The 52,329-nt window shown below is 59.1% G+C and carries 44 protein-coding genes, 1 tRNA gene, 2 rRNA genes and 1 pseudogene (1 of these 48 cut by a window edge); 35 read left to right on the top strand and 13 right to left on the bottom strand.

Features of this window, described 5'->3' with window-relative positions; all coding sequences use genetic code 11:
- Window positions 1–95: 95 nt before the first annotated feature.
- The 3 genes from P2W41_RS00495 (at window position 96) to P2W41_RS00485 (ending at window position 3,541) form a co-directional block, all read left to right on the top strand.
- Window positions 96–2,969 (top strand): 23S ribosomal RNA (locus P2W41_RS00495).
- Window positions 2,970–3,246: 277 nt separating this feature from the next.
- A 5S ribosomal RNA gene (gene rrf / locus P2W41_RS00490) occupies window positions 3,247–3,361 on the top strand.
- A 103-nt stretch (window positions 3,362–3,464) separates the two neighbouring features.
- A tRNA-Met gene (locus tag P2W41_RS00485) sits at window positions 3,465–3,541 on the top strand.
- Window positions 3,542–3,686: 145 nt separating this feature from the next.
- Here P2W41_RS00485 and P2W41_RS00480 read toward each other — a convergent pair.
- From P2W41_RS00480 to P2W41_RS00470, 3 genes and pseudogenes are all read right to left on the bottom strand, one after another.
- Window positions 3,687–4,685 (bottom strand): dipeptidase, encoded by a 999-nt coding sequence (locus P2W41_RS00480; RefSeq protein ID WP_292898446.1) that lies wholly within the window; start codon window positions 4,683–4,685, stop codon window positions 3,687–3,689.
- A complete protein-coding gene (locus P2W41_RS00475) occupies window positions 4,682–5,131 on the bottom strand; it encodes a cupin domain-containing protein (protein ID WP_404934898.1) in 450 nt (149 codons plus the stop codon). Before P2W41_RS00475 ends, P2W41_RS00480 begins: the two co-directional genes overlap by 4 nt.
- A gap of 51 nt (window positions 5,132–5,182) precedes the next feature.
- Window positions 5,183–5,365: pseudogene (locus P2W41_RS00470) on the bottom strand (helix-turn-helix domain-containing protein); the annotation flags it as partial.
- A 197-nt stretch (window positions 5,366–5,562) separates the two neighbouring features.
- On the opposite strand from P2W41_RS00470, the gene P2W41_RS00465 reads away from it, so the two are divergent.
- The 8 genes from P2W41_RS00465 to P2W41_RS00430 all read left to right on the top strand — a co-directional run bounded on the left by P2W41_RS00465 (window position 5,563) and on the right by P2W41_RS00430 (window position 12,751).
- Entirely contained in the window at window positions 5,563–7,074 is a 1,512-nt protein-coding gene (locus P2W41_RS00465; RefSeq protein WP_292898448.1) for an ABC transporter substrate-binding protein, read from the top strand.
- Between the two features lie 72 nt (window positions 7,075–7,146).
- Window positions 7,147–8,064, top strand: coding sequence for an ABC transporter permease (locus P2W41_RS00460; RefSeq protein ID WP_292898449.1), 918 nt, complete (start codon window positions 7,147–7,149; stop codon window positions 8,062–8,064).
- A 10-nt stretch (window positions 8,065–8,074) separates the two neighbouring features.
- Complete coding sequence (locus P2W41_RS00455; RefSeq protein ID WP_292898450.1) at window positions 8,075–8,983, top strand: ABC transporter permease; 909 nt, start codon at window positions 8,075–8,077, stop codon at window positions 8,981–8,983.
- Between the two features lie 13 nt (window positions 8,984–8,996).
- On the top strand, window positions 8,997–10,007 hold the full coding sequence (locus tag P2W41_RS00450; protein WP_404934001.1) for a dipeptidase: 1,011 nt from the start codon (window positions 8,997–8,999) through the stop codon (window positions 10,005–10,007).
- A complete protein-coding gene (locus P2W41_RS00445) occupies window positions 10,004–11,062 on the top strand; it encodes an ABC transporter ATP-binding protein (protein WP_292898452.1) in 1,059 nt (352 codons plus the stop codon). The genes P2W41_RS00450 and P2W41_RS00445 overlap by 4 nt, the downstream gene beginning before the upstream one ends.
- On the top strand, window positions 11,055–12,047 hold the full coding sequence (locus tag P2W41_RS00440) for an ABC transporter ATP-binding protein (protein ID WP_292898453.1): 993 nt from the start codon (window positions 11,055–11,057) through the stop codon (window positions 12,045–12,047). The genes P2W41_RS00445 and P2W41_RS00440 overlap by 8 nt, the downstream gene beginning before the upstream one ends.
- Before the next feature lie 38 nt (window positions 12,048–12,085).
- Complete coding sequence (locus P2W41_RS00435) at window positions 12,086–12,502, top strand: 4-oxalocrotonate tautomerase family protein (protein WP_404934000.1); 417 nt, start codon at window positions 12,086–12,088, stop codon at window positions 12,500–12,502.
- A 33-nt stretch (window positions 12,503–12,535) separates the two neighbouring features.
- A complete protein-coding gene (locus tag P2W41_RS00430; protein ID WP_404933999.1) occupies window positions 12,536–12,751 on the top strand; it encodes a 4-oxalocrotonate tautomerase family protein in 216 nt (71 codons plus the stop codon).
- Window positions 12,752–12,830: 79 nt separating this feature from the next.
- Here the strand turns inward: P2W41_RS00430 and P2W41_RS00425 are convergent, their stop codons facing one another.
- Window positions 12,831–14,333 carry an ABC transporter substrate-binding protein gene (locus P2W41_RS00425; RefSeq protein ID WP_292898456.1) on the bottom strand — a complete coding sequence of 501 codons (1,503 nt, stop codon included), beginning with the start codon at window positions 14,331–14,333 and terminating at the stop codon, window positions 12,831–12,833.
- A 115-nt stretch (window positions 14,334–14,448) separates the two neighbouring features.
- On the opposite strand from P2W41_RS00425, the gene P2W41_RS00420 reads away from it, so the two are divergent.
- Complete coding sequence (locus tag P2W41_RS00420) at window positions 14,449–15,066, top strand: helix-turn-helix domain-containing protein (protein ID WP_292898457.1); 618 nt, start codon at window positions 14,449–14,451, stop codon at window positions 15,064–15,066.
- A gap of 283 nt (window positions 15,067–15,349) precedes the next feature.
- Here P2W41_RS00420 and P2W41_RS00415 read toward each other — a convergent pair whose 3' ends face one another.
- Window positions 15,350–16,387, bottom strand: a complete 1,038-nt coding sequence (locus P2W41_RS00415; protein WP_404933998.1) for an OsmC family protein — start codon at window positions 16,385–16,387, stop codon at window positions 15,350–15,352.
- A gap of 363 nt (window positions 16,388–16,750) precedes the next feature.
- Between P2W41_RS00415 and P2W41_RS00410 the strand changes: the two genes are divergently transcribed.
- Window positions 16,751–18,226, top strand: a complete 1,476-nt coding sequence (locus P2W41_RS00410; RefSeq protein WP_404933997.1) for an aldehyde dehydrogenase family protein — start codon at window positions 16,751–16,753, stop codon at window positions 18,224–18,226.
- A 143-nt stretch (window positions 18,227–18,369) separates the two neighbouring features.
- The gene (locus tag P2W41_RS00405) at window positions 18,370–21,588 is read left to right on the top strand and encodes a 4Fe-4S double cluster binding domain-containing protein (RefSeq protein WP_404933996.1); all 3,219 of its coding nucleotides are present in this window, start codon (window positions 18,370–18,372) and stop codon (window positions 21,586–21,588) included.
- Between the two features lie 53 nt (window positions 21,589–21,641).
- Here P2W41_RS00405 and P2W41_RS00400 read toward each other — a convergent pair whose 3' ends face one another.
- The 5 genes from P2W41_RS00400 to pobA all read right to left on the bottom strand — a co-directional run bounded on the left by P2W41_RS00400 (window position 21,642) and on the right by pobA (window position 26,148).
- Window positions 21,642–22,529, bottom strand: coding sequence for an NAD(P)-dependent oxidoreductase (locus P2W41_RS00400; protein ID WP_292898461.1), 888 nt, complete (start codon window positions 22,527–22,529; stop codon window positions 21,642–21,644).
- Window positions 22,530–22,548: 19 nt separating this feature from the next.
- Window positions 22,549–23,484 carry a Gfo/Idh/MocA family oxidoreductase gene (locus P2W41_RS00395; protein WP_404933995.1) on the bottom strand — a complete coding sequence of 312 codons (936 nt, stop codon included), beginning with the start codon at window positions 23,482–23,484 and terminating at the stop codon, window positions 22,549–22,551.
- 22 nt (window positions 23,485–23,506) lie between these two features.
- Window positions 23,507–24,358 (bottom strand): class III extradiol dioxygenase family protein, encoded by an 852-nt coding sequence (locus P2W41_RS00390; RefSeq protein ID WP_404933994.1) that lies wholly within the window; start codon window positions 24,356–24,358, stop codon window positions 23,507–23,509.
- Between the two features lie 9 nt (window positions 24,359–24,367).
- Window positions 24,368–24,778, bottom strand: coding sequence for a protocatechuate 3,4-dioxygenase (locus tag P2W41_RS00385; protein WP_404933993.1), 411 nt, complete (start codon window positions 24,776–24,778; stop codon window positions 24,368–24,370).
- Between the two features lie 191 nt (window positions 24,779–24,969).
- The gene (gene pobA, locus P2W41_RS00380) at window positions 24,970–26,148 is read right to left on the bottom strand and encodes a 4-hydroxybenzoate 3-monooxygenase (protein WP_404933992.1); all 1,179 of its coding nucleotides are present in this window, start codon (window positions 26,146–26,148) and stop codon (window positions 24,970–24,972) included.
- A gap of 279 nt (window positions 26,149–26,427) precedes the next feature.
- Between pobA and P2W41_RS00375 the strand changes: the two genes are divergently transcribed.
- The gene (locus P2W41_RS00375; RefSeq protein ID WP_404933991.1) at window positions 26,428–27,222 is read left to right on the top strand and encodes a helix-turn-helix domain-containing protein; all 795 of its coding nucleotides are present in this window, start codon (window positions 26,428–26,430) and stop codon (window positions 27,220–27,222) included.
- Between the two features lie 33 nt (window positions 27,223–27,255).
- Here P2W41_RS00375 and P2W41_RS00370 read toward each other — a convergent pair whose 3' ends face one another.
- Window positions 27,256–28,650 (bottom strand): LysR family transcriptional regulator, encoded by a 1,395-nt coding sequence (locus P2W41_RS00370; RefSeq protein ID WP_404933990.1) that lies wholly within the window; start codon window positions 28,648–28,650, stop codon window positions 27,256–27,258.
- Between P2W41_RS00370 and P2W41_RS00365 the strand changes: the two genes are divergently transcribed.
- From P2W41_RS00365 to P2W41_RS00325, 9 genes are all read left to right on the top strand, one after another.
- Entirely contained in the window at window positions 28,642–29,376 is a 735-nt protein-coding gene (locus tag P2W41_RS00365) for a PIG-L deacetylase family protein (RefSeq protein WP_292898468.1), read from the top strand. The two genes, P2W41_RS00370 and P2W41_RS00365, sit on opposite strands and share 9 nt — an antisense overlap.
- Window positions 29,377–29,388: 12 nt before the next feature.
- Window positions 29,389–30,060, top strand: a complete 672-nt coding sequence (locus P2W41_RS00360) for a 4-carboxy-4-hydroxy-2-oxoadipate aldolase/oxaloacetate decarboxylase (RefSeq protein ID WP_292898469.1) — start codon at window positions 29,389–29,391, stop codon at window positions 30,058–30,060.
- Window positions 30,053–31,111, top strand: coding sequence for a 4-oxalomesaconate tautomerase (locus P2W41_RS00355; protein WP_404933989.1), 1,059 nt, complete (start codon window positions 30,053–30,055; stop codon window positions 31,109–31,111). Before P2W41_RS00360 ends, P2W41_RS00355 begins: the two co-directional genes overlap by 8 nt.
- Entirely contained in the window at window positions 31,108–32,001 is an 894-nt protein-coding gene (locus P2W41_RS00350) for an amidohydrolase family protein (protein WP_404933988.1), read from the top strand. The genes P2W41_RS00355 and P2W41_RS00350 overlap by 4 nt, the downstream gene beginning before the upstream one ends.
- Window positions 32,002–32,050: 49 nt before the next feature.
- Window positions 32,051–33,064 (top strand): TRAP transporter substrate-binding protein, encoded by a 1,014-nt coding sequence (locus P2W41_RS00345; protein ID WP_292898472.1) that lies wholly within the window; start codon window positions 32,051–32,053, stop codon window positions 33,062–33,064.
- Between the two features lie 75 nt (window positions 33,065–33,139).
- A complete protein-coding gene (locus tag P2W41_RS00340) occupies window positions 33,140–34,144 on the top strand; it encodes a TRAP transporter substrate-binding protein (protein WP_404933987.1) in 1,005 nt (334 codons plus the stop codon).
- A gap of 3 nt (window positions 34,145–34,147) precedes the next feature.
- Window positions 34,148–34,660, top strand: coding sequence for a TRAP transporter small permease (locus P2W41_RS00335; protein WP_292898474.1), 513 nt, complete (start codon window positions 34,148–34,150; stop codon window positions 34,658–34,660).
- Complete coding sequence (locus P2W41_RS00330) at window positions 34,650–35,957, top strand: TRAP transporter large permease (RefSeq protein ID WP_404933986.1); 1,308 nt, start codon at window positions 34,650–34,652, stop codon at window positions 35,955–35,957. Before P2W41_RS00335 ends, P2W41_RS00330 begins: the two co-directional genes overlap by 11 nt.
- 1 nt (window position 35,958) lies before the next feature.
- Entirely contained in the window at window positions 35,959–37,716 is a 1,758-nt protein-coding gene (locus P2W41_RS00325) for a thiamine pyrophosphate-requiring protein (protein ID WP_404933985.1), read from the top strand.
- Between the two features lie 62 nt (window positions 37,717–37,778).
- Here the strand turns inward: P2W41_RS00325 and P2W41_RS00320 are convergent, their stop codons facing one another.
- The gene (locus P2W41_RS00320; protein ID WP_292898477.1) at window positions 37,779–38,570 is read right to left on the bottom strand and encodes an IclR family transcriptional regulator; all 792 of its coding nucleotides are present in this window, start codon (window positions 38,568–38,570) and stop codon (window positions 37,779–37,781) included.
- 193 nt (window positions 38,571–38,763) lie between these two features.
- On the opposite strand from P2W41_RS00320, the gene P2W41_RS00315 reads away from it, so the two are divergent.
- The 8 genes from P2W41_RS00315 to P2W41_RS00280 all read left to right on the top strand — a co-directional run bounded on the left by P2W41_RS00315 (window position 38,764) and on the right by P2W41_RS00280 (window position 47,859).
- Window positions 38,764–40,335 carry an ABC transporter substrate-binding protein gene (locus P2W41_RS00315; protein WP_404933984.1) on the top strand — a complete coding sequence of 524 codons (1,572 nt, stop codon included), beginning with the start codon at window positions 38,764–38,766 and terminating at the stop codon, window positions 40,333–40,335.
- Window positions 40,336–40,435: 100 nt separating this feature from the next.
- Entirely contained in the window at window positions 40,436–41,287 is an 852-nt protein-coding gene (locus P2W41_RS00310; protein WP_404933983.1) for an alpha/beta hydrolase, read from the top strand.
- Window positions 41,284–42,897 carry a gamma-glutamyltransferase gene (ggt, locus tag P2W41_RS00305; RefSeq protein ID WP_292898480.1) on the top strand — a complete coding sequence of 538 codons (1,614 nt, stop codon included), beginning with the start codon at window positions 41,284–41,286 and terminating at the stop codon, window positions 42,895–42,897. The genes P2W41_RS00310 and ggt overlap by 4 nt, the downstream gene beginning before the upstream one ends.
- Window positions 42,898–42,918: 21 nt before the next feature.
- Window positions 42,919–43,893: an ABC transporter permease gene (locus tag P2W41_RS00300; RefSeq protein ID WP_292898481.1), complete on the top strand. Its 975-nt coding sequence runs from the start codon at window positions 42,919–42,921 to the stop codon at window positions 43,891–43,893.
- Window positions 43,894–43,899: 6 nt separating this feature from the next.
- Window positions 43,900–44,832 (top strand): ABC transporter permease, encoded by a 933-nt coding sequence (locus P2W41_RS00295; protein ID WP_404933982.1) that lies wholly within the window; start codon window positions 43,900–43,902, stop codon window positions 44,830–44,832.
- Complete coding sequence (locus P2W41_RS00290) at window positions 44,829–45,803, top strand: ABC transporter ATP-binding protein (RefSeq protein WP_292898483.1); 975 nt, start codon at window positions 44,829–44,831, stop codon at window positions 45,801–45,803. The genes P2W41_RS00295 and P2W41_RS00290 overlap by 4 nt, the downstream gene beginning before the upstream one ends.
- Window positions 45,800–46,828: an ABC transporter ATP-binding protein gene (locus P2W41_RS00285; RefSeq protein ID WP_404933981.1), complete on the top strand. Its 1,029-nt coding sequence runs from the start codon at window positions 45,800–45,802 to the stop codon at window positions 46,826–46,828. Before P2W41_RS00290 ends, P2W41_RS00285 begins: the two co-directional genes overlap by 4 nt.
- A complete protein-coding gene (locus P2W41_RS00280; protein ID WP_292898485.1) occupies window positions 46,825–47,859 on the top strand; it encodes an AbrB family transcriptional regulator in 1,035 nt (344 codons plus the stop codon). The genes P2W41_RS00285 and P2W41_RS00280 overlap by 4 nt, the downstream gene beginning before the upstream one ends.
- A 137-nt stretch (window positions 47,860–47,996) precedes the next feature.
- Here P2W41_RS00280 and P2W41_RS00275 read toward each other — a convergent pair whose 3' ends face one another.
- Window positions 47,997–49,019 (bottom strand): LacI family DNA-binding transcriptional regulator, encoded by a 1,023-nt coding sequence (locus P2W41_RS00275; protein ID WP_404933980.1) that lies wholly within the window; start codon window positions 49,017–49,019, stop codon window positions 47,997–47,999.
- Window positions 49,020–49,286: 267 nt separating this feature from the next.
- Between P2W41_RS00275 and P2W41_RS00270 the strand changes: the two genes are divergently transcribed.
- From P2W41_RS00270 to P2W41_RS00260, 3 genes are all read left to right on the top strand, one after another.
- On the top strand, window positions 49,287–50,618 hold the full coding sequence (locus P2W41_RS00270) for an ABC transporter substrate-binding protein (protein ID WP_292898487.1): 1,332 nt from the start codon (window positions 49,287–49,289) through the stop codon (window positions 50,616–50,618).
- Between the two features lie 77 nt (window positions 50,619–50,695).
- A complete protein-coding gene (locus P2W41_RS00265) occupies window positions 50,696–51,643 on the top strand; it encodes a carbohydrate ABC transporter permease (protein WP_292898488.1) in 948 nt (315 codons plus the stop codon).
- Window positions 51,640–52,329 carry the 5' portion of a carbohydrate ABC transporter permease gene (locus P2W41_RS00260; protein ID WP_404933979.1) on the top strand. It continues 249 nt past the right edge of the window, so the window shows 690 of its 939 coding nt (coding positions 1–690); its start codon is at window positions 51,640–51,642; the stop codon falls past the right edge of the window. Before P2W41_RS00265 ends, P2W41_RS00260 begins: the two co-directional genes overlap by 4 nt.

Here is a 52,329-nt window from a genome sequence, read left to right as displayed (position 1 = left end):
GGCTTAACCGCAGGCCATCGAACAGATCTCGAGAAGCTGGTCTTTTCTGTCAATGGTTGTCTGGAGCAATCCGGATGAGCATTGGCAATGAGAATGATCAAGTGTCTTAAGGGCAATTGGTGGATGCCTTGGCATGCACAGGCGATGAAGGACGTGATACGCTGCGAAAAGCTACGGGGAGGTGCGAATACCCTTTGATCCGTAGATATCCGAATGGGGAAACCCACCTTAGATACTTGGGAAATCAGGCGCGCCGCTGGCGCGCAGCGAGTAGGGATTAGCGAATAGCGAGTAGGGATTTCTATTCGCTAAATACTATTCGCTATTCGCTTCGCGTCGAAGACGCGCCTGGTTTCCAAGTATCGCAATAAGGTATCTTATTCTGAATACATAGGGATAAGAAGCGAACGCGGGGAACTGAAACATCTAAGTACCCGTAGGAAAGGACATCAACCGAGACTCCGCTAGTAGTGGCGAGCGAACGCGGACCAGGCCAGTGGCTATCGTTTAACAAGCAGAACCTTCTGGAAAGTTGGACCGGAGCGGGTGACAGTCCCGTATGCGTAATGTGAACGATAGTCCTCGAGTAGGGCGGGACACGTGAAATCCTGTCTGAACATGGGGGGACCACCCTCCAAGCCTAAGTACTCGTGCATGACCGATAGCGAACTAGTACCGTGAGGGAAAGGTGAAAAGCACCCCGACGAGGGGAGTGAAAGAGTACCTGAAACCGGTTGCCTACAAACAGTGGGAGCACGCAAGTGTGACCACGTACCTTTTGTATAATGGGTCAGCGACTTAATGTAACGTGCAAGCTTAAGCCGGTAGGTGTAGGCGTAGCGAAAGCGAGTCTTAACAGGGCGTTCAGTACGTTGCATTAGACCCGAAACCGAGTGATCTAGCCATGAGCAGGTTGAAGGTAAGGTAACACTTACTGGAGGACCGAACCCATATCTGTTGCAATAGATCGGGATGACTTGTGGCTAGGGGTGAAAGGCCAATCAAACTCGGAAATAGCTGGTTCTCCGCGAAATCTATTTAGGTAGAGCGTCGACCGAATACCCTCGGGGGTAGAGCACTGGATGGGCTAGGGGTCCTCACCGGATTACCAAACCTAACCAAACTCCGAATACCGAGGAGTACTAGTCGGCAGACACACGGCGGGTGCTAACGTCCGTCGTGGAGAGGGAAACAACCCTGACCAACAGCTAAGGTCCCCAAGTTATGGCTAAGTGGGAAAGGATGTGAGACTCCCAAAACAACCAGGATGTTGGCTTAGAAGCAGCCATCATTTAAAGAAAGCGTAACAGCTCACTGGTCTAATTAAGGGGTTTTGCGCCGAAAATGTACCGGGGCTAAAGCCATACACCGAAGCTTTGGGCTTGCTTTGCAAGCGGTAGCGGAGCGTTCCGTAGGCTGATGAAGGGAGACCCGTGAGGGCTCCTGGAGGTATCGGAAGTGCGAATGCTGACATGAGTAACGATAAAGGGGGTGAGAGACCCCCTCGCCGAAAGTCCAAGGGTTCCTGCTTAAAGTTAATCTGAGCAGGGTTAGCCGGCCCCTAAGGCGAGGCCGAAAGGCGTAGTCGATGGGAACCACGTTAATATTCGTGGGCCTGGAGGTAGTGACGGATTGCGGACGTTGTCTTTCCTTATTGGATTGGAGAGGCAGCCATGTGGTCCCAGGAAATAGCTCCTCCATATAGACCGTACCCGAAACCGACACAGGTGGACTGGTAGAGTATACCAAGGCGCTTGAGAGAACTCTGCTGAAGGAACTCGGCAAAATGCACGCGTAACTTCGGGATAAGCGTGACCCTTCGGTGGGCAACCATCGGGGGGTGGCACAGACCAGGGGGTAGCGACTGTTTATCAAAAACACAGGGCTCTGCGAAGTCGCAAGACGACGTATAGGGTCTGACGCCTGCCCGGTGCCGGAAGGTTAAGAGGAGGAGTGCAAGCTCTGAATTGAAGCCCCGGTAAACGGCGGCCGTAACTATAACGGTCCTAAGGTAGCGAAATTCCTTGTCGGGTAAGTTCCGACCTGCACGAATGGCGTAACGACTTCCCCGCTGTCTCCAGCAGAGACTCAGTGAAATTGAATTCCCCGTGAAGATGCGGGGTTCCTGCGGTTAGACGGAAAGACCCCGTGCACCTTTACTATAGCTTTACACTGGCATTCGTGTCGGCATGTGTAGGATAGGTGGTAGGCTTTGAAGCGTGGGCGCCAGCTCGCGTGGAGCCATCCTTGAAATACCACCCTTATCTATATGGATGTCTAACCGCGGTCCGTTATCCGGATCCGGGACAGTGTATGGTGGGTAGTTTGACTGGGGCGGTCGCCTCCTAAAGAGTAACGGAGGCGCGCGATGGTGGGCTCAGAACGGTCGGAAATCGTTCGCTGAGTGCAATGGCATAAGCCTGCCTGACTGCGAGACTGACAAGTCGAGCAGAGACGAAAGTCGGTCATAGTGATCCGGTGGTCCCGCGTGGAAGGGCCATCGCTCAACGGATAAAAGGTACGCCGGGGATAACAGGCTGATGACCCCCAAGAGTCCATATCGACGGGGTTGTTTGGCACCTCGATGTCGACTCATCGCATCCTGGGGCTGGAGCAGGTCCCAAGGGTATGGCTGTTCGCCATTTAAAGCGGTACGTGAGTTGGGTTCAGAACGTCGTGAGACAGTTCGGTCCCTATCTGCCGTGGGTGTAGGAATATTGACAGGATCTGTCCCTAGTACGAGAGGACCGGGATGGACGTATCTCTGGTGGACCTGTTGTGGCGCCAGCCGCATAGCAGGGTAGCTATATACGGAACGGATAACCGCTGAAGGCATCTAAGCGGGAAACCGACCTGAAAACGAGTATTCCCTGAGAGTCGTGGGAGACCACCACGTTGATAGGCCGGGTGTGGAAGTGCGGCAACGCATGGAGCTTACCGGTACTAATAACTCGATCGGCTTGAATCATTCTCATTGCTTATGCTCATCTGGGCTTATGCTCATCTTGAGCGCTCACGCGGGTTTGCCTTGCAAACCGCTGCGCGTGCGCGGCGCATGAGCGCCGACGGCCAGTCGGCCTTGCAGGCTTTGCCTGTATTCTGGCCTTGTGGGCTTCGCCCGAAGGCGAGCAATCAATGACCGGAAGGTCAACCAGCGAACAGTGAGGCTTGAGGCGCATTCTCTATTCGCCATTCGCTACTCACTATTCGCTTTTACCAGCTTCTCGATTACATGCGTTTCGCCGACCTGGTGGTTATGGCGGGGCGGCTGCACCCGTTCCCATTCCGAACACGGCCGTGAAACGCCCCAGCGCCGATGGTACTTCGTCTTAAGACGCGGGAGAGTAGGTCGCTGCCAGGTCTGCTAAACGCATGGAAAGCTTCTCAAAACAAACACAAAACTCCAAAAGGCCGCAAAAGCGGCCTTTTGCCATGAAAACTGGCAAAAAACGCAAATAAATTGACGCGGGGTGGAGCAGCCCGGTAGCTCGTCAGGCTCATAACCTGAAGGTCGCAGGTTCAAATCCTGCCCCCGCAACCAAATATACAAAACCCCGCCAACCCCACGGTTCGCGGGGTTCTTTTGGCCCGCAAAACCACCCAGCCGCAAGGTCAGCCATGCGGCATTCAGCGTCAATCTGGCGATCTCCCGACCGCGCCGATCAAACGGCGCGGTCGGGGATCGTTCAGCTGCCCCAGATTTCCTTTAAAACGCGCATCCAGTTGCCACGCATGACCTTTTCAACCTGATCTTCGCTATAACCCCGCCTGCGCATAGCGTCCCAGATTGCGGGCGTGTCGGTCAGGGACTGAAAATCGGCGTTGAGCCGGGTTTCGTAGACATACCAGTCACCAAGAACACCGGTTATTTTCTGGTCCATGCCATTGGGGCCGTAGGACTTGTCCCACTTTTCCGGAGCAGGGCGCGGGGATTCCACCACATCACTCGCGAACGCCGCGTGATCGATACCGCCGACATTGATGAGGTGATCGAGGTGGTTGAGATAATCGTCCATGGTCGGGCGCTCGTCGTGACGCACGGCGGGCGACCACATCACCGCGCCGATGAGACCACCTGTCTCGGCCACTCCGCGAATGTGCTCATCGGTTTTGTTGCGCAGGCTCGGGCAGACCACATAGGAATTGGCGTGACTGATGACCAGCGGGCGCCCCTTACTTGCAGCGATGAACTCGCTGGTTGTTCGATGGCCGCAATGAGACAGGTCGACCACAAGATTGAGGCGGTGCATTTCTTCCAGCCATTCCCGACCGGCTTCTGTCATACCGGTATCTTCGGGACCTTCCTGTGGCGCCCCGCAGCCAAAACGGTTGGGTTTGTTGTAATTGGGTTGCAGAATACGCACGCCGAGCTGTTTGAGCGTGGCGAGCAGTTTCACATCCGCCTCGATCATCGTTGAATCCTGCGTGCCGATAATGATGGCGACGCGATTGGTTTCAGCGGCCTTGCGTATGTCCTCGGTCGTGGTGGCGATGAGCGCCACATCGCTCATTTCAGCCACCGTGTCACGCACATGCTCGATCTGCAGAAGACTGTCGGTCAGGTTGGCATAGGGGCGTGTGGTGGTGTAGTTGATGGCGTGTACGCCGCCCTTCAGCGTCTTCTCCATCTGCTCCCGGTTGAAACCGGCACAGTTCAGTCCATCAATTGCCCAGTTGGTGGTCATGGCAGATTTTCCCTCTCCTTGTTGATTTCATTGTTGCGCTTCACGGTGGTGAGACGCTCTGCATCCTGTGTGGACTGATGGCGGAAGTTGGCCCAAAGAACCACCGCTTCCCGCTGGCCGGCGTTTCTGAAACGGTGAGGGCGGGTACTTTCAAAGGCGCAGGCATCGCCCTCGCCCAGAATGTGAACGCGTTCCTCCACCTCCAGCTCGAATCCCCCTTTCAGAACGTAACCGGCCTCCAGACCGCAATGGCTGTAGGGTGTGTCGCTGCTGGTATCGTTTGGCCCCATGCGGATCAGGAAAAGATCAAGGCCCCGTTTTTCGCCGTTGGCGGTCAGAAGGTCCTTGGTGAGACCGTCTGTGCCGAACTGGACACGGTCCCGTTCTCCAACCCGTGTGACGATGTTTTCGTTGTCGGTTCGGTCGCTGGAAAAGAAATCTGACACCCCCACTTTCAGCGCATCAGCAGTGACGGCAAGCGTCCTTACGGATGCTGAGGAAACCCCGCGCTCGATTTGGCTGAGATGTCCGACAGACAACCCGACCCGGGAAGCAAGTTGGCGCAGCGAAAGGCCCCGAACCTGCCGAAGATGCCTGATCTGTGCACCGACGCTTTGATCCGTAATGGACTTGCCCGGAAGCGCAATGGCCGATTTTCTTGATGATGGGGATTGTGGCACGATTACCAATTGTGAATTCGTTGCGATACGAAAAACATATATGTGAAATTCTATCTTGTAAATTCACTATCGCCATGCAAGACTAATATTCGTTCATTGTCTGGTGATGCGTGCAGGTCCCTATAGGGGTAAAAATGAAAGCGCCGCCGGCACAACCGCGTGTTCCTTGTCTGGATCGCGCGACAGGGGAGAAAACCATGTTTTCACAGATCAAGCGCTCAATCGCAGCGGTTGCGCTGGCAGCGGTCCTTGTTGGGCCGGCGGCGGCAGAAACCTTGACCATTGCTCAAAATTTTGACCCGCAGACGCTCTGGCCGAATGGCACAACCGCGTCTGACAATCTCAATGCCGGTTCTGCGATGGTGGAGTCTCTTTTCTGGCAGGACCCACGCAGCGGCGAAATAGAGCCTTTGCTGGCGACCGGTTTTGAATTGGAGACACCGACCTCGGTTCTTCTCGCGCTGCGTGAGGGAGTGACCTTTACGAATGGTGAGCCGATGAACGCCGATGCGGTGGTGCATTCCATCGGGGTTTTTATCGACAAGGAACTCACCCCGGCCTATGCGCAGGTGGCGCAGGCTTTTGAAGGTGCGGAGAAAGTGGACGATCTGACGGTGAGGATCACGCTCAAGAATCCATATCCGCCGCTCGCTCTTGCGCTCAGCCAGATTTATGTTGTGCCGCCGAAACACTGGGAAGAGGTGGGCCTGGAAGCCTTTGGTCAACAGCCCGTCGGAACCGGTCCGTTCAAGTTCTCGGAATGGGTGCGCGACGACAGGCTGGTGATGGAACTGAATGAAGACTACTGGGGGGAATTGCCGAAGGGAATTGACGGCCTTGTCTGGCGGCCGGTGCCTGACGATTCAGCACGTGTGGCCGGTCTGACGACGGGTGAGTATGATGTTGTAAAGGACCTCCCGGTCGCGGCCATTCCATCTCTGGAAGGGCAGGAAGGCGTTACGCTCGTTCCCGTGGCCAGTTATCGCATATACCAGATCGGCCTTTCATCCTTGCCACAGCATGAAAGCCCGCTTCAGGATAAACGTGTCCGGCAGGCACTCAATTATGCGGTCGATCAAAAGGCGATCATCGATGCCCTGTTCTTCGGAAAAGCCAAGGCATTGAACGGCCAGGTTCTCCGCGAACCCCAGCTCGGTTTCAACCCGCAGATCAAGGATTATCCCTACGATCCGGAAAAGGCCAGGGCGCTTCTGGCGGAAGCCGGTTATCCAGACGGTTTCGAGATCACCTTCAAGTTCCCCTCCGGGCGCTATGCACAGGACCGCGAGGTCTCCGAGGCGGTTGCCGGCATGCTGGGCAAGGTCGGCGTGAAAACCGAAATGATCGCGCTTGAACCGGGTGAGTTCCTCCGCCAGCTTCGGAGCAAGGAACTGGCGCCCATGTATTTTGTCGGCCTTGCGCCGCAGGACGACCCGGCATTTCAAGCCTCCCAGTATGTCTCCACGTGGCGTTACACAACGATTGCCAATGAGGAGCTCGACGCGCTTGCCGAGGCCGGCGCGAAAGAGATGGACCTCGAAAAGCGCCGCAGGATTTATCAGGACATGATGGCCCTGATGCATGATGAGGCCCCCATCATCTTCCTTTACCAGGGGCTCGATCTCTATGGCACCGATGCGAAGCTGAAGAACTTTCTGCCGCGTGGCGACGGGCGCATGTTCTTCTATGGCGTGACCTACGAAGACTGACCATCGTGAGTGGTGGCGGCGTTCAGCCGCCGCCCTCTTCGGCCCTGAGTACAAGATCCGGAGCGACGAGGAATGCTGAAATATCTTGCCAGAAGACTGATCCTGACCATTCCGGTCCTGTTCGGGATTCTGGTCATCTCCTTCCTCCTGACTCATCTGAGTGGTGATCCCACCGATTTGATCCTGCCACCGGACGTGACCGAAGAGGCACGCGACGCTTTCCGAAAGCGGCATGGGCTCGATCAGCCGATCTGGGTTCAGTTTGTCTCTTTCTCAACGCAGGCCCTGCAGGGAAATTTCGGCGATTCGCTGCGGTTTCACGAGCCAGCGCTCAAGCTGGTCATGGACCGCATGGCCGCGACGACTGAGCTGGCCGTGGCGGCCATGGCGCTGACCATTCTGATCGGCGTGCCAGCCGGTGTGGTCGCCGCTTACCGGCGCAACACGCCGGTCGATCTTTCAGTGCGCGGCACCACGCTGATCGGGCAGGCGATGCCCTCTTTCTATCTCGGCATCCTATCCATCATTATCTTCGCGGTCTGGCTGCGCTGGTTGCCGACTGGCGGGCGCGGTACCTGGTGGCATCTGGTGCTGCCCGCAACGACCCTTTCTTTTCAGCTTGTTGCGCTGGTGGCGCGTGTGACGCGGTCCTGCATGCTCGACGTTCTGGGGCAGGACTATATCCGCACGGCCCGGGCCAAAGGGCTTGGCGAGACCAAGGTGGTGTGGCTCCACGGGCTCCGCAACGCATTCATTCCCGTGTTGACGGTGATCGGCCTGCAGGTCGGCTTTCTCATGGGCGGCGTTGTGGTGACGGAGACGGTGTTCTCCTGGCCGGGGGTCGGGCGGCTCGCCATTCAGGCGATTTATGCGCGCGACTTTCCGGTGGTCCAGGCGATTGTCCTGCTCTTCGCGCTGATCTTCGTGGTGGTCAATCTGATCGTCGACCTTCTCTACGCGGTGCTCGATCCGCGCATCAGTTATCGGTGAGGCAGTGATCATGGCAACAGCCGAAACCCAAACCGTTCCAGAGGCAAAAAAGACGAGTGACAGCCAGCTTCGCCTCGTTCTGCGTCGGCTGTTCGGCAAGAACGTCGTTATCCTCAGCGTAGCGTTTCTGATCCTGTCGCTTCTGTGCGCGGTTCTACCGGGTCTTGTTGCGCCACACGATCCTTTTGAGCAGGATTTGCTGTTGCGCCTCAAACCACCTTCTTTCGTCGAAGGCGGGGTCCCTGGCTATTTTCTCGGAACCGATCACCTGGGGCGCGATACGCTGTCGCGTATCATTTTTGGTGCACGCATCACGCTGGTGGTGAGTGTGCTGGCAGTGGCCGTCTCCATGCTGGTGGGCGTCGCGGCCGGGCTCGCTGCCGGATTTTACGGTGGGCGCACCGATGCGATCATCCTGCGGCTGATCGATATGCAGCTTGCTTTTCCAGTCATTCTTCTGGTGATCGCTGTCGTCGCTGTCGTCGGCCCTTCGCTCACCAATCTGATCATCATCATGGGGCTATCGGGCTGGCCGCGTTTTGCACGCATCGTGCGCGGTGCGGTGCTTTCCGTGCGTGGGCTGGAGTATGTGGAGGCAGCACGCGCCATCGGCGCCGGACAGCTGCGCATCATGACCCACCACATCCTCCCCAATATCCTTTCGGCAATCATCGTCTATGCGAGTTTCGAGCTCGCGCGGATGATTCTGCTGGAAGCAACATTGAGCTTTCTGGGCCTTGGTGTGCAGCCGCCAACCCCGACCTGGGGCGGCATGATCAGCGACGGCAAGAACTACATTTCGATTTCCTGGTGGGTGTCGCTTTTTCCGGGGCTCGCCATCGGCGCGATCATCCTCGCTTTCAACATTCTGGGCGATGAGCTGCGCGATGCACTCGACCCGCAACTAACACACGAATGAGGGGCATGTGACAATGAGCGACAAGAACAAGAACGGTTTCGGGCCGGGGACCATTGTCGACGGGCTTTATTGCGCAACACTGACACGCGAACAGTTCGAGAAAACTCTCGCCGGCGGTGTGCGTGCGGTCAATCTGACCGCGACTGCGCCGAACACCGATCTGGCCGCTTGCATGTCGGCGCTGGCCAGTCTTTGTGCCATTGTCGAGGAGAATGCGGACCGTGCCCGTATCGTTACCTCGGCACGGGAGATGCGCGAAGCGGCACGAGACAATGTGCTTGGCATCATCATAGGCACGCAGGACGCGACCTTCCTCGATCATGACGTGACCTTGCTCCACATCATGAAGCGGCTGGGCATGCGCATCATCCAGCCCGTCTATAATGAGGAGAACCGTTTCGGCCATGGAGCGCTTGCGGACCGGGAGGGGCGACTGACCGGAGCCGGGCATCAATGGGTCGAACTGATGAATTCGCTGCGCCTGCAGATCGACCTGTCCCACTGCGGTTATGTCACGGCGCGTGACGTGCTGGCGGCATCGAGACGCCCGGTGATCTTCAGTCATTCCAACGCCCGCGCACTATGCGAAAGCCCGCGCAACATCCCTGACGATCTGGCGCGGAAGGCAGCAGAGACGGGGGGCACGGTGGGTGTGACGCTGTGGCCACCTCTACTGGGTATCGAGAAACGGCCAACGCTCGATGATTTCTGTGATCATGTGGAGCATTATGTCAATCTTGTCGGCATCGATCATGTGGCCTTTGGCAGTGATCTCTCCGAAGGTACGAAGACCGAAGAAAAATGGCTGTCGCTTTATGGACCGAAGCCGATCTGGCCTGAAGTCACCGGCATGCTGGGCGACTGGTACACCTATGAAAACAGGGCAACACCCGGTTTTGAAAGCATGGCGGAAGCTGGAAATCTACGCGATGCACTCACCAGGCGCGGCTATGGCGAAGATGCCGTCGACAAGATCATGCGAGACAATCTCCTGCGCGTCTATGAAGAGGTGTGGGGCGAATGATCTTTCAAGAAAGAAACGCGGTCACCCACCCGCCCGGACCGGCTCAGGACGAGATTCTACGTGTCAAAGGGCTGCGTGTGGAGCTGCGCGTCGAAAAGGGCGTGCTAGCCGCAGTTGACGACATCTCATTCAATCTGAAGCGCGGCGAAACGCTCGGCATTGTCGGGGAATCAGGTTGCGGAAAGAGCATGACCGCGCTTTCCATCATGGGCCTTCTTCCCAAGCCGATCGGGCGTATCGCACAGGGTTCCATTACGATCGAAGGCGTCGGCGATGTCGCGGCGATGAGTGAACGCCAGCGCATGCGGGTCCGCGGCAATCAGGTTTCGATGATCTTTCAGGAGCCGATGACATCGCTCAATCCGGTGTTCACCGTCGGCTTCCAGATATCCGAGGCGATCCGCACCCATGAGACCGTGGGCAAAGAAGCGGCGCGCAAGCGTGCTATCGAGATGCTCGATCTGGTGGGCATTCCCCTGCCGGAGATGCGCTATGATTCCTACCCGCACCAATTGTCCGGAGGCATGCGGCAGCGGGTAATGATTGCGATGGCGTTGGCTTGCCGTCCGCAGATCATGCTGGCGGATGAACCGACGACCGCACTCGATGTGACGATCCAGGCGCAGATCCTCAAATTGATGAACCGGCTGAAGGAAGAGATCGGCACCTCCATTCTCTTCATCACCCACGATCTCGGCGTGATTGCCAAGATGACACAGCGCGTCCTTGTCATGTATGCCGGCGTCATCGTTGAAGAAGCTTCGGTGCGCGATCTCTTCGCCAGACCGCTGCATCCATACACAGCGGGCCTCCTCCGCTCGATCCCGCGGGTCGACAAGGCGGCTGGCAGGCAGCGCCGGCTGCACACGATCAAGGGGGTCGTTCCCAACCTTCTTTCATTGCCACGCGGATGCCGGTTCTCCGACCGGTGTCCTGATGTGCACGAGCCCTGTCGCAAATGGGAACCCCCACTTGCCGAACCCGAGAACGGGTCGGGTGACGGCAGTCGCCGTGTCCGCTGCTGGCTTCACAACAGGCCACCTGCCCATGACTGACATGCAAACCACGAAACCGCTTCTCGAAGTGCGTAACCTGAAGCGCCATTTTCCGGTCGATGACGGCTTCTTTGTGCAGAGTCAGAAATCAGTGAAGGCTGTCGATGGCGTTGACCTTGCCATTGCGCCCGGTGAGGCGCTGGGACTTGTTGGCGAGTCGGGGTGCGGAAAATCGACACTGGGCCGCAACATCGTTCGGCTGGACAAGCCCACTGCGGGTGAAATCCGCTTTGAAGGCGTTGATATTGCACCTTTCGGTGACCGCGAGCTCAAGCCCTACCGCCGGCAGATCCAGATCATCTTCCAGAACCCGTTTTCTTCACTGAACCCTCGGCTGACCGTTGGCAACATGTTGATGGAGCCGCTCATGCTGCATGGCGAGGGCGATCGGGCAAAGCGTCGGCAACGGGCGCTGGAGCTATTGGAGCTGGTCGGACTGGGCGCGGATCATTTTGACCGCTATCCGCATGAATTCTCAGGCGGGCAGCGGCAAAGGCTGGGTATTGCACGGGCACTGGCGCTGAGGCCGAAGCTGATCGTTTGCGACGAGCCGGTCTCGGCGCTCGATGTTTCCATCCAGTCGCAGATCATCAATCTCCTGCGTGACCTGCAGGAAGAATTTCAGCTCTCCTATCTGTTCATCTCGCATGATCTGAGCGTCGTGGAGCATATGTGCGACCGGGTTGCGGTCATGTATCTCGGCCGGATTGTCGAGATCGCTTCGGCGAAAGCGCTATATGAGAAGACGTTTCACCCCTATACGCGCGCGCTGCTTTCCGCATTGCCGATCCCAGATCCGACAGTGCAAACGGAGGAAATTATCCTGGAAGGCAGTGTTCCGAGCCCGGTCAATCCACCGCCTGGCTGCCATTTCAGCACACGTTGCCCCTTCGCAACACCGAGCTGTTCGGAAAGCACACCAGAACTGCGTGAATTCGAGCCAGGGCATTTCGTGCGCTGCTCTCGGCTGGAGGAAATCCTTTGATGAGCCACGCGTTCAACAGACCGGAGACCTGAAGCAAAATGCCATTCATTACCTTCAAGATCGATGATGATCGCAGCGAAGAAACCTTCGGGAGACTGGCGAAGGCTGTAACGGATGCGGTGATGGCGACGCTGGGCTCGCAACCGCAATGGGTGACGATCGTCTTTGAGACCTATCCGCGCAGCCGCTGGTCGTCCGGCGGAGCGTTGCAGGATAGGGACAATGCGGTGGAGGGCAGCCGTCCCTTCATCTCGGTCAAGTTCCACAAGGGCCGGCAGGCCGACAAGAAGCGCCAGGTGGCGGCAGGTATCACGGATGCGGTGGTGTCCGTTCTTGGTGGTGAACGGGATTGGGTAACCGTCGTTTTCGACGACTATGCACAGGAAGACTGGGCAATCGGTGGCCGCCTTCAGCTTGACCGGCATGGGCCGGTGCCGCCGCCCGATCCTGTCTGAATTATCATTTGAACCTCAATGCAAGGAGAGCGCATGCCGTTTATTCGCATTACCCTCGACAAGGGCCGTTCGACCGAGAAGAAGCGCGCTGTGGCAGCCGCTGTAACCGATGCCATCGTGAATACACTGGGTGGCGAGCGTGACTGGGTGACGATTGTCTTTGAAGATGTCGAACGGGAAGACTGGTCTATCGGGGGGCGGCTCCAGATCGACCGCAAGGGGCCTCTAAAGCCGGATGAACACGGTTAGCGGCAATCGACCAAAAAAACTAACCCGGCGGTTCTGAACCGCCGGGTTTTTTGTTGCCGGGTCGGAACTGCGCCAAAACCTATTTGGGCTCCAGCACGACATCGTAGAAGAAGTAGCGTTGGGCGGTGTTGGTCGCAAAATTCTTCAGCCTCTCGCTATGGCCGTAAAATTCGCGGCCGCCGAACAGGAACACGATGACGGCTTCGTCATAGATCAGTTTGCTGGCCTTGCGGATGATCTCCGCTCGCTCCTCCGGATCGACGGTTGAAGCGCTTGCATCGATCAGGGCATCGAGCTCGGGGTTCTGGTAGTAGGAATAGCGCCAGTCGGAGCGATAGACCGCAAGGCCGAAGCTTGGATCGTCTGGAACGCCCAGACCCAGTATGCCCATGGGCGCATATTCCCGGTTCACCAGCTGACGGATGAACTCGCCTGATTCCAGTAGGGTTATGTTGGTCTTGATGCCCACCTTGGACAGCATGCCCGAGATCGCCTCGCAGGTCTCCTGCCCCTGCGGATAACGATTGGCAGGGCAGCGAAACTCAATCTCGATGCCATCGGCATAACCGGCTTCCGCCAGCAGTGCTTTCGCTTTTTCGGGATCATAGGGATAATCCCGCATGTCCGGGTCATAACCTGGCTGCGAGGGCAGAATCACCTGCCCGTTCAGCAGTTTGGCCTTTCCATAATAGAGTGCGTCGATGATCGCCTCTTTGTCGATGGCATGGTTGAGTGCCTGGCGAACTCGTTTGTCCTGTATCGGACCCTCGTGCTGAGGAAGCGAAGACAGGGTAAGCTGGAAAACCCTCGAAACATCGCCGGAGTAAATATCCACCCCGTCCAGGTTTTCAATTTCGATGGCGTCTACTGCCGGAATGGCGATGGCAAGATCATACTCGCCGGTTTTCAGACCCGCGGCGCGTGCATTGGCCTCCGGAACCGTCTTCCAGACAATCTTGTCAAAGCCATTGGGCGCTTCGCCCCAATAGTCGGGATTGAGGTCCATGACGATGCGATCGTCCTTAGACCATTCGGTGAGGACGAACTGACCGGTTCCTACGGGGTTTTGGCCAAAGCCTTTGGGGCCGACCTCCTCCCAGTATTTGGGTGGTATCACGAGAATCTGCGCCAGCAGAAGATCGACAATGGGGCTCGGCTTTGTCAGCGTCATCCGCACCGTATATTCGTCCACCACTTCTGCTGTGCCGACGGTGCTGGCGTAGATGCCGTAGGCGGGGACCGTTTTTGGATCGGCAAACAGTTTGATACTGTGCGCAACCGCCTCGGCATTCATCTTCTCGCCATTGGAGAATGTGACGCCTTCCCGCAGTTTGATAAGCAGCTCGGTGTCGGAAACCATTTGGTGCTCAAGCGCAAGAAGAGGCCTGATCTCACCGGTCGCGGGATCGTCCAGATAAAGCGATTCCAGTATCGGAAACATGGCATTGTTGGTTGAGCGGGTGCCATACAGATCGCTCGGATCGAAATCCTGCGCAATGGTCAGAGTTTGCGCTATGGTTGTATTTGGTGTCGTGAGGGAGCAGCCCAACGCCATCACAACAGCAGCAAGGGTCTTGTACATTTGTCTTCTTCCCCTTTATATAATTTAAAGATGCTATTAGCACATTGGTGAATTTACAAACTTTTTTTTCATGAATATGCAGTTGCGAGAGTCATGATTCAGCAAGGACCAGTGGATGCCGACGGATAGCCCGACGCCAGCACAAGCGAAGAACAACGGAGCTGCGCGCTCTACCGACCATATTGTGGGTGAGCGCATTCGTCATTTGCGCCAGGCGCGCAGCATGTCCATCAAGGAGTTAGCCTCGGGGGCTGGTTTGTCGATCGCCCTTATTAGTCAGATCGAGCGTGGCATATCCTCTGCTTCGGTCCGGGTGCTCGCCAAGCTTGCAGATGGGCTTGATGTGGCGATTTCTGATCTCTTCGAGCCCGCTCTGGAGGATGCGGTGAGTGACCGGATCGTTGCCCGCGTGCATGAACGGCGGCATATCGATCTGAACAGGACGGGAATACACAAGGAATTGTTGACACCTTTCGCCCGGCAGCCGCGGCTCGACCTGTACATGATGACAATAGAGCCTCACGGCTCTTCAAGTGACGAGCCGTTTGTCCATCAGGGCGAGGAAGCGGGTGTCGTTCTGGAGGGCGGCATCGAGCTCTATGTCGACGGTAAACGCTATATTCTCGGTGAAGGCGACAGTTTTCGCTTCGCGAGCGACCGTCCCCACCGTTACCTCAACGCCGGGTCAAAGACTGCCCGTGTGATCTGGGCGCTTTATCGCGAGAGTGAATAGCGCGCTTCTTCTGACGGCAAACAGCACAATGTGCCAATGGTGTTCTGGTAGTATTCGCTCAAGGAGCTTCGTGCCCACCTGGAGCGGGTGGCTTGACGTCGAGAGGTCGGCTGCTCGTCAAGACATTTCCCTTCGCTCGCCTTTCCCGATCGTGTGGATGAACGGTTGGCGGCAGCTTTTACGCTGACAGTATCCTTACTGCCGCTGTCTCGCTATTGAGGCCGCCCGGACCCTGTCACGTTCCCGACGGGACAGGTGTCCAGGGGCTTCTGAGTGGTTTCGCCTATTCACCCAAAGGAGAGATTGTAAGCTTGGCTTTCAAAGGGGTGCGGCAGAATGCATGGAGAAAACACGTCTGTTCCGCCACCTCGAGCATAGACTGGGCAAACGCGTCTGTTTCATCACTTCGAATGTGAACATGCGTCTCCAGTGGCGCTGCCTCGCCGGCCTTCCCGGTTTTGCCGGTAGCTCCCCCTCGCGAAAAATGAAAGTCCTGAATGATCTGATAGCTCTTGAGTGGCTTCTTGATCATCGCAGAGTAACGACCGAGCTGCGTCATAAAGCAGAATCCAATACCTGCGCTTATCAATGCCGCGGCTGACGGTGCTCTGCCCTCTTCATCCGAGGTGAAGTGAAAAACCGAACCGTGTGGATTGTAAACGTGCTGTCGGATCTTCACGATGCCGTCCGGCTGGCGCTTCGCATATACCCGCAGGTGAAGCATCCGATTTTGCGTTTCCGTCAATGCCCCGCCTGCAAATGTGGTGGTATCATTCATTATCGGGGAAGGTTGCCTCGTATGCTCAATAACACCTTCCCAGTTCCCATCCAGAATATCGAAGCTGTCTTCCTCGAAGGCAGGTAGAAGAGGATCAGAAATTTTCTTGCTGCCAGGTATATCGATCTCGGAACCGTTGTGGCAAAGCCGGAAAAGACTTTCTTTCGCTCCCCTCATCAATCCGTTGAGTGGTGATGATGCAATAGAATCGAGGATCAGCGATCTGAGTGTGTCGGAATCGTGCCTGGAACTGATTTTGGCTTTTAGCTCGATGTCATGCGCAGATGCCTTCATTGTGCCTTTGGCAAATGAGCCATTCATCGAATAAAAATTGTCTTGTATGACTTCTATGTCATCAATCTCAATCTTGCGAATATCTGCCAGCGCGTGAATTTCATTCAGATAGGACGCCACCATTCCCGCAGAAAGATAAGCGAGCGGGGGAGGTGCTTCGTCATGGCCATTCAAATAAGCGCCCTCATCTGACAGGAGCCGCCAGGTCCGATCGGCGTTCGCCTCGGATATGAGCGCTTCCTTCTGCATCACTGTCAACGAACGCACAACAGTCCGCGTCGCGTTTCCCAGCCGGGGAGATGGAGGCCGAAGATTGCCTGGAGCAGACCGCAGCGGGATAGCCAGCGGGTGGTTTTGTTCAGCGATTACGTTGGCAGGTCTCATTTCAGCTGAAGTCCGTCTGTTGAACCATGGTCTGTTTTTGTAAGGCTGATTGTTGTGTGTCGTCAATGCCGAACGAGCACTTTCCCTGATCCAGGACGCGGCTCGCCACTCTTTTCCTGATTTTATGGACCATGGTCCAATAATTGTGTATGGCTTTGTTCCAAGCACGAAGGCCGCGAGGGCGGGTGTTTGATCTTGGTGCCGGGAGGAACGAATATGCGAAACGAGATGAACGTTGAAACAGGGTTGTTCATCGATGGTGTGGCTCGGTCCGCACAAGATGACCGAACCTATGCGATATACAATCCCGCTCGTCCTGATGAGCGTGTTGGCCATGCTGCAAGAGGTTCCGTATCCGATGTGGATGCGGCTGTCCGCGCTGCTCACACGGCGTTTCCGTCATGGGCCGAACGCTCCTATGAAGAGCGCGCCAGGTTGCTGAGGAAGATCGCTGAAGTTCTGGTCGCCGATGAGGACGATGTCGCTTTCCGATCCAGCCTGTTTTGCCGTGAGCACGGGAAAATTCTGAAGGAAACCCGGCTCGAGATGACGCGACTTGGTGACCGTTTCCTGCTTTCGGCATCCTATGCGGACCGGCTTCAGCAGGACGAGACGCTTCGCGGCCCTCCGTTTGACACGATCATCACGCGTCAGCCTCGCGGTGTCGCTGCGTTGATCGTGCCATGGAACTGGCCGCTCTCGATTCTCGGCGCCAAGTTGCCGCAGGCGCTCATCGCGGGAAACACGGTAGTCGTCAAGCCGTCACAGAATTCTGCACTGGCGCCGACGCTGACACTGCACAAGATGGCGGCGCTTTTGCCGCCAGGCGTGCTCAATGTGGTGACCGGAAGCTCAGGCGACATCGGCGACGCCCTGGTGGGGCACCCGCTTGTCCGAAGGGTCAACTTCACCGGCTCCATTGAGGTGGGCAAGCATGTCATGCGTACGGCGGCCGAGCACCTGACCCCGGTGACGCTGGAATTGGGCGGCAACGACGCGGGCATCGTGCTACCCGATGCGACGCTTGATAGCGGCGCCTTCATGCGCATGTATCTTGGCGCGTTCATGTCGACTGGGCAGATCTGCATGGCGCTCAAGCGGCTCTACGTTCATCGCTCGCGCTATGACGAGGTGGTGGACGGTCTTTCAGCAGCCTGCGCGCGGCAGGTGGTCGGCGACGGCATGCTGCCCGACACGACCATGGGGCCGCTGAACAACCGCAAGCAGCTCGGCATCGTGCATGGCATGATCAAGGAGGCGCGCAGCGCCGGGGCGGAGGTTAAGGAGTTCGGCACCGTGCCAGACGCGGAACTCTACGCGAAAGGCTATTTCCAGAAGCCGACGCTGGTCTTCGGGCCGGAGCCGGGCCTCAGCGTCGTGCGCGACGAGCAGTTCGGCCCGGTACTGCCAATCATACCCTTCGACGACGAAGCGGAAGCCGTGCGGCTCGCCAATGACAGCGACTTTGGCCTCTGCTCTTCTGTTTGGACGGAGGATCGCGACAGGGCACTCGCCATCGCCCGGCAGCTTGAGGCTGGCTATACCTACATCAACGGACATGGTCCTACCGCGCAGGACAGCCGGGGGCCGTTCGGCGGGTTCAAGCAGTCGGGCATCGGCCGCAATCTGGGCTACGAAGGCGTGCTCGAGTTTCAGGGATATCATTCGATCTCGGCGCCCGCCGGCTGGCTGGACGGCGCCTGACGACATCCGCGCCCCTGCAGGCAAGAGACAGCCTGCAGGGGTATTGTTTACGCATTCAAATTTGTGGACCATGGTCCATTTTAATCAGAATGATGCGCTGCAAAAGACCAGAGGAGCGCGGCGCATCCATGGAGGAGACGTTCATGCGCCTTTTTTCTCACGCCCGACGCCCGGTTCATCTTGGCCCATATCCATCGGAGAGGCTGGGCCGCACGCAGGACATGCCAGACCTGACACGGGTGAGGGGCAACGGTACGCTGCGCGAAAGCTTCGACAACGATCCGCTGCATCTGGGCAAAACGGTCAGCGATTACATGTGCGCACTCGATGCCGTCCGTGATGGGGATCACAACCCGTTGCGCGCCGAAATTCCCGACAGCCCGCGCGAGCGGGCTCAGCATATGAAGGCGGCCGGCTATTTCCTTGACAGCGCTTTGGTTGGCATCTGCAAGATTGACGCCGCGCACCGGTTGGCCGAGCCTGTCGAGCACCCGCTGCTTCGCACCACCTCATATTCCCACTCCGAGGAAAAGCTCCGGCTGCGGTTCAATCCGGGTGCGGTGATACGCCAGATGGGGCGGGCCCTGGAACTGGCCGACAGGCCGTTGGACCATCACACCGATGCGGTCGTCTTTCTGGTGGAATATCCGCGCGATCCCGGCGTCAATGAGCCGGGGGCCGACTGGATCACAGATCTGCAGGAATGGCGCGCTGCCTTGCGCAGTGCCGAGACGGCGGCGGTGGTGGCGAACTACCTGCGGGTGCTGGGGTACGAGGCACGCAGCCATACGGCCACCACGACAAATTTCAACCTCAACCGGCTGGCGGTGTCGGCGGGTCTGGCGCAGGTTGGTCGTGATGGAAAGATCAGCAATCCTTTCATCGGAACGCGTTTCGGCCTGTCTGTCGTCACGACGACGCTGGAGATGGAGCCGGATGAACCGCTGAAGACGCAGAGCCTTGCTGATCGCATACGCGCCAAGGGTGCAGGCTGGTGGGTGGGCTATAGCAGTCCGAAAAACGCCCGCAACCAGATTGATTTCGCCAGGCGCAGTTTCAAGGACAGCCGCTACCCGGTAGAGAAGCTGAAGCGTGTCGAGAAGACGACAACCTATATTGACGAGGAGCGAATTCCCCGCGTTCCCAAAAGCAGCGAGTTCTTTCTTCGTGCAGCCTTTGGCGATCTTGGCAAGGCCCCGATGGAGGCATCCAAGGACGGGTATTCGGTCGCAAAGGCACCGCTGGCGGCAGCGTTGCGCCTTGCACTCAATACCTATTCGCTGTTGCAGCGGGGCAAAGAAGCGCCGCAGCGCGCCGGCGGGTACGAAGATCCCAGGCGCAATGCGGACCTGATCAAGGCGACGATGCACTTCCTCGGGGCGGATATCTGCGGCATCTCGCGCGCGCCCGACTGGGTCTGGTACTCCCACCGTCAGGACGGCAGCGAGATGGAGGTTCAGCATCCACTGGCCGTTTCGGTGATGATCGATCAGGGCTATGAGACCATGGATGGTGCCAGCGGAGACGACTGGATTTCAAGTGCCCAGTCGATGCGGACCTATATGCGCGCCGGCCTTGTCTGTGGTGTCGTGGCACAGCATCTGCGGTATCTCGGCTTCTCGGCAACAGCGCATTCGGCAGCCGACAGCGATGTCATCCAGACACCGCTGGTGCTGCTGGCGGGCCTTGGGGAGGTCAGTCGCATTGGTGAAACCATTCTCAATCCGTTTCTCGGGCCCCGTCTCAAAACCGGTATTCTGACCACCGATTTCCCGATGGAGGTGGACCAGCCTATCGATTTCGGTCTCCAGAAATTCTGCGGCTCGTGCAACAAATGCGCCCGCGAGTGCCCGTCAGGAGCTATCTCATCGGGCCCGAAGGTTATGTTCAACGGGTACGAGATCTGGAAGGCGGATGTGGAGAAATGCACTCGCTACCGTGTAACAAATCTCGGCGGCTCGATGTGTGGACGCTGCATGAAGACCTGTCCATGGAACCTCGAAGGTCTCGTGCGCGAAGCGCCGTTTCGCTGGGCGGCAATGAACTTTCCCTCGGTGGCCAGGCTCATCGCCCGACTGGACGATGCTGTGGGGCGTGGCAAGATCAACCCAGTCAAGAAATGGTGGTGGGATATCGCCAGTGACGGAACGGGCAAGGTGGTGAAGGCGGTTGAGACCAACCGCCGCGACCTCAACCGCCACATCGACCTGAGATACGAGGATCAGACGCTTGCCGCCTATCCAGCCCCGCTGGCACCACCACCGCTGCCAATGCCCAATCCTGTCGACCGCGAGGCAGGCATCGCAGCTTACAGGGCACTGCTCGATCCCGATGAATACCAGGCGCGAGTCAAGCGCGGTGAGACGGAAAATCTGACCCCAGGCCTCACCAGACTGTCGGGACCGTCACCTGTCATCGTTGCCCGCGTCAAGCGGCGTTGGCAGGGTTCCGCGGACGGCAAGATCGACCTGTTCGAGATCGAGACCCGTGACGGCTCGCCGATGCCCGCTTTCACCGCCGGTGCGCATATCGATGTCACCGTTACCCCGCAGTTCATTCGCCAGTTCTCGCTGGCAGGCGACCCACAGAAGCTCGACACGTATCTTGTCGGTGTTCTGCGCGAGGACGAAGGGCGCGGCGGTTCGAAAAAGATCCACCAGATGCTGAAACCGGGCGTTCCGGTCGTCATTTCACAGCCGCGCAATCATTTCCCGGTCATCGCTGAAGCCAGACGGCATCTGCTGCTGGCCGGTGGCATCGGGGTGACACCGTTGATTGCCATGGGCCATGAGCTGCACAGGGCAGGTGCCGACTTCACCCTTTACTACAAGGCGCGGACACGCGCCCAGGCGGCCTTCATCGCGGAGCTGGAGGAAGTGCCATGGTTCGATCGCGTTCGCTTTCATTTCAGCGACGAGAACCGGCTCGACATCGCCGATGTTCTTGGCGACTATCGGTCCGGCGATCATCTTTACACATGCGGTCCTTCGCCCTTCATGGACGCGATCTTCGAGACGGCGAAGGCCAGGGGCTGGCAGGATGACGCTCTGCATCGAGAATATTTCTCCGTTCCCGACGGCATGGAATACGAAAACCACCCGTTCACACTGGAACTCGCCAGGTCCGGAGCGGTGATCGACGTGCCTGCAGGCCTCAAGGCGACCGAGGCGCTTGAGAAGGCTGGCTACGTCGTCGATGTCAAATGCTCGGACGGTCTGTGCGGCGTTTGCTCAACAGGCTATCTTGAAGGAGAAGTGGAACATCGGGACTTTGTGCTCAGCAGGGAGCAGCGAAAAAAGCGCATGATCTTGTGTTGCTCGCGCGCCGCTGCCGCCGAGGGGCGGATCGTTCTGGACCTTTAGGCACGAGAACGGCCCGGCTCACGTCATGCGGGCCGTTCTACAACAGCCAGGTATCAGCCGAGGCGCGCGAGGAGCTTTTGTGCAAGAAGCCGATAGTCGGCCTTTTCGGTCTCGCTCAGGTCGTCGATCTGCAAGGAACCGATGATCTTCTGCCATTCGGCAGTGGCCTGCGCCATGCGTCCCGACAGGCCGAGATCGGCGGCCGTCTTTGCGGCTTCCTCCATCTCGGCGGCGCGCCGCGTGCCATGCACCATGGCGCGCTCGAGCATGTAGGCCGAGCGCTCGGCCCAGCCGAAACCCGGAAAGGTTTTCTCAAGCGAAGAAAGAACCACCTCGTCGACGCCCTCGCGGGTCGCCGACAGAACGCATTCGAGCACCAGCGCCTCGATGCCCTTGACCATGATGCTGCGGATCATCTTGATCGCGGATGCCGTTCCGACCGGTCCCTCGGCCGGCGCCGGGCGCATGTCGAGAGTCTGAAGGGTGGCCAGCGCTTCCATGGCATGCGGGCCACTCACCAGGAGCGGTGCGTGATGGCGCAGGGGCAGAACAGGCGACATCACCGCCACATCGACATAGCGTCCGCCGGCAGTCTCGATTGCCTTTGCCGCTTCCCGCTTGGAGGACGGGGCACAGGAATTCATGTCGCAATAAAGGGCGCCAGCGCCGATATGTGCGGCCACCTCGCGGGCCGCATTTTGCGCCTGGTCGGCGGTTACTGTACTGAAAATGAGGCCGGCGCCTTGCAACGCTTCCTTGAGGGTTGGGCAGCCCACCACACCGGTGCGCCCGTAATCTGCGCGCTTGGCCGCCGCCACGCTCCCGATCGGGTTGTCGGTCTTGATGTCGAACGCCTTGACCAATTGGCCTTGGCGCGCACCCCATCCGCCGACGAAGGCGCTTGCCGCTTCGCCGAAACCGACAAAGGCTATGGTCTGCATGGTGTGTCCGTTTCCTGTTTCAGGGCTGGATAAGGGCATCAATACGATCGATGGCGCGCATGGCTGGCAGCACGTCGCCGATGGCCGATCGGACCGGTCCAACTCCGTTAATGGCGTCGATGAAGGCCTGATCCTGATCGAGAAAAGCCGCGCCGGACAACGGTATCGGCTGGCGCTCGTGATCCTCCAGCACATCGCGGAAGACATGGAATGTGCCGCTGTCGCCGATATAGCGATAGAATCCGCCGAACGGGCCGCGGTTGTTGAATGAGAGGGCGAGGGAGAGCAGCGGACCGCCGTGCGCCTTTAGCGCGACGCTCATGTCCATGGGAATGCCGAGTTCCGGATGCAACGACCCCGCCTGGCCAAAGGCGCGGGGATCGGGATCGCCGGTCAGCCAGATAAACAGGTCGATCGTGTGGCAGGCATGATGCCACAGAAGATTGTCGACCCAACTGCGCGGTTCGCCATGCATGTTCAGATTGGTGCGCCGGAAGAAGAATGTCTCCGCCACAAGGTGCTGAAGTGTGAAAGAGCCATCGTCGATCCGCGCCTTCAGATGGCGGTGAGCCGGCGAGAATCGGCGGGTATGGGCCGCCATCGCCACCTGGTGGGGCCGAGAACCGGCGAGCGCGGCAAGCGCCTCGCAGGAGGCAAGATCAAGACCGATGGGGATCTCCGCGAGGACGTGCTTGCCGGCGTCAAGCGCCCTGGTCGCATGCTCCGGGTGGAGGGCGGACGGGCTGGCGACTATCACCGCATCGATGTCGTCGCGTTGCAGCACGGCGTCGAGATGGGGCGAGGTCGCAGCGATGTTCCATTTGTTGGCGAAGGCAGCCCCCGCCGTCGCCTCGCCATGGACCAGCGCCACGACCTCCACTCCGGCGATGCGCGACAGTGACTGCATATGCGTGTCAGCAATCGCGCCCTCGCCAATGACAGCGATCCGCACCATGTTTCGCCTGTTCGCCCGTACTCTACTTGTTGCGGTAACAGGCGAGGCCTGCCGCGGTCAGCGAAGCTGATACATGGTAGTGCTGATACACCTCCTCCACTTCCAGGTTCATGGCGCCGCGCGCTACAAGCCACATGATGAGCTCGGCGCCCTCATGGCCTGCTTCCTTCATGAAAACGCCGTTCGGGATCCTCGTCAGGGCCATCGGGTCGGAGATCATCTTGTCAAGGAACATGCGGTCGAAATTAGGCTGCATGAAGCCGGAACGCTCGCCCTGAAGCTGGTGCGACATGCCGCCCGTCCCCATGATCAGCACCCGCGTATCCTTGGGATAGGCATCGACTGCCTTGCGAATTGCCTGGCCCAGCTTGTAGCAGCGCGCCGCGAGCGGCAGCGGGAACTGGATGGTGTTGACGGTGATGGGGATGACGCGGGTCGGCCATTCCTCCACCTCGCCGGCGGGACCGCCGAAGAACACGCTCATGGGAACAGTGAAGCCGTGATCCACCGTCATTTCCTGGAACATGGTCATATCGAATTCCTGGGCAACCAGGTGTTCGATCAGATGCCAGCTCAGATCCGGGTCGCCCTGGAATGGCGGGATCGGGCGGGGCCCCCAGCCTTCGTCGCCCGACAGATATTGTTCGGCGGCGCCGATGCCGAAGGTTGGTACGCGGTCGAGGAATACTTCCAGACCATGGTCGTTGTAGACGACGATGGTAACGTCAGGCTTTAGCTCCTTGACGAACTCCTTGGCTGGGAGATAGCCGTCGAACAGCGGCTTCCAGTAAGGGTCCTGCGTGATTCCGGTATCCATGGCGATGCCGATGGAGGGAACGTGGCTTGTCGTAACGGCGGCAATGATTTCAGCCATGGAAACCTCCTATTGATCCCGGTGGGCGTTGAGCTTGGCGCGGAATTCCTCAAGCGTCATGCTGTTCTGCTGCGCTCCCACATGCTGCATCGAAACATGGTCGATCGCCGCGAGCTTGAACACGTAGTAGATGTTGCCGCCGGAGCGGATCATGCCGATCCAGTCGCGTTCGAGAACCAGCCGTTTCGATTCCTCACTAAGGCCAAACCGGTCGCAATATGCGACCTCGTCGGCTGCGAATGCCTCGCGATTTTCCTGTTTCGTCAGCGACATGCACATCTTGTTGAGCGGGTAGTTCTTCTGGCTGCGAGCGCCGTCGAACAGATACGTGCCTTCCAGCGAGCGGGCCAGCCGCTTGTCTTCCTCAATGCGTTCGGTGATCGATGGCGTGCTGCCGCTCTCTTCATTGGACGATGACATGAATGCCTCCTTGTTCGCACAGAAGCGGAACCTGTCGCTCCACACTGGCATCAGGGGAGCTGCAACTGAAATTGGAATTGCGCGCCCCATTATTCATTTCCTGCACAAGCCGTGATGCATCTCCCCGGAAAGCTTTTTGTTTTCCGCTAACAAGGCATTCATCGGCATTGATTTGTGTAGTGACTGCGAGTTCAATCCTCGAACGGAAGGCCGATATATTGCTCGGCAAGTGCTGCCTGCGCGCGCTCGGACACGCACAGATGATCGTAGTCGTTGATACGCACCTTCTTCTCGAACGGCGTTTCCTGCGGGAAGACGTGCAACAGCTTGGTCAGCCACCAGGAAAGCCGTTCAGCCGACCAGACGCGGCGCAGTGCCATCGCCGAATAGCCGTCTAGATAGGCGTCGTCGCCTTTTGCGTAGTGGGTCTCGAAGGCTCGGGCCAGATAGTAAACATCCGAGACGGCCAGGTTGAGCCCCTTGGCGCCGGTCGGCGGCACGATGTGCGCGGCATCGCCGGCGAGGAACATGCGGCCGTAGCGCATCGGTTCGGCGACGAAGCTGCGCAGCGGAGCGATGGATTTCTCGATGGACGGGCCGGTGACGATCTGGTTGGACAGCTCGTCGGGAAAACGGATCTTCAGCTCTTCCCAGAAACGGTCATCGGGCCAGTCGTTCAGATCGGTGTCGAGGTCGCACTGGATATAGTAGCGGCTGAGCATGGGATTGCGCTGCGAAGCGAGCGCGAAACCGTTGTCATGCTGGGCGTAGATGATGTCGGGCAGGGGCGGGGTCTCCGACATGATACCGAGCCAGCCGAACGGATAGACCTGCTCGTAGGTTTTCAGAATATCGGCAGGGATCGACTGGCGACCGATACCGTGAAAACCGTCGCAGGCGGCGATGAAGTCACAGTTGATGCGTTCCTGCTTGCCGTCCTTGATGTAGGTCACATAGGGCTTGTCGCCCGTTAGGTCATGCAGCTTTACATCGGCGGCCTCGTCGATGATCTCCGCGCCCGCTTTCTCCCGTGCTGTGTATAGGTCCTCGGTGATCGCCGTCTGGCCATAGGCCATCATTGGCTTGCCCGTATATTTGACGGTATCGATGAAGAACGGATTGCGCCCTTCCCATACGATGTGGGTACCATCATGGAGATGTCCCTCGCGGTCCATGCGCTCCCCGAGACCCACGTCGCGCAGCAGCTTGATGGTTCCATATTCCAGCACGCCGGCGCGTATGCGCTTGAGCACATAGTCCTTGCTCTGCCGCTCCAGAACGATGCTGTCGATCCCCTTCAGATCGAGAATATGGGAAAGCAGCAGCCCGGCAGGGCCTCCACCGATAATGGCGATGCGCGTTTTCTTCATGGTTCGAAATACCAGTGTGGTGACTCTTGATGGCATTTGCCGCACCGGGGATGCCAGGCGCGACGGTCTGACCGGACAAACCGAGGCCGGAGGCATCAGTAAAGGCTAAGGTGACGGCGTTGTCAAGAAAATGAACTATGGTCTGTCTAGTGGACCGACAGCGATCCAGTCTGGTCGGTTGCAAGCAAGGCAGATCGGACGCTGGCGATTTGACAGAATCGGATTTTTGGAAAAATCTCCCCTTTTTTCTCGCCACGATCCGGCGGGCATGGAGCTGGTATGATCGATACTGATGAAAAGTCTGCGTCGACAGGCGTACGGTCTTTGTTGCGCGGGCTTGAGATTCTCATTGCAGTGAATGAAAATCCGCCTGCTACAATTACCCGGCTCGTGACACTCACCGGGCTGCCAAAAGCAACGGTGATCCGTCTCCTGGCTACGCTTAGATCTGCCGGGTATGTGCGCCAGAACAGCGATACCGGGGCTTATGAGCCCCTGCCGCAGGTGCGACGTCTGGCCAGCGCCATGATGGTCGAAAATCCATTTCTCACCGAGGCGCGGCAGCGGTTGAACGTTTTCGGTCTGCAGGTTGGCTGGCCATCCGATCTGCTGATGGCCGAGCCCGATGCGATGGTGACTGCAGCCTCCAACCGCGATACCTCTCCCATCCATCTGCGCCGCTTCGAGCAACGCCGCTTTCCGATTTTGGATTCGGCTGCCGGCATGGCGTATCTGGCTGCGCTACCGCAAGAGGAACGGCTTGAGATTGTCAAACGGCAGTGCGCTGCACTTGATGATGGCGGCAACGTTCAACAGCGCGTGGATGTGACATTGCAGGCGATTACCGAAGTCGGCAATCAGGGCTTTTCGATGCACGATTACAATGCGCCGATGGCGGGCACGCGGGCGGTGGGTGTTGCGGTGGTGTCGCAGGGCCGGCCCGTCGGTGCACTGGTTCTGATCATTCTCAAGGGAGCGGTCACGGACGGACAGCTGCACGAGCAGTATCTGCCGGCGCTGCAAGAGTGTGCTGCGGGTCTTGGTGCCGCCTATCATCTGCACAAGGGTGTTTAGAGAGCGCTTTCAGATGTCCGACCGCAAGACGCGTCAGACCTCTGCCACGATCGTTCTCAGGTGCTCGAGCAGTCTTTGCTGCGGTACTGAAGGCATCCACCCTTCGCGCATTGTGATGCCGATCGAACGCTCGCTGCCTTCGAGCGGGTACGCGACCTCGGATAACAGCCCCAGCTTGATCTCATAGTCCACCTGACGGGCGGAGATAATGGTCAGCCGGTCGCTGTTCATCAGCAAACCGCGCAAGACCGTAAGGGACCCGGTCTCTATTGGGTGGGCGTCCTCATTCGGCCGGTTCAGCGCGGCGTAAAAACTGTCGAAATAGTCTCTGGCAGGCGCTCCGGCGCGCGGCGCGATCCATGGAAACGCGGCCAGGCTCCGGCGCGTTATCGATTGTCCGGACAACAATGGATGACCGCTTCGCCCAACGATGATCAACGGGTCCACAAAGAGCTCTTCCTGCACAAGCTCTGGCGGCAACTGAGCACGCCGAAGCGCTCCGATGATGATTTCGATATCGCCGTGTCGCAGCGCTTTCGACAGATCCGCATAGGGGGCGTCGACCACGGTGATATCAAGCATCGGGTACTCGTCGGTAAGCCGCATGAGCGCGCTAGGCAGGAGGCTGGTCTTTGCCAATGGAAGGCAGCCGATGGCAAAGCGTCCGGCGAAGCTGCCCTTCCAGCCCTGGATGTCGGCTCGGGCTTGCGCGAACTCTCCGAGCGCCAGCTTTGAGAGCCGTGAAAATTCCACTGCCTGGCGGGTGGGCTTTATGCCTGCGCTGGTGCGTTCGAACAGGGCGCAGTCCAGTTGCGCCTCGAGTTCGCGGCAGGACCGATGAACGGTCGATTGTTGCACGGCGAGTTGCTGTGCCCCCAGGCGGAAACTCTCGTGCTCGACAACCGCGATCAGGGCTCGCAACTGGCTGAGCGTGAAGCGTCGGTGCAGGTGTGGCGGCGGTCTGTTGGCGAAGCGCGCCGCATACTCGCCGGCGCGCCGTAGATAATGCGTGCCGCGGCCGATGCGCTTCAGATAGACCTCTCCCGGTTCCGTCGTCAGCATGCCCCGCCGCCGGTTGAACAGCTTTACGCCGAGTTGCGCCTCGACCTTGGCGATCCCCTGTGTCAGTGCCGGTTGCGACAGGTTCAGGTGGTCGCAGGCGCGCGTGATGCTGTGGGTCGCAGCGATCGCTTCCAGTGCCTGAAGGTGCTTCAGATTTGGGATGTCGGCGTATGGGTCCAATGCAGGCCTCCGGATGATGGGTCGATGCATAACGCGCATCTTCCCATAGCGCGAAATAGAAATTGCGCAAAATGAATAGTTCATCGAGCCCGGGGCAACATTCAAATTGGCGGATGCGCCGCGAATGGCGCTAGCTTTGCGAGCTGAAAGACACAACAGCAAGGTAGTGATCGCCCAATGGCCCACGACAAGACCGCTCTCGTAATCAGTGCCCATTCAGCCGATTTCGTCTGGAGGGCGGGCGGCGCAATCGCGCTGCATGCAAAGCTTGGATACCAGGTGACGGTCGTCTGCCTGTCCTATGGAGAGCGTGGCGAATCCGCGAAGCTGTGGAAATCTGAGGGCATGACCCTCGACAAGGTCAAGGCCGAGCGTCGCCGCGAGGCCGAAAACGCTGCCCGGGCGCTCGATGTTCACGATATCCAATTCTTTGATCTGGGCGATTATCCGCTCGAGATCGATCGCGATGCGAAGTACAGGCTGGTCGACGTGATCCGCGCCGTGCAGCCCCGTTTCATGCTTAGCCACTCGCATTACGATCCGTACAATCTCGATCATTCGCATGCCACGAAGATCGCCATGGAATGCCGGATGATCGCGCAGGCCTGGGGACACAATCCCGGCGAAAAGGTGCTCGGTGCGCCGCAGCTTTATCTCTTCGAGCCGCACCAGACCGAGCAGATGGGCTGGAAACCGGACACGTTCCTCGACATCACCGACGTCTGGGACAAGAAAATGCAGGCCATCGAATGCATGGAAGGCCAGGAACATCTCTGGCACTTCTATACGAATGTCGCCGAGAACCGCGGCAATCATTTTCGCCGCAACTCGGGAGGTCAGTCGGGCGGCCGCCCCGCCAAATACGCGGAGGGTTTCCAGTCTGTTTATCCGCGCACCATCGACGAACTGTAGGGGCCTTTCCGCATGAATGTCGTGGTACAGAATATCGAGCGGGTGGATCCGGCAATCGTCGAGGGGCTCGGCAGATGCGGCGTTTCCACGGTGCATGAGGCTCAGGGGCGCAAGGGGCTCCTCGCCTCCTACATGCGGCCGATCTATCCGGGCGTACGGCTGGCCGCCTCTGCCGTCACCATTTTGGCGCCGCCCTGTGACAACTGGATGGTGCATGTTGCCATCGAGCAGGTGCGGGCGGGTGACATTCTGGTTCTCGCAACCACATCTCCGTCCGACGCCGGTTATTTCGGCGATCTTCTGGCCACGTCGATGCAGGCGCGCGGTGGCGTAGGGCTGATCATCGATGCCGGCGTGCGCGATGTGCGCGACCTTACCGAGATGCGCTTCCCCGTGTGGTCGAAAGCGATCTGCGCTCAGGGGACGGTCAAAGAAACGCTTGGTTCGGTCAATGTTCCGGTCGTGTGCGCTGGCGAGCTTGTTCATCCGGGCGATGTCATCGTTGCCGATGATGACGGTGTTTGCGTGGTGCGGCATGCGGAAGCGGCAGACGTGCTTGCAAAGGCCCGCGAGCGCGAGGCGAACGAGGACGCCAAGCGCGCCCGGCTGGCTGCAGGCGAACTCGGCCTCGATCTTTATGAGATGCGCTCGCGCCTGGAGCAGAAGGGGCTGAAATATGTCTGACGGCGTGCGCTGCATGTGGATGCGCGGTGGTACCTCGCGGGGCGGGGTCTTCCTCGCCGCCGACCTGCCCGCTGACACGGCTGCGCGCGACGCGTTCCTGCTGGGTGTGATGGGGTCTCCCGACCCGCGTCAGATCGACGGACTTGGTGGAGGCGATCCGCTGACCTCGAAGGTCGCGATCGTTTCCCCCTCCACACGTGACGATGCGGATGTCGATTATCTGTTTCTGCAGATATTCGTCGATCAGGCGCTGGTAACCGACGCGCAGGGCTGCGGCAACATGCTGGCCGCCGTCGGTCCTTTCGCTGTAGAGCGAGGTCTGGTGCGGGCATCGAACGGCGAGACGCGCGTCCGGATCTATATGGAGAACACGGGCAAGGTGGCGGTCGCGCGAGTTGCCACGCCTGGTCGGAAGGTGACCTATCGCGGCGCGGCGCGCATCGACGGCGTTCCCGGTTCGGCGGCTGCGGTGCCGCTCGAGTTCCTCGACGTCGCCGGTTCGAGCTGCGGCGCGCTGTTGCCGACAGGCAGGGTGTTCGACATGATCGACGGGGTCGCGGTGACCTGCATTGACAACGGCATGCCAGTGGTAGTGCTCACCGCCAGCGACATGGGCATCACCGGGTATGAAACGCGCGAGGAGCTTGACGCCAACACTGCGCTCAAGGCGCGCCTTGAAACCATTCGTCTGATTGCTGGTCCGATGATGAATCTCGGTGATGTCTCGCAGAAATCTGTGCCGAAAATGACTATGGTTGCGCCGCCCCGCGGCGACGGAGCGATCACGACGCGGACATTCATCCCACATCGCTGCCATGCCTCGATTGGTGTCTTTGGCGCTGTCAGTGTCGCGACTGCCTGCCTCCTGCCCGGTGCACCGGCCGCCGCTATCGCGGTGGTGCCGGAGGGCTTTGACAAGGTGCTCCTCATAGAGCATCCCTCTGGCGCGACCCCTGCGATCCTTACAGTCGACGGGGAGGGTGTGGTGACCGGAGCCGGTATGCTGCGCACGGCGCGCAAGCTTTTCGATGGCGAGGTGTTCGCCCAATGACGATGGAAAAGACGATCATGACGGCCGAACCCCCGACTTTTCACCCGAACCCCTCGAAGCCGGCCTATGTGCCACCTGCGGGCGCGGTCGACGCGCATTGCCATGTTTTCGGTCCCGCGGCACGCTTTCCTTATGCGCCGGAGCGGAAATACACGCCCACTGATGCGCCCAAGGAAATGCTTTTCTCCCTGCGCCGGCATCTTGGTTTCACGCGTAGCGTCATCGTCCAGGCGAGCTGTCATGGCAGGGATAATGCCGCGATGATCGATGCGCTGGAGGCAGAACCGGAGACCACACGCGGCGTTGCTGTCGTCGCCCCTTCCGTTTCTGACGAGGACTTGCAGATGATGGACCGCGCCGGCGTACGCGGCGTACGGTTCAATTTTCTGAAACGGCTGGTGGATACCGCGCCGCGTGACGACTTCCAGCGCATCGCCGAACGGGTGGCTGAACTCGGCTGGCACGTCGTCGTCTATTTCGAGATGCAGGACCTGCCAGAGCTCGAACCCTTTCTGCGCGGCCTTCCGACGACGGTGGTCGTCGACCATATGGGGCGGCCCGATGTAGCAGCGGGTGCCGATGCTGCGCCGTTCCGTGCCTTTGTCGATATGCTTGAAGACGAGAAGTTTTGGGTCAAGGTCGGCTGCCCCGAGCGTCTGACGGTCGAGGGACCACCCTATCACGATGTCGTGCCCTTCGCGCGCAATCTCGTCGAGACCTATTCCGACAGGGTGCTGTGGGGGACTGACTGGCCGCATCCGAACATGAAAAGTCACATTCCCGATGACGGATTGCTGGTCGATCTCATTCCCTCGATCGCCCCAACCCCCGACCTGCAACGCAAGCTGCTCGTCGCCAATCCCTCGCGCCTCTATTGGGGCGAGATGTAACGGCATATCGGTTGCCGGTCAGGCTGCCGTCAGGAGATTGAAATTGAGAATGCGTCGTTTAACAACTATCCGTCTTGCCCTTGCGGCTGCCTTTGGCCTCGGACTGGTGGCAGCCTCGTCTGCCGCGGAACTCCGGCTGGCGCATTTCATGTCGCCGATGCACCACATGCAGAAGCGCATGATGCAGCCCCTCGCGGACAAGCTTGCCTCCGAGACCGACGGCGAGGTGACGATCCGGATATTTCCTTCGGGCGAATTGAGCAAAAGTGGCGCAGCCCAGTGGAGAACGGCTTTAACCGGTGTTGCCGACATCACCTTCGGGCTACAGGGCTATACGAGCGAAACCTTCCCACGCACCATGTTTGCCGTCGCGCCGGGCCTGTTTCACTCCTCGGCTGAAGCGACGACGGCGATGTGGGAGACTATGGATGCGCTGGCACCCGACTACGAACGCGCCAAGCTGCTTGCCATGTGGGCGGCGGAACCGGCGATCCTCATGACCAAGGATGTGCCGATCCGCACGATGGAAGACATGCAAGGGCTGAAGATCCGCACTGCGGATCAGGTGGGCGCCGCCATCGTGCAGGCGCTCGGCGGAACGCCCGTGCCGCTGCCCGCCAGCGAAATGTATACGGCGATCGACACCGGTGTGATCGACGGCATCATGAGCGATGCCAGCACGATCGAATCCTTCAAGCTGCATGAAGTCGCCAACTACTTCACGGTAGGCCTGCCTTCCAGTACCTCCGCTTATTTCCTCGTGATGAACCGCCGCAGTTTCGAGCGCCTGACCGCTGACCAGCAGGCCACGCTCGATGCATTGACCGGTCGCGAACTCAGTATGACGGCGGCGGGGTCCTATGCCACCGAAGCGGCGCGCGGCCTCGACATGGTGCGCGCGGCCGGCAAAACGATCATTGAGGTCGAGCCGGCGGTGCTCGAGGATTTCCATGCCAAATCGGATGCCGTCATGCAGTCCATGCTCAAAACAGCGGAAGCCGCCGGCGTGGATGGAAAAGCAATTGTCGAGGGGTTGCGCAACAGCGTCTCGACGACGCGATAAGCAGATTCGACTGGCTGGCGGGAGGGAGCCCGCTGGTGGCGCATGGGGCGCCGGACAACAACAGGGAGGAACGACATGAGACGTGCAGCAGCAGGATTTGCCGGATTGCTCGGCCTGGCACTCGCCGCGATGGCGGGGAGCGTCAGCGCTACCGAGTTGAAGGTGTCGCATTTCATGAGCCCGATGCACCACATGCAGGCGCGGGTTCTGGAACCGTGGACCAGGACACTGACCGAAGGGGCTGGTGGCGAACTGACCTTCCGCATCTTCCCGTCGGGTGAGTTGAGCAAGAGTCCGGTCGCACAATGGAAAACCGCGCTGACAGGGGTCACGGATATCGCGTTCGGGCTGCCTGGTTATACGACCGAGAATTTCCCGCGCACCATGCTGGCTGTATCGCCCGGCATGTTCGAAACAGCGGCCGAGGCAACCAACGCCATCTGGGACAATATCGAAGATATCGCGCCGGATTATGAGCGTGCCAAACTGCTTGCGCTGTGGGGCAGCGAGCCGGCTGTACTGATGACCCGCAACAAGCCGGTCAAAACGCTGGCCGATGTGAAGGGCCTCAAGATCCGCACCGCCGATCAGGTTTCGGCGGCGATCATCGAAGCCTGGGGTGGGACGCCGGTCCCGCTGCCCGCGAGCGAGATCTACACCGCAATGGATACCGGCGTGATCGACGGGCTGTTCATCGATCCGAGCGGCGTTCCCTCTTTCCGCCTCGACGAGGTGGTCAACCATGTGACTCTTGGGCTGCCAACCCCGTCGTCGGCGTTCTTCCTGGTGATGAACCAGAATGCCTGGAATGGACTCAGCGAAGCCCAGAAAGCGGAGCTGGACAATCTTAGCGGCCGGCAACTCAGCCTGGATTCCGCAGCCTCCTACGCGAAGGAGGCCGAGCACGGCATGGACATTCTGAAGAAAGCCGACAAAGAGATCATTATGCTCGATGCCGAGGCGCAGGCAGAATTTGTCGCGGCGACCAAGTCCGTTAGCGACAAGCTCGTTGCCGAAGCTGAGGGGCGTGGCGTGGAAAACGCCGCCGACATTGCAGCAGCTCTCGACAACAAAAAATAGGCCATGACGACGATGATGCGTGCAAAGGAAACTAGACCGACGGTCGCCAGCCGTCTGGCGGACGGGTTCGGTCTTCTGGGCGGGATAGCGATCCTGTTTCTGGCCGGACTGGTCTTTTGTGATGTGGTCGGGCGAACACTGGGATCACCGATTTTCGGTGCACGCGATATCATGGTGATGACGCTGGCGGTAATCGCCGCCAGCGGTTTTGCGAGCGGGGCGACACATGGAATTCATATTGCCATCGACGCCCTGCAGAATTTTCTGCCCCCCTGGCTAAGACGCGGTCAGCTGCTGCTGGCTGACTTCATCAGTTTAGCATTTCTCGCGATTCTCTCATGGCGCAGCTTCGTGGGTGGAATGGAAGCCGGGGATTTCGGTGAGCGGACGATGCTCCTGTCGTTTCCGCATGCTCCGTTCTACTTCACCCTGTCGTTCGGCCTGGGCCTTTATGCGCTTGTGGTTGCGTTCGATATCATCAAACAATTGAAGTCGGTGAGCAACGATGCCGAATGAACTCTATGGCCTGCTGGGCATCGTCGGCCTTGCGGTCCTCCTGATCCTGCGTGTTCCGGTTGCGCTCGCCATCGGCACGGTCGGTTTTGTGGGCATCACGGCGCTGAGCGGCGCCAACACCGCGTTCTACATGGCGTCGTCGGAAGCGTTCGCTACTGTCACGCAATACGAACTCGTCGTCATTCCGCTGTTCGTTCTGATGGGCAACATTGCCAGCGCATCGGGGCTCAGCCGTGACCTCTACGATGCGGCCTTCGCCTGGATCGGCCGGCTGCGTGGCGGTCTCGCCTCGGCCACGGTGATCGGCTGCGCGGGTTTCTCCGCCCTCAGCGGCTCGTCCATCGCTTCGGCCGTTACGATGGGACGTGTGGCCCTGCCGGAAATGAAGCGCTTTGCCTACTCCGATGCGCTGGCGACCGGGTCGGTGGCGGCCGGTGGCACCCTCGGCATCCTGATTCCGCCGTCGACCGGATTTATCATCTATGCAACGCTGACCGAGCAGTCGATCGGCCGTCTGTTCATGGCCGGCATCCTTCCGGGCATCCTGCTTACCACACTGTTCGTCGTTGCGATCTATATTGTCACGTTGCTCCGCCCGGCCGATGGGCCGGCCGGGGAGCCATTCACCTTGAAGGAGAGCATCCGCGCCGGCCTGCGTGCGTCGCTGATCGGTGGCATTATCGTCATTACCATCGGCGGCATCTATCTTGGCTTCTTTACCCCCGCAGAAGCCGCCGGCATCGGAGCGGTACTGACGTTGTTCGTCTCGTTCTTCCGCGGGCGGCTAAGCCTTGCGCAGTGGAAGAACGTGCTAATGCAGACTGTTCGTACCACGTCGATGGTATTCCTGATCCTCGTCGGCGCCAACATTTTCGCACCCTTTCTGGCGTTGAGCGACCTTCCGCACTTCATCAGCCAGGGGCTGACGGCTCTTGATGTCGGTCCCTACGGAGTGCTGTTCCTGATCCTGGCGGCATACATCATCCTCGGAACGTTTCTTGAGGGTCTGTCGCTGCTGGTCATCAGCCTGCCGATCGTCTTCCCCGCCATCATTGCTGCCGGCTTCGATCCGATCTGGTTCGGCGTCATCGCAGTGATCGTTCTTGAAATGGGGCTGATCTCGCCACCAGTCGGACTCAATGTCTTTGTCGTCGCCAGTATCGCCGACAACGTGCCGCTGTCGACTGTGTTTCGGGGGATCATTCCGTTCTGGATCGCGATGGCGGTCTGCACGGTCCTGCTGATCCTGTTTCCATCGATCGCCCTCTATATCCCGCAAACAATGATGGGAAACTAGCGTGACCGCGATTTCGCCGGTTCATTGCAATGTTTCCGCCAAAGCAAAGACTGCCTTCATGACCGATGCACTCGACAATCCAACAGGCGCCGATGCGGTGCTGTTCAGTCTCAAAGCCAACGGTGTTGACTATCTTTTCGCCAATGCCGGCAGCGATTTTGCGCCGATTATCGAGAGCTACGCCCGGCGTGGCGAGGATGGAAAACGCGCGCCGAAGCCGGTGATCGTCCCACATGAGGCGGCGCTGGTTGCTATGGCGCACGGCTACTATCTGGTTACCGGACGGCCACAGGCGGCCATGGTGCATGTCAATGTCGGGTTGGCCAACGCCGTCATGGGGCTGATCAACGCTCATGCCGACGACGTGCCCCTGATCATGATGTCCGGCCGCACGCCGCTTACCGAGCATGACCGGCCGGGCGCGCGCCGCACGCCGATCCAGTACGGGCAGGAACAGTTCGATCAGAGTGGCATGGTGTGCGAACTGGTCAAATGGAATTACGAGCTGCGCTATGCCGAGAACGCCGCCAACCTCGTATCGCGCGGTTACGCCATTGCCATGTCGGAGCCGGTTGGAGCGGTTTATCTGAGCCTTCCGCGGGAGCCGCTGTGCGAGCCCGCGCCAGCGCTGGGGGAGGGGAACGCGCCACTCCAGGTGGCGGCCAGCCCTACCGCTCCTGATCCACAGGCCATCGAACAGGCAGCCGCCTGGCTGGCGACTGCGAAGAACCCGCTTATCATTTGCCAGCGCGGCGATCCGGCGGGCAAGGTGGCGGCTCTTCTGGGAGCCCTGGCGGAGCGGCACGGCATTGCTGTCAGCGAAGTGTTTGCCACACGCAACGTCATGCCGAGCGATCATCCGATGCTCGTTGGTCCCAATCTGGCTGAGTTGCTGCCGGCTGCTGATGTCGTACTCGTTGTTGATGCGCCCGTTGCCTGGATTGAAAGTGCAGCGCAGCCGGCTGAGATGGCCAAGGTGATCCATGTTGGTCCTGATCCGCTGTTCGCCCGCATGCCGGTGCGCTCTTACCGCGCTTCTCTTGCCATCGCGGGCAATACCGCGCGCATCCTTGCTGCCCTGGACACTGCTCTGGATGCGCACCCGCCAGCAACGCGTATCCGGCGCGAAGCCGCGGTTGCCGGTCATGAGGCCTACCGCGCAAGGGTGACAAAAACGGCTGAGGCGGGAAGTCGCGGAGCGGCCAGCAAGGCATGGGTCGCGCACTGCGTCTCCGAGATTCTAGGGGACGAAGGTATCGTCTTCAACGAAAGAGGAGCTCCCTCTCCCTTCTACACACTAAAGGCCGGCAACCGGTTTTTCGGCAACACGCCGGCAGGCGGTCTTGGCTGGGCGCTTCCCGCGGCATTGGGCGCTCAACTTGCTGACCGGGAACGTTTGGTCGTTTGTGTGGTCGGTGACGGCTCGTATATGTTCGCAAATCCCGTTGTTTGCCACCAGGTTGCAGAAGCTCACGATTTGCCACTGCTTACGGTGATACTCAACAATGGTGCCTGGGACGCTGTCAGGCTCTCGACACTGGAAGTCTACCCGGAAGGGTATGCCTCTCGCGCCAATGAGGTGCCGCTTTCCGACTTGTCTCCTGCACCCGACTACTGCGCGGTTGCCGCTGGTTCACGCGCCTGGACCTGTGTGGTGGAGGAAGCCGGAGAATTGCCCGCCGCCCTCGCTAGAGCAGTCGCGGTTGTTCGCGACGAGCAGCGGCAGGTGGTAATTGATGTGCGCGTGCGAGCCGAGTGACGGAGCGCGACCCCATTTTATCATACGTCTTTGACGGAGTGGGTAAGCTCTGGCAGCGATGCCTAGGTCGGAAGATTATCCCTCCCACCTCGAATACCGTCCTCATCCGTCCACCCCAAAGCGCGGGATAGCCGCGCCGCCGATGATGTCGTCAGTCGGATAATGTGCTCCAGCTCGGATTCCTGAATCCTGAACGCAGGAGCCACCACATGCACCGTCGCCACGACCGAATTGTCCAGAGTAAAGACGGGGGCAGCGCACGAAACCTGATGGTCGCTCACCTCACCGCGACTGATACAAAAGCCCTGGCGGCGGATCCGCGTGAGCTCCGCGAGGATTGCCTTGCGGGAACGTGGCGTGTTTGCAGTGAGCGCGACGGGTCTCAACGGGACGCATTTATCGATGAATGCCTGTGACTGGAACGCCAGCAGGCATTTGGGCGATCCCGCGTAGAGGGGGCGACGACGCCCCACATTCGCGTGCACCCTCAGATCCCGTGAAGGCTCGGCCTTTGCGACGCACAGGGCTTCCATGCCGTCGATCGTCCGCAACTGTACGGTCTCGTTCACCCGCTGGCACAGCTCCTCGAGAATGGGCGTTGCAAGACGGATCATATCCGTTTGCGAACTGGCGGTGATTCCCAGAACCAGCATGGCGTCACCAAGACCATAAGCGCCATCTTTCGTCCGTTTGACGATCTGACGTTGTTCCATTGTGTGCAACAATCGATAGGCACGTGACTTGTTGAGGCCTGTTTTCCGCGCAAGATCCGTGACGCCGATATTCGGTCTCCGAGCGACTTCCATAAGAAGGTCTAAGGCCTTATCAACTGATTCTACTATATAATTTTGCATAGCGCTCTTAATCGAAGTCGATTTCTTTCAGGGCATTTTACGTGTTTTATCTGTCGAAACAAGCTCAGAATAAGTTTGACAGCCTCGTTCGAGCGACTGTTTACTCAGGCCTGTTGAAGAACACGCAGTTCAAAAATCACGGCCGCTCACAGGCTGCCGCGAAACAACCAGGGGGAAGAGATTGACCAAATACATGACCCGGCGGAATTTTCATGCTTCGGTGATCGCGCTGATCGTCGCTGGCGCCATTCCCGCATCTGCGCAGGAGGCCACGCTTTCAATCGGCATGGCTGCGCCCATCACCTCGCTTGATCCGCATGAGGATTCCAATTCACCGAACAACGCCACCAGCCGCCACATTTGGGACAGCCTGATCAATCGCGGCGGTTCGGCGGAAAACAAGCCCCAGCTCGCAACGGAGTGGGAGGTCGTCGACGACACGCACTGGCGCTTCACACTTCGGGAGGGCGTTACCTTTCACGACGGCTCGTCTTTTGACGCTGAAGATGTTGTGGCTTCGCTCATCAGGGCCCGGGACAAGGAAAGCCAGGCTTTCGCTTCCTACACCCGCAATATCGCCAACGTGACTGCCGAAGACGATCACACCGTTGTGGTTGAAACAACGGTTCCGGATCCGATGATTCTGAATTCGCTGAGCCGTATCCGCATCATCAGCTCGGAGTTTGCCGACGCGCCCGTCTCCGAATTCGAGAATGGCCCCGCAGCCGTTGGCACCGGTCCCTTCAAGCTGCTCTCCTACACACCGGGTGACCGGATCGAGTTGGAGCGGAATGATGAGTATTTCGCCGGACCGGCGGATTGGTCCCGTGTGACCCTGCGCCTTGTGCCCGATGATGGCGGCCGTCTTGCGTCCCTTCTGGCTGGCGATCTGGATCTGATAGAGAACCTTCCTGCAGAGGGTGTGGCCCGCGTCGAATCCAATGATGATCTGAAGGTCATCCGCGGTCAGTCCACCCGCCTCGTTTATCTTGGTATGGATGTTGCGCGCGATCAAACACCCTTTGCCACCGCGAAGGATGGGTCGCCGCTGGACAGCAACCCCTTCAAGGATGCTCGCGTACGCAAGGCGCTGCTGATGGCCATGAATCGAGAGGCCATCGTTGATCGCGTCATGCAGAAGAACGGCACGGTTGCCCATCAATTCGTCGCCGAAGGCTTTTTCGGACATTCCGACGAGGTTGAGGAAGTCGGCTACGACCCGGAGGCTGCAAAGGCGTTGCTGGCCGAAGCTGGTTATCCGGACGGCTTTGCCCTTACCATTCACGGCCCGTCCGGGCGCTATGTGAATGACAGCGAAGTCTTGCAGGCCGCAGGCCAGATGTTCTCCCGCATCGGCATCGACACCAAGGTGGAAGTGATGCCCTGGTCGGTCTATTCAGGCAAATATTCCGATGGCGAGTATTCGCTCTTCCTTGGCTCCTGGGGCGTGAACACCGGAGAAGTCTCCAATCCGGCGCTGGCTCTTGTGGCAGCACGGAACGCTGATAAGGGCACCGGACGCTACAATGGCGGAGGCATCGATGTTCCCGCGATCAATGAACTCCTGGATCAGGCTACGTCCACGCTCGATGAAGAGGCACGAGAGCCTCTCCTTCAGAAAGTCTCGGCGGCGACATTCAACGATGTCTGGCTGTTGCCGATGCACTACGAGAATGTGGTGATGGGCGCGAAGAACGGCATCGAGTTCAAGCCGCGCGGAGACAAATACACGCTCGCTTATGAAGTGCACAAAGCAGGCGAGTGATGCACACTTTGCGGGAGGCGCCTGGATCGCCTCCCGCATACCTCTCCCAAAATAGGGCGTTCCTTCGGGCCCGCCTGCTTTAAACATCTCAGGAGTACACATGCAGGAGCTTGCATCCAGCGGTGCGGCTTTGCGCGCGCGCGCCATCTATGACTATGGTGAGACCGCAATCCTAGCGTCCACCATCGATCCCCGGTTCCACATGATGCTCTACGTGCCCCCGGCAGCCGCCGAGGGGAAAAAGGTCGATCTGCTTGTCGCAGTCCACGGAACAGGACGAACCTCGGCTTTCGAGTTTCGTGACGGGTTCGCCGAATTCGGTCTTTACAATGACTGTGCAATCCTGTGCCCGATCTTTCCGGTCAATGTGCGCGGTGATGGGGCTCGCTCGGGTTACAAGTACCTTCAGGAAGGTGACATCCGCTACGACAAAGTCCTTTTGTCGATGGTCGAAGAGATGGCGGGGAAATATGGGCAGGACTGGTCAAAGTTTGCGATTTTCGGCTATTCCGGCGGCGGTCATTTTGCGCACCGCTTCGCCATCCTCCATCCGGAAAAATTATGGGCCGCAAGCATCGGCGCGCCTGGCTCGGTGACGCTCCTCGATCCGGAGCGCGACTGGTGGGTTGGCGTGCGGGACGTGGCCGAACGCTTTGGCAAGCCCTTTGACGCATCGGCTCTGGCCCGTGTCGCCGTTCACATGGTTGTGGGTGATGCGGATCTCGAGACCTGGGAAATCGCTCACGCCCCCGGCTCAACATATTTCATGGAAGGCGCAAATGATGCTGGCGCCACCCGGCCGGAACGGCTGCGCAGCCTCAGGGCTTCATTCGAGGCGGCCGGAGTGAACGTGACTTTCGACGAGATTCCGGGCGTTTCGCATGACCGGATGAAATGCATCGGCCATACGAAAGCTTTCCTGACCCGCACTCTCAAGGAGATGCGCGCATGAACCGCAATGCTACGATTGTTGCTCCGCAGCCGGAGGCAGTGGAAGCCGGAGCCGAGGTGCTGGAACGGGGCGGAAACGCCATCGACGCGGCACTTGCCTGTGCATTTGTTCAGGGCGTCGTCGACCCGCAGATGTGCGGTATTGGCGGCTTCGGGTCGATGCAGGTCTATATGCCGGGGCGTGGCATCCACGAGATGCTGGAGTTTTATGCGCTCGCACCTTCCGCGGCGACGCCGGATATGTGGCTCGACAAGCTTTTGGGTCAAAGCCGCGATGGATTTGGCTTTATTCTTGAAAACAATATCTCCGAGATCGGCTATCTGGCCTGTTGCACCCCCGCTTCGCTCAAGGGATATGAGCGCGCCCTGAAAGATTACGGCACCTGGGATTGGGGTGACCTCATCGCGCCAGCCATCAAATATGCCGAAGAGGGCTTCAAGATTCGTCCGCACATGCACTGGTACTGGACCAAGGACCAGACGAGCGACGGTCAGGTGAATACGCTGGACAAGCTGCGATACTCGCAAACCGGTCAGCGCGTCTATTTCCACAATGATGGCAGGCTTCGTGAAGTCGGCGAGATTCTGAGCAACCCTGATCTCGGACGCACGCTCCGGCGTATAGCCGAGAGCGGCTCGTCAGACATATTCTATCACGGTGAAATCGCCGAGCAGATTGCTGCGGATTTCGCAGCCAATGGCGGATTGATCGCACTCGAGGATCTGGCGCAATACGAGATCACCAAAGCGGCACCGGTATGGGGCAGCTACCGCGGTCGCCGGATTGCCTCCAGCCCCCCGCCGGGGTCCGGTTTCCCCATGATCGAGTTGCTGCACATTCTCGAAAACTTTGATCTCGCCGCGATGAAGCACGGCTCCACAGAGTATGTGCGCACGCTGTTCGAGGCGATGAAACGCATGACCATCGACAAGGACAAGCATATGGGCGACCCCGCCTATGTGGATGTTCCGGTAGAGCGACTGCTGTCCAAGGAGCACGCTGCGGAACTCGCCGCGCAGATCAAGCGGGGAGAACGGGCCAGTGTTGAGCGGCTGGATATGTCGCAGCGGGACACCACGCATATCTCGGTGGTGGACAAGCAGGGCAATGCCGTGGCTTTGACCCATTCGCTGGGCAGTCCCTCCGGCGCCATCACGGAGGGGTTGGGCTTCATGTATAACGGCTTGATGAGCCGCTTTGATCCGCGACCGGGGAAGGCAGCATCGATTGCGCCCCGCAAGCGCAGGGCGAGTTCAGCAGCACCGACGATCGTGTTTGAAGGCGACAGTCCCTCGATCGTGATTGGCGCTCCGGGAGGCAGCTATATTGCGCCGACGGTCGCCCAGGGGATCATCAACATGATTGACTTCGACATGAACATTCATGCCGCGGTTTCCGCACCGCGACTGGTCGGTGTGTCCAACAGCATAGACATCTGCAACCGGATCCGGCGTTCAGTCGCTGAAGAGTTGCGCGGGCAGGGCTATGAAGTGCTGCGCTCGCCACAAGCTTATGCGTTCGCCGCGCTGCATGGTATCCGGATAACCGACGGGGTCTCTTCCGGTGCTGCAGATCCGCAGCGCGATGGTATGGCGATCAGCGTCGACTGAGCCGGAAAGCGACAACAAACCATGGTAACCACCCTCATACGGCGCATAATTCAGGCGGGGTTCGTCATTCTTGCGATGACGGTAATCGTATTCCTTGGTGTGAACGTCATCGGCAACCCGGTCGACATTCTCATCAACCCCGACCTGAACCAGGCGGAGCGGCTGCGCGTGATCGAGAGCCTGGGGCTCGATCGGCCGCTGTGGCAGCAATATCTGAGTTTCCTGCACGGTCTCACGGAAGGGAATTTCGGCAACAGCTTTGTCTATTCCAAGCCGGCGCTCGATGTGATTCTTGAGCGCTTGCCTGCGACGCTCGAACTGGCGCTCTGTGCGATGGTGATCGCAATCGTCGTGGGGCTGCCCCTGGGGCTTTATGCCGGCCTTTATCCGAACCGGGTGTCCTCACGGGTCATCATGACCGGTTCCATTCTCGGATTCTCGCTGCCCACCTTCTGGGTCGGCCTCATGCTGATCCTGCTGTTTGCCGTCCAGCTTGGCTGGTTGCCGTCCAACGGGCGCGGCGAGACCGCAATGTTGTTTGGCGTTCGCTGGTCATTCCTGACGTGGGATGGGCTGTCGCATCTGTTGCTGCCGGCATTGAACCTCGCCCTCTTCAAGACGTCGCTCATTCTTCGGCTCACCCGGGCGGGCGTGCAGGAGGTGATCATGCAGGATTACGTCAAGTTTGCCCGCGCCAAGGGTTTGCGGGAAAGCCGCATCATCCTGGTGCACATCCTCAAAAACCTGATGATTCCTGTCGTAACGATCATCGGGCTGGAGTTTGGCTCTTTGATCGCATTCTCGGTGGTGACCGAAAGCATATTTGGCTGGCCGGGCATGGGGAAGCTCATCATCGATAGCATCAACCTGCTCGATCGCCCGGTAATCGTTGCTTACCTGATGATGATGGTGGTGCTCTTCGTCTCGCTGAATTTCATCATTGATGTCTGTTATACCCTGCTGGACCCCCGGGTTCGGCTGGATGGCAAAGGCTGACGCGCCATGGAGTCGAAAATCGCTACTGAAGCTGAAAGCCCCACTGCGCAGACTGGTCGGAGTTCGATCGGCAGGCGCATCTGGCCCGCGCTGCGTCACTTCTTCTCGTCGCCGGCGGCACTTGTCGGATGCATCGGGCTGGTTGTCGTGCTGTTCACCGCCATCTTCGCGCCGTGGATCGCTCCCCAGAACCCCTATGATCTGCTGCAGCTCGACATTATGGATAGTCGTCTGCCCCCCGGTTCGGAGAGTTTCTCAGGCGTGCCCTACCTTCTGGGAACCGACGGCCAGGGCCGCGATATCCTTTCCGGCATCATGTACGGGCTGCGAACCTCGCTGATTGTCGGCATTGCGTCGGCATTCGCGGCCGCACTTATCGGCACCACATTGGGGCTCATGGCTGCCTATCTTGGGGGGCGCACCGAGAATTTCATGATGCGTCTGGTGGATCTGCAATTGTCCTTCCCCACCATTCTCATGGCGCTGATGGTGCTTGCGATCCTGGGCAATGGCGTGACGAATGTCGTGTTGGCAATCATCGTCGCGGAATGGGCAACCTATGCCCGCACCGCGCGAGGGACGGCGCTGGTTGAACGGGAGAAGGAATACATCGATGCGGCGCGCTGCCTGCGCATTCCCGGTCGTCGCGTGCTCTTGCGGCACCTTTTGCCCAACTGTCTTGCACCGATCATCGTGATAGCCACCATGCAGGTCGCCCGTGCCATCGGGCTTGAAGCGACCCTCTCCTTTCTGGGGCTGGGCGCATCGGTCACCCAACCCTCTTTGGGAATGCTGATCTCCAACGGCTACCAGTATCTTCTGTCTGGTCTCTACTGGATCAGTTTTTACCCTGGCATCGCCCTGCTCATCACGATCGTATCCATCAATCTTGTGGGAGATCGGCTTCGCGATGTGCTCAATCCGAGGAATGCCCGATGACCGCGCTGCTTGAAGTTCGCAACCTCGTCACCGAATTTCCCGGTGAGGCGGGAAACGGCCTGCGCGCCGTGGATGACGTATCGTTTCGTCTGGGGCGCGGTGAGGTGCTGGGGCTGGTGGGCGAGAGTGGTTCCGGCAAGAGTGTCACGGGGTTTTCCATCATGGGGCTGGTGGACTGGCCTGGGCGTGTGGCAGGCGGGCAGATCCTGTTTGATGGTGAGGATATCGCCAGGGCCGATGAGGAAACCCGCCGTTCCCTGCGTGGCCGGCGTATCGCCATGGTGTTCCAGGATCCGATGATGACGCTCAACCCGGTTCTGCGGATCGGCACCCAGATGACCGAGGCTTTGCATGCCCATGAGCGGATGAGCGCCACTGCGGCGCGTGAGCGGGCGCGTGATGCGCTGGGGCTTGTGGGCATACCCAGTCCGGAGGAACGCCTGGACGCCTATCCCCACCAGTTCTCAGGCGGCATGCGTCAGCGCGTGGCGATCGCTATTGCGCTGTTGCATCGACCCGATCTTATCATCGCGGATGAGCCGACCACCGCGCTCGACGTTACCATCCAGGCACAGATTATCTCCGAGTTCCAGAAACTGACGGAAGATCAGGGAACAGCGGTCATCTGGATTACCCACGACTTGGCCATTGTTTCCGGCCTCGCCGATCGCATTGCGGTCATGTATGGCGGGCGCATCGTGGAGACGGGCAATATCGAGGATGTGCTGGTTGCGCCCAAACATCCTTACACGCACGGTTTGATCCGCTCTGTGCCTTCACAAAACAGTCGCGGCCACAGGTTGGCGCAAATTCCCGGGGTGACACCAAGCCTCGCGCGGATGCCAGAAGGATGCGCGTTCCGCACCCGTTGTGAGCGCGCCACAGACGCCTGCACCGCGCGGCCGGGACGCTTTGGGGACGTGCTGGCCTACCACCGCTGTTTTCATCCCCACGAGGAGGCTCTGGTATGACGATGGCAGAGACAGTCGCCGGCGCCTCCACGCCGCTGCTTGAACTTCGCAAGGTGTCCTGCCGTTTTGGCGCGCGTCCTGACCTTGCTGCCCGGATTGCAATCGCACTCGGTGCGGCCAAACCTTTCCCGATTATCCATGCGCTGGACAAAGTGGATCTGACGATCCGCAAGGGGGAAGTGCTGGGCCTTGTCGGAGAGTCCGGTTGCGGGAAGTCGACGCTCGGCAGAATTGCCGCAGGAATATTGCCGCCTTCCGAGGGGCAGGTTTTCTGGAAGGGCGAGGACCGGGTCACGTTGCGTGGAAGCCGGCAGCGGGATGCCGATCTCGAAGCGCAGATGATCTTCCAGAATCCGATGGCAGCGCTCAATCCACGCATGACGGTCGAAAAACTGGTGGCCGAAGCCCCCGGCATCCACGGCCTGATCAAGGGCAGCACCGGCAGCTATGTGGATGATTACCTGACCAAGGCCGGGTTCGATCCGGCGATGAAGAAACGCCTGCCACACCAGTTTTCCGGGGGGCAGAGGGCGCGGGTCAACATTGCGCGCGCGCTTGCGGTACAGCCGGATTTTCTTGTCTGTGATGAGAGCGTCGCAGCGCTGGATGTGTCCATTCAGGCGCAGATACTCAACCTGTTTATGGATCTGCGAGAACAACTGGACCTGACCTATCTGTTTGTCAGCCATGATCTGGGGGTCGTGGAGCACATCTCCGACCGGGTTGCGATCATGTATCTTGGACGGGTCATTGAGGAAGCGCCTGTGGCCGAGATTTTCTCACGGCCAAACCATCCCTATACCCAGCAATTGCTGGCCGAGGTGCCACGCATCAGACCGGGAAAACGACGCTTTGCTGCAATGAAGGGGGAGCTGCCGAGCCCTCTCAATCCTCCGAAAGGGTGCCACTTTCATCCGCGCTGCCCTCACGCACATGACCGTTGCAGGATTGAAGTTCCGCAAAAGCGCGAAATTGCACCGGGGCATATTTCGGCATGCCATCTGAACGACAAGCAGGCGGTATGAGTGGAATAGGACGCATTCCCGGTTTCATCCTCGCATTGCTCCTCGGTGCTACCGGAGGCGCGCTCTTTACCTGGGTCGGGATGCCGCTTTCCTGGATGCTTGGATCGATGACCGCCTGCGGGCTTGCCTCGATCATGAGTCTACCGGTTCGTGGTTCCACCCTGGCTCGCCCGCCCATGTCGGCCGTGATTGGCACCATGCTGGGTTCCCAGTTCGGGCCGCATACTCTGGAGAGTGCAGCGATGTGGTGGCCGGCACTCCTCGCATTGGCCGGCTATCTCGCGGTGGCCGCCGTTCTGTGCAATGTCTATCTGCGCCGCGTCATACATCTCGATCGGCGCACCGCGTTCTTCTCGGCGATGCCGGGCGGGCTTGTCGATATGGTGCTGCTTGGCGCGGAAAAGGGCGGCGACGAGCGGACCATCGCATTGATGCACTCTTCGCGCATCTTTCTGGTTGTGTTGAGCCTGCCGCCTCTAATGACCTTGATCACGGGGGCTGACCCGGGAGCGCGTGTGGCGACCTGGCGGCCACTCTCCGACATGGGATCGGCTGATGTGGTCTGGTTCATCGCAACACTCGGGGCCGGGATCGGGTTCGGCAAATTGCTGCGATTGCCCGCGCCGTATTTGATAGGTCCAATGCTGGTGAGCGCGGGATTGCATTGGACGGGTGCCTCCGGCTTTGTGGTCCCCAGTGCGGTGATGGCTGTTGCGCAAGTGGTTCTTGGAACCGTCGTCGGTTGCCGTTTCGCAGGTACTGCGCCAAAGCGAATTCTGCACATTCTGATGACGTCGGCCGGTGCCACGGCGATCCTGCTGTTGGTCGCCGTCATCTTCGCTTTCGCTCTCCATCGTGTCATCGAGGTTCCGGTTGAGGGCATTCTTCTGGCCTTCGCACCCGGTGGGCTTGCTGAAATGAGTCTCGTCGCGCTTGCGTTGAATCTCGAGGTGGCGTTTGTTGTGGTCAGCCATATCAGCCGGATAGGTATGGTTATTCTGGCGGCGGGCCTGCTCTCGTCCAAAGACTGAGCATGGCCCGGTTGCCGCCGACGTGCGGGCAGCGAAGCTGACGCTAGAGTATTTTGCAATCAGGCGGAAACACCTGACGTCAGCACAAATGCAGGAAATCAGACAGATAGAACAGGGCAGCGTTTCAGTGAAACGCTCTAAAGATTGTCTGCCAGCAATATTTCGATGCGGATCTTCTCCTGTGCGGCGAAGGGCTGGCGGCGGTCTCTGCGGGCACGCAGGATGCGCAAAGCACTACGTACGGCGTGGCCAGGGTTTTGAGCGATAATTGCGTCCAGCCGCTCGTCACGCAGCGCCTCCTCATTGAAGGGCGTGCGTTCGTGCGCCACCACGATCAGGTCGGTCAGGTCCGCGCAATGCGACAGCGCTTCCAGCGGAACCCGGCCTTCCGGGCTCATGATGTATGCTGCCACAATGTCCCGGTGGTTGGCGAAGGTCTGCTTGATGATGCGCTCCGCCCGCGCAGGATCGCCGTGGGTTTCGAGTGTTGGCAGGCAGGAAAGCGTGGGGAAATTCTGGTGGATCACGCGGTCGAAGCCCAGTCGTCGCTTGAGGCTGTCCTGCGCATGAATAGTCTCGGTGATGATGGCAATGGTGCCACCGCGCCCGGCGTTGAAACGGCCAATCAGGCGGCCCGCCGTGGCACCGGCGGCGATGTTGTCGATGCCGACAAAATCGTGATGTTCCAGATTTGCCTGACCCGAAAGGAAATGCACCACACTGATGTCGCGCTCGTTGAGGCGTAGCACGGCGTCGCGGGTCTGCGGCGATTCCGGAGCCATCAGGGCGACGCCGTTCACCTCATCGGTCTGAAGCGAGGATAGAAGGTTGGCGACGGCGTGAGGATCCTCGACATCGAGGCGCACGACCCCCACCTCTACCAGCTCGGATTTCAGGGGCGCGCGTGCCGATTCGATTTCGGCCAGCAGCTCAGACAGATACTGGTCACCGCGCTCGGGCAGGACGAACAGAAACCGATAGACCCTGTTGCGCGCCAGGTTAACCGCCGCGAGATTTCGCTCAAAACCGATACGCTTGATCGCATCCTGAACTTTTCGTACTGCGCGCGCGCTGACATTAGGCCGCTCGTTCAACACACGGTCCACCGTGGCCAGGCTGACACCGGCGGCTTTGGCCAGATCTTTGGTGGTGGGTCGCATCGGGCTCCGCGATCAGTGCATGAACAACGTCCTTATCGACCAGACAAGGGGGTTATGGCAAGGTAAATGAGGTGCGTACCTCAAAAATTACTTGATTTGAGGGGCGTACCTCATTTATGCCTAGGGATGAGAGGCAGCGTGGATAAGGCGCTGTCGGTCGCGTTGGGAGGAGAGGTTCCGGTTACCCGGTTCACCCGCGCAGATGAGGAGCGCCCGAGGGCGCACGCCACCTGTTTGCAGCAGGAGGCTTGGGAGGAGTGTATCTGCATGAAACATTCGATCTTGAATTCCGCGGCGATAGCAGGTCTGGCGATCGGCGCCGGTCTTGCGTCTTCTGCTTCCGCACAGGCGGACGAACTGACCCTGTGCTGGGCTGCATGGGATCCCGCCAACGCGCTGGTCGAGCTCTCGAAGGATTTTGAAAAGCAGTCCGGACACACGATGAAATTCGAGTTCGTTCCGTGGCCGAATTTCGCCGACCGGATGCTCAATGAGCTGAATTCGGGCGGGCAGCTTTGCGATCTGATGATTGGCGACAGCCAGTGGATCGGCGGCTCTGCCGAAAGCGGCCACTACGTCAAGCTGAACGACTTTTTCGAGCAGGAAGGCATCACCATGGATGACTTCATTCCTGCAACGGTGACCGGCTATGCCGAATGGCCCAAGGGCACACCGAATTACTGGGCGCTCCCGGCATTCGGTGATGTAGTCGGGTGGACCTACCGCAAGGACTGGTTCGAGAAGCCTGAGATACAGGAAGCATTCAAGGAAGAGTATGGCCGCGACCTGAAGGCTCCTGAAACCCTTGAGGAACTGAAGGACATTGCAGCCTTCTTCCAGGGGCGGGAAATTGACGGGCGCAAGGTCTATGGGGCGGCGATCTATACGGAGCGCGGTTCCGAAGGCATCACGATGGGTGTGACCAACGCACTCTACAATTACGGCTTCCAGTACGACAATCCGGACAAGCCCTACGAACTGGATGGTTTCGTCAATTCCGAAGGTGCCGTGAAGGGGCTCGAATTCTACAAGGAGCTCTATGACTGCTGTACGCCTCCGGGCTCTTCCGACTGGTATATGTCGGAGAACATCGATGCCTATAAATCCGGACAGGTCGCGCTTCAGATGAACTTCGCATTCATCTGGCCGGGCGTTGAGGCCGACCCGAATGTGGGCGGGGGAAAGTCCGGCTATTTTGCCAATCCGAAGGGCCCCGGCGGTCACTTCGCCCAGCTCGGAGGGCAGGGCATTTCCGTCGTCGCCTATTCCGACAAGCAGGATGCAGCGCTTGAATACATCAAGTGGTTTGCCCAGCCAGAGGTGCAGCAGAAATGGTGGGAGTCGGGCGGTTATTCAGCACTGAAAGCAGTGGTTGAAGATCCGGGTTTCGCTTCGAGTCAGCCTTATGCCCAGACGTTTCTCGACTCCATGGCCATTGTGAAGGATTTCTGGGCCGAGCCCGCTTACGCCTCGCTTCTTCTGGCGATGCAGGACCGCGTGCATGACTATGTCATCGCCGGAAACGGTACCGCGCAGGAAGCTCTGGACGCTCTGGTCGAGGACTGGACGGAAATCTTCGAAGACGAAGGCAAATACTAGCCGCCTCCCGGCTTTGATGGGCGATGCTGGCTCCTGTCAGCATCGCCGCCCTTACTCACCAGCGTGCAGGTCCGAAGATGTCCATCAAGCCGATCGAAAGAGCCGCTTCGGCCACGCCGCAGAGCGTTGCACGGAAAGTCCGCGGATTGTCGGACCGCGCCATCGCCTGGCTTTTCGTTGCGCCAACCATTCTGCTTCTGCTCGCCATCAACATCTTCCCGCTGATCTGGACGGTGCGGCTCAGTTTCACCAATTTCCGCGTGAACCGCCCCAATCGTGAGGCCGATTTCGTCGGCTTGCGCAATTATGAGCGCATTCTCACCGATGGCGACATCTGGGTGACCATGCAGGCCACCGCACATTTCCTGTTCTGGACCATCGTTCTTCAGGTCCTGATCGGTTTCACGCTCGCCTATCTGATCAACAAGAAGTTTCGCGGCAGCGATCTGTGGACCACCGTCATCGTGCTGCCGATGATGTTGTCACCGGCGGTGGTGGGGAACTTCTGGACCTTTCTCTACCAACCGCAAATCGGTCTGTTCAATTATGTGGTCGGCTTTCTGAGCGGCACGGATCCATCCGGATTTTCCATGATCGGCGAGGTCGCGCTTGCGCCGTGGGCCATCGTGATCGTCGACACCTGGATGTGGACCCCTTTTGTCATGCTGATCTGTCTCGCCGGACTGCGCTCGATTCCCGAAAGCATCTATGAAGCGGCCGAATGCGACCGTGCCAGCAAGTGGCGGCAGTTCTGGACAATCACGATACCGATGGTTCTGCCGTTTCTCATGCTGGCAGTCCTGTTTCGCGGCATCGAGAACTTCAAGATGTTCGATCTCGTGGTTCAGCTCACGGGTGGCGGCCCGGGCTCGACCACCGAACTGACCTCAATCAACCTGAAGCGCGAAGCGTTCGAGAAATGGCGGACCGGTTATGCATCGGCATACGCCGTCATACTCTTCGTGACGGTCTTCGGCCTCGCCTCGATCTATGTGAAGGCTCTGAACAAGGTGAAAGAGAGATGAGTTTCTCCGTAACGGAACCTTCCGCTCGTCAGAAGCTGTTCGCCGGCGTGCTGGTGGTGGTCTATGCGCTGGTCACCATCATGCCGCTCGCATGGATCATCGCCACTGGCTTCAAGACCCCGTCCGATGCCATCGCCTACCCGCCAAAGGTTGTCTTTGAACCTTCGCTTGAGGGCTATGTGAACCTGTTCACGACGCGGACGCGGGCAAGTGCGGAGACGCTTGAAAGTCTCGGTGAGCCACAGACCTGGTATGACAGCATTGTCCGCAAGAACGACATGGTGATCGTCGGTCCGTCCCGCTATGGCGAGCGCTTTCTGAACTCCGTCATCATTGGCTTCGGATCGACCTTCCTCTCTGTTTTTCTGGGAACCATCGCGGCTTACGCCTTCTCCAGGTTCAAGGTGCCGCTGAAGGACGATCTGATGTTCTTCATCCTGTCCACGCGCATGATGCCGCCCATTGCGGTCGCCATTCCCATCTTCCTGATGTATCGGGAGCTGGGCCTGAATGACACGCATCTGGGCATGATCCTGCTTTACACGGCGGTCAATCTTTCGCTCTCGGTCTGGCTTCTCAAAGGGTTCATCGACGAAATTCCGGTCGAGTATGAGGAGGCCGCGCTGATCGATGGCTACACCCGCTTTCAGGCTTTCTACAAGGTGGTGCTGCCGCAGGCGGCGACG

This window comes from Nitratireductor sp. L15S-10 (genome assembly GCF_045011005.1).
Taxonomy (GTDB): Bacteria; Pseudomonadota; Alphaproteobacteria; order Rhizobiales; family Rhizobiaceae; genus Nitratireductor.
Note: the sequence above shows the minus strand (reverse complement) of the source record. Positions and strands in the feature narration are given on the sequence as shown.

Coding starts and splice junctions, on each gene's coding strand:
- P2W41_RS00335 (WP_292898474.1), top strand. CDS start 34,148: ATGACGACGATGATGCGTGCAAAGGAAACTAGACCGACGGTCGCCAGC.
- P2W41_RS00320 (WP_292898477.1), bottom strand. CDS start 38,570: ATGCAAAATTATATAGTAGAATCAGTTGATAAGGCCTTAGACCTTCTT.
- P2W41_RS00265 (WP_292898488.1), top strand. CDS start 50,696: ATGTCCATCAAGCCGATCGAAAGAGCCGCTTCGGCCACGCCGCAGAGC.
- P2W41_RS00445 (WP_292898452.1), top strand. CDS start 10,004: ATGATCTTTCAAGAAAGAAACGCGGTCACCCACCCGCCCGGACCGGCT.
- P2W41_RS00455 (WP_292898450.1), top strand. CDS start 8,075: ATGGCAACAGCCGAAACCCAAACCGTTCCAGAGGCAAAAAAGACGAGT.
- P2W41_RS00410 (WP_404933997.1), top strand. CDS start 16,751: ATGAACGTTGAAACAGGGTTGTTCATCGATGGTGTGGCTCGGTCCGCA.
- P2W41_RS00390 (WP_404933994.1), bottom strand. CDS start 24,358: ATGGCTGAAATCATTGCCGCCGTTACGACAAGCCACGTTCCCTCCATC.
- P2W41_RS00280 (WP_292898485.1), top strand. CDS start 46,825: ATGAGTGGAATAGGACGCATTCCCGGTTTCATCCTCGCATTGCTCCTC.
- P2W41_RS00300 (WP_292898481.1), top strand. CDS start 42,919: ATGGTAACCACCCTCATACGGCGCATAATTCAGGCGGGGTTCGTCATT.
- pobA (WP_404933992.1), bottom strand. CDS start 26,148: ATGAAGAAAACGCGCATCGCCATTATCGGTGGAGGCCCTGCCGGGCTG.
- P2W41_RS00330 (WP_404933986.1), top strand. CDS start 34,650: ATGCCGAATGAACTCTATGGCCTGCTGGGCATCGTCGGCCTTGCGGTC.
- P2W41_RS00375 (WP_404933991.1), top strand. CDS start 26,428: ATGATCGATACTGATGAAAAGTCTGCGTCGACAGGCGTACGGTCTTTG.
- ggt (WP_292898480.1), top strand. CDS start 41,284: ATGAACCGCAATGCTACGATTGTTGCTCCGCAGCCGGAGGCAGTGGAA.
- P2W41_RS00290 (WP_292898483.1), top strand. CDS start 44,829: ATGACCGCGCTGCTTGAAGTTCGCAACCTCGTCACCGAATTTCCCGGT.
- P2W41_RS00355 (WP_404933989.1), top strand. CDS start 30,053: ATGTCTGACGGCGTGCGCTGCATGTGGATGCGCGGTGGTACCTCGCGG.
- P2W41_RS00340 (WP_404933987.1), top strand. CDS start 33,140: ATGAGACGTGCAGCAGCAGGATTTGCCGGATTGCTCGGCCTGGCACTC.
- P2W41_RS00425 (WP_292898456.1), bottom strand. CDS start 14,333: ATGTACAAGACCCTTGCTGCTGTTGTGATGGCGTTGGGCTGCTCCCTC.
- P2W41_RS00480 (WP_292898446.1), bottom strand. CDS start 4,685: ATGACCACCAACTGGGCAATTGATGGACTGAACTGTGCCGGTTTCAAC.
- P2W41_RS00450 (WP_404934001.1), top strand. CDS start 8,997: ATGAGCGACAAGAACAAGAACGGTTTCGGGCCGGGGACCATTGTCGAC.
- P2W41_RS00275 (WP_404933980.1), bottom strand. CDS start 49,019: ATGCGACCCACCACCAAAGATCTGGCCAAAGCCGCCGGTGTCAGCCTG.
- P2W41_RS00460 (WP_292898449.1), top strand. CDS start 7,147: ATGCTGAAATATCTTGCCAGAAGACTGATCCTGACCATTCCGGTCCTG.
- P2W41_RS00395 (WP_404933995.1), bottom strand. CDS start 23,484: ATGGTGCGGATCGCTGTCATTGGCGAGGGCGCGATTGCTGACACGCAT.
- P2W41_RS00295 (WP_404933982.1), top strand. CDS start 43,900: ATGGAGTCGAAAATCGCTACTGAAGCTGAAAGCCCCACTGCGCAGACT.
- P2W41_RS00440 (WP_292898453.1), top strand. CDS start 11,055: ATGACTGACATGCAAACCACGAAACCGCTTCTCGAAGTGCGTAACCTG.
- P2W41_RS00405 (WP_404933996.1), top strand. CDS start 18,370: ATGCGCCTTTTTTCTCACGCCCGACGCCCGGTTCATCTTGGCCCATAT.
- P2W41_RS00310 (WP_404933983.1), top strand. CDS start 40,436: ATGCAGGAGCTTGCATCCAGCGGTGCGGCTTTGCGCGCGCGCGCCATC.
- P2W41_RS00415 (WP_404933998.1), bottom strand. CDS start 16,387: ATGCAGAAGGAAGCGCTCATATCCGAGGCGAACGCCGATCGGACCTGG.
- P2W41_RS00350 (WP_404933988.1), top strand. CDS start 31,108: ATGACGATGGAAAAGACGATCATGACGGCCGAACCCCCGACTTTTCAC.
- P2W41_RS00465 (WP_292898448.1), top strand. CDS start 5,563: ATGTTTTCACAGATCAAGCGCTCAATCGCAGCGGTTGCGCTGGCAGCG.
- P2W41_RS00315 (WP_404933984.1), top strand. CDS start 38,764: ATGACCCGGCGGAATTTTCATGCTTCGGTGATCGCGCTGATCGTCGCT.
- P2W41_RS00360 (WP_292898469.1), top strand. CDS start 29,389: ATGAATGTCGTGGTACAGAATATCGAGCGGGTGGATCCGGCAATCGTC.
- P2W41_RS00365 (WP_292898468.1), top strand. CDS start 28,642: ATGGCCCACGACAAGACCGCTCTCGTAATCAGTGCCCATTCAGCCGAT.
- P2W41_RS00385 (WP_404933993.1), bottom strand. CDS start 24,778: ATGTCATCGTCCAATGAAGAGAGCGGCAGCACGCCATCGATCACCGAA.
- P2W41_RS00400 (WP_292898461.1), bottom strand. CDS start 22,529: ATGCAGACCATAGCCTTTGTCGGTTTCGGCGAAGCGGCAAGCGCCTTC.
- P2W41_RS00420 (WP_292898457.1), top strand. CDS start 14,449: ATGCCGACGGATAGCCCGACGCCAGCACAAGCGAAGAACAACGGAGCT.
- P2W41_RS00285 (WP_404933981.1), top strand. CDS start 45,800: ATGACGATGGCAGAGACAGTCGCCGGCGCCTCCACGCCGCTGCTTGAA.
- P2W41_RS00435 (WP_404934000.1), top strand. CDS start 12,086: ATGCCATTCATTACCTTCAAGATCGATGATGATCGCAGCGAAGAAACC.
- P2W41_RS00430 (WP_404933999.1), top strand. CDS start 12,536: ATGCCGTTTATTCGCATTACCCTCGACAAGGGCCGTTCGACCGAGAAG.
- P2W41_RS00270 (WP_292898487.1), top strand. CDS start 49,287: ATGAAACATTCGATCTTGAATTCCGCGGCGATAGCAGGTCTGGCGATC.
- P2W41_RS00345 (WP_292898472.1), top strand. CDS start 32,051: ATGCGTCGTTTAACAACTATCCGTCTTGCCCTTGCGGCTGCCTTTGGC.